Here is a 47,287-nt window from a genome sequence, read left to right as displayed (position 1 = left end):
GTCGCGCGATGTACATGGCCTGTTGGGTGGTGATCCGGCGACAGCCTGAGTTCAAGGCTCGGTATCAAGCATTACGCCAGAAAGGTAAATGCGCCAAAGTAGCGCTGATCGCCTGCATGCGAGTGTTGTTGATACGGCTGAATGCCATGATTCGAGAGAAAACTGAGTGGCGAGAACAGGCAGCCTAAACAGGCTGCGTGTTTTGTAAGGAATTTGCATGGCCTGGAGCCGTGGGAGTTCAGCTGTCTTCCGATAAGCCTTAAAAATAAAGTCATCAAGACAGTTGCTCCCACATTGGATTGCGGGGAGTCAGAGGTTTTCGTAGCGATTCATGTCCAGCACGCCCTCTTCCACCGGGTCGGTCTCGTGGACGTAGCGGCTGAGGTCGTGGAAATAGAACCAGAATTGCGGATGACTGCGGCGAATCCCCCAGCGTTCGACAATTTTCTCAAAGCTGTCGGTGTCCTTGGCATTTTCCATTGCATCAACGAACGCCGGCACCTGATCCGCCGGAATGTTGAACATGAAATTCGGGTAACTGCTGAGTACACCCGGGAAAATCGTCAGCGTGTCGAGGCCCGGCTGGTAGCGCAACGACTCACCCAGCAGGAACGCTACGTTGCTGTGTGCGCGGTTGCGCAGCAGGCTGTAGACCTCGCGTTTGCCGCTCGTCGTTTCGATGCGCAACATCGTCGCTTCCGGCAACTGGTCGATGACCTTCAACCCGGCTGCCGGGCGCGACGTCAGGCGACTCAGGGCCTGTTCGGCGCTCTGCAAATCCGGGTCGATGTTCGGCCGCGAGCAATACGCGCCGTCGCAGCGATTGATCGGGTCGGGCCTGGCATTCAGATCGCCGTAACGGGAAAGCAACTGCAGGGCGAAATCACGCTTGGGGTCTTTTTCGTCGAGTTTCAGCGCGGTCGGCGTGTCGTCGTCGATGGCCTCGTAATCCAGCCACATCTTGAACCTGCCGCTGTTCTGGTACCAATCGTCGAGGTAGCCGTCCCGGGAATCGGCCGGCATCAGGCGCAGGAAGTTCTGCTCGGCACCGTTGCGGATCAGGTCGAAATACAGGCGGGTCTGGGCCTGGTGGGAGACGTTACCAAACACATCGAAGTTGACCGCCAGTTGGTAATAGGTACGCTCCAGCAGCGGGAAGTCGAACAGCCACATCGTTTGCGGTACCTCGCCGATCAGGCCCTTGTTAACCGACGCACTGTCGAAGTGGCGGAAGATGCTCAGCAGCGCGTTGTCGTTCCCCGCCCACAAGGTCGACCAGCTGGGCGCCGGTGCTTCGGCGTAGCTGTCCCGGCGCAGTGCTTCGTATTCGTTACGTTTGTCGCGGTAGTCATGCCATAGGCTCAAGACGCTGCCGACGTCATCGTTCTGCCCTGGCATGGCCAGCAGTGGCGTGGCCTGGCCGCGGTAGTTCGGGTCGATGATATAGAGGTCGTGTTCCGGGGCCTGGAACAGCGCCCAGAAGTTATCGCGGATCACGTCCGTGGCAATCTGGCCACGGCAGACCGGGCCGCGAATGAAGGTGCGCACGAAGTATTCAGCGTTATCCAGCATGAACTGATAACGCGCCTGCGCCGGAATCGCCTCGAAGGTAGCGAACGGATTGGCCCGCCGCTCCGGCCCGTAGCCCGGCAAGGCGTTGACCTGCCAGTTGCCGCTATAGAACAGGCTTTTGATCCGCGCCATCTTCGCCGGACTCAGCGGATAGGTAATGTGGGTTTTCTGCACAATCACCCCCTGCACCGGCCACAAGCGGTAATACACCTGGGTGCCCGGGTCGTCATTCGGGCGGCGCGTGTTTATCAGGTCAATCGGCTGGCCGGTGGGCGTTCGGGAGCGCACCCACTGGAAAAAGTGCCCCGGCTCGCCGTCCTTGAAGTAGATGTGAGCCAGAAACCAGTGCTCGAACAACCAGCGCGCCACCAGGCTTTGCCGGGAGCCAGGCGCATTGAGCAGGTTTTCCCATTGCACCACCTCCAGCGCTTCTTTCGCGCTCGGCATCAGCGCCTGCTCATCAATCGGTGCACCCGACGCCAACCAGCGTTGCAGTGTCTGGTATTGCTGATCGGTAAGGCCCGTGACCGCCAGCGGCATGCCCTCTTTGGGATGCGAACTGGCGTAGCCGTTGAACTCCGCCGGCATGGCGCACATGTTTTCCCGATTCAGACCGAGAACGATGTCTTCCGGCAATTTGGCATTGGGTTGCAACGGGGTTTTATGGCCCAGCTCAAGCATCCGCGCCATCAACGCAGCCTGGCTGCCTTGAGCGTCGAGCACCGGATAGAAGCCCTTCTGTTGCCACGCGTGCTTGCCGAATGCGTCGAAAAACAGCCGGGTCGGGGCGGCGGCGGTGCTGCGATCGCCGTCGTAGACCGGGACTTTCGTCGCGCCACGCGCCGCGCCTTCGCCACTGCCCAGGTTGAGCTGACAGGCGGCATCGTTGCATGCATGGCAGGCAACGCACTTATCAGTAAAGATCGGTTGGATGTCGCGGCTGTAGGAAATCGCAGATGAAATGGCCGGACCTTGCGCAGCGGCGTCCCAGCTTAATAGCAGCATGAACATGCTGGTGATGACGCGATACGACATATCCCTGGTCCCAATCATAAAAAATCGCCGCGATTCTACCGGTCAGGCAACCCCACCAACATGAACGATATTCATGCAAAACCGGGTGATGCTCTAAAAGCACACAGGTTTGGTATGATCCCGCCCCTTCGTCATGGTCTTTCCGAGTAGTCCAAATGTCCGATCGCAGTGTTCGCCTTCAAGCTCTCAAGCACGCCCTCAAAGAGCGCATCCTGATTCTCGATGGCGGCATGGGTACGATGATCCAGAGCTACAAGCTCGAAGAGCAGGATTACCGTGGCAAACGCTTTGCTGACTGGCCAAGCGATGTCAAAGGCAACAACGACCTGTTGGTGCTGACTCGCCCGGATGTGATTGGTGGTATCGAGAAAGCCTACCTGGATGCCGGCGCCGATATTCTGGAAACCAACACGTTCAACGCCACCCAGATTTCCCTGGCCGACTACGGCATGCAGGGCCTGGCGTATGAGTTAAACGTAGAAGGCGCACGCCTGGCCCGCAAGGTCGCCGACGCCAAGACCCTGGAAACCCCGGACAAGCCACGCTTCGTCGCCGGCGTACTGGGCCCGACCAGCCGCACCTGCTCGTTGTCCCCGGACGTGAACAACCCCGGCTACCGCAACGTGACCTTTGATGAGCTGGTGGAGAACTACACCGAATCCACCAAGGGCCTGATCGAAGGCGGCGCCGACCTCATCCTGATCGAAACCATCTTCGACACCCTCAACGCCAAAGCGGCGATCTTCGCCGTACAAGGTGTGTTCGAAGAATTGGGCATCGAATTGCCGATCATGATCTCCGGCACCATCACCGACGCCTCCGGCCGTACCCTCTCCGGCCAGACCACCGAAGCGTTCTGGAACTCCGTGGCCCACGCCAAGCCGATCTCGGTCGGCCTGAACTGCGCCCTCGGTGCCAGCGAACTGCGCCCGTACCTGGAAGAGCTGTCGAACAAGGCCGGCACCCATGTGTCTGCGCACCCGAACGCCGGTCTGCCGAACGAATTCGGTGAGTACGACGAACTGCCGGTGGACACCGCCAAAGTCATCGAGGAGTTCGCTCAAAGCGGCTTCCTGAACATTGTCGGCGGCTGCTGCGGTACCACGCCGGGCCACATCGAAGCCATCGCCAAGGCCGTGGCCGGTTATGCGCCGCGTCAGATTCCAGAGATTCCAAAGGCCTGCCGCCTGTCGGGCCTGGAACCGTTCACCATCGATCGCAGCTCGTTGTTCGTCAACGTCGGCGAACGAACCAACATCACCGGTTCGGCCAAGTTCGCCCGCCTGATCCGTGAAGACAATTACACCGAAGCCCTGGAAGTCGCCCTGCAGCAGGTCGAAGCCGGCGCCCAGGTGATCGATATCAACATGGACGAAGGGATGCTCGATTCGAAGAAGGCCATGGTGACCTTCCTCAATCTGATTGCCGGCGAGCCGGACATCTCCCGCGTCCCGATCATGATCGACTCCTCAAAATGGGAAGTGATCGAAGCCGGCCTCAAGTGCATCCAGGGCAAAGGCATCGTCAACTCGATCAGCATGAAGGAAGGCGTCGAGCAGTTCATTCACCACGCCAAACTGTGCAAGCGCTACGGTGCTGCGGTGGTCGTGATGGCCTTCGACGAAGCCGGCCAGGCTGACACCGAAGCGCGCAAGAAAGAAATCTGCAAACGCTCCTACGACATTCTGGTCAACGAAGTCGGCTTCCCGCCGGAAGACATCATCTTCGACCCGAACATCTTCGCCGTGGCCACCGGCATTGAAGAACACAACAACTACGCAGTGGACTTCATCAACGCCTGTGCCTACATCCGCGACGAGCTGCCGTATGCGCTGACCTCGGGCGGCGTGTCCAACGTGTCCTTCTCGTTCCGCGGCAACAACCCGGTGCGTGAGGCGATCCACTCGGTGTTCCTGCTGTATGCGATCCGCAACGGCCTGACGATGGGTATTGTCAACGCTGGCCAGCTGGAGATCTACGACCAGATCCCGCAAGAGCTGCGCGATGCCGTCGAAGACGTAGTGCTCAACCGCACCCCGCACGGCACCGACGCCCTCCTCGCCATCGCCGATAAGTACAAGGGCGACGGCAGCGTCAAGGAAGCCGAGACCGAAGAGTGGCGCGGCTGGCCGGTCAACAAGCGCCTGGAACATGCGCTGGTCAAGGGCATCACTACGCACATCGTTGAAGACACTGAAGAGTCTCGTCAGTCGTTCGCGCGCCCGATCGAAGTGATCGAAGGCCCGCTGATGTCCGGCATGAACATCGTCGGCGACCTGTTCGGCGCTGGCAAAATGTTCCTGCCACAGGTGGTGAAATCCGCCCGTGTAATGAAGCAGGCCGTGGCTCACTTGATCCCGTTCATCGAACTGGAAAAAGGCGACAAACCGGAAGCCAAGGGCAAGATCCTGATGGCGACGGTAAAAGGCGATGTGCATGACATCGGCAAGAACATCGTTGGCGTGGTGTTGGGTTGTAACGGCTACGACATCGTCGACCTCGGCGTGATGGTCCCGGCAGAAAAAATCCTGCAAGTGGCCAAGGAGCAGAAGTGCGACATCATCGGTTTGTCCGGCCTGATCACGCCTTCGCTGGATGAAATGGTCCACGTCGCCCGTGAGATGCAGCGTCAGGACTTCCACCTGCCACTGATGATCGGTGGCGCAACCACCTCCAAAGCGCACACGGCGGTGAAGATCGAGCCGAAGTACAGCAACGACGCGGTGATCTACGTGACGGATGCCTCCCGCGCCGTGGGCGTGGCGACGCAGTTGCTGTCCAAGGAACTGAAACCGGCATTCGTCGAGAAGACCCGCCTGGAATACATCGACGTTCGCGAACGCACCGCCAACCGCAGCGCGCGCACTGAACGCCTGAGCTACCCGGCCGCCATCGCCAAAAAGCCGCAGTTCGACTGGAGCACTTACGCGCCGGTCAAACCGACGTTCACCGGTTCCAAGGTGCTGGACAACATCGACCTCAAGGTGCTGGCCGAATACATCGACTGGACGCCGTTCTTTATCTCCTGGGACCTGGCCGGCAAATTCCCGCGCATCCTCACGGACGAAGTGGTCGGTGAAGCCGCTACCTCGCTGTACGCCGATGCCCAGGAAATGCTCGCCAAGCTGATTGATGAAAAGCTGATCAGTGCCCGTGCGGTGTTCGGCTTCTGGCCGGCCAACCAGGTGCGCGACGATGACATTGAAGTCTATGGCGATGACGGCAAGGCGATTGCAAAGCTGCATCACCTGCGCCAGCAGATCATCAAGACCGATGGCAAGCCGAACTTCTCTCTGGCCGACTTCGTCGCGCCGAAGGACAGCGAAGTCACCGACTACGTGGGCGGGTTCATCACCACTGCTGGCATCGGTGCCGAAGAAGTGGCCAAGGCTTATCAGGAAGCCGGCGACGATTACAACTCGATCATGGTCAAGGCCCTGGCCGACCGTCTGGCCGAAGCCTGCGCCGAATGGCTGCACCAGCAAGTGCGTAAAGATTACTGGGGTTACGCCAAGGACGAGACGCTCGACAATGAGGCGCTGATCAAAGAGCAATACACCGGCATCCGCCCTGCTCCGGGCTACCCGGCGTGCCCGGATCACACCGAGAAGTCCACGCTGTTCAAGCTGCTGGACCCGGAAGCTGAAGAGCTCAAGGCCGGCCGCAGCGGCGTGTTCCTCACCGAGCACTACGCGATGTTCCCGGCGGCGGCAGTCAGCGGTTGGTACTTCGCTCACCCGCAGGCGCAGTACTTTGCCGTGGGCAAGATCGACAAGGATCAGGTGCAGAGCTACACCTCGCGTAAAGGTCAGGAACTGAGCGTGACCGAACGCTGGTTGGCCCCTAACCTCGGGTACGACAACTAACCAACCCGGCCGGCCACAAAATGTGTGGCTGGCAGTAATCCCTTGTGGGAGCGGGCTTTGTGGCGAGGGGGCTTGCCCCCGTTGGACTGCGCAGCAGTCCCCTTTTTTGGGGCCGCTTCGCGACCCAACGGGGGCAAGCCCCCTCGCCACACTCGCTCCCACAGTTGTTTGTGTCAGCCGTAGGGCTATGCTTACGGCTCACACATAAGTGACGAGGGATTTATGGACGATCCAGCCGACAACAAGCCGCCGACCTTCTGGCAGATGCTGCAGAGCGTCATGGCGGCAGCGTTTGGGGTGCAGAGCGGGAAGAACCGGGCCCGGGATTTCACGCACGGCAAACCGAGTCATTTCGTGATTCTGGGGATTTTGTTCACGACGGTGTTCGCACTGACGCTGTATGGCATCGTGCAACTGGTGCTGCATCTGGCCGGGGTTTAGCGCATCAGCGTTTGCAGGCTGAACGGGTATCGATAAGACGCCGGTCGCCCTTTGGCTGAGAGTTGACGAAAGTCCACGCCGTAGTCCGGCGTTGCCCCCATGGCCAGCATTCGCTTGGCCTGCGCCTTGTCGATCAGTTGCAACAACGGTATCTGTCGGTCACGGCCGCCGTACTGGTCGAGATCAACGCCCCGGTCATAATCATGCAACTGCACTAACGCCCAGCCACCCAATGTGAAGTGGCCGCCCAACAGCACGCTCAGACGACCGTCAATCATTGCCTGCAAGGCAACGGGAGCGGCAGAGATTGCGCTGAACAATGCGTCTTTACCGGGTTTTCCACCGCTTTCCACAAACGCCTGCATCGCACCAAACGCCATTTCATCATTGGCTGACCACACCAAAGAAATCCGCGGATAACGCCGGAACAATAATTTCGCCTGCTCATAAGCCCGGTCCCGGGTCCAGCCGCTGTAAACCAATTGGCGCAAGCGCACCTCAGGGTGTTCCGCCAGGGCGCGCATCATCCCTTGTTCGCGCAGTTGCGCCGAGGGAGTGATTTTCAGACCGGAGAACGCCAACAATTCTATGGGCTGACCGGGCACGGCCGGTGGGTGCTGGCGGATCAGTTCCTTGAGCATCAGGTAACCGCCCTCCTCGTCGTTAGGCACCAGACTGCCCACTTGATCCGCACGTGCTCCCAAGAGGCTCTGCTGATTGGCCGTCAGCGACGCGTTGACCATGAACAGCTTTACACCACTGCCTTGGGCCAGACGCAGGATTTGCGGTGCGACGTACTGTTCATTGGCGAAAACCAGGTAGTCCGGGCGATCAGGACCCTGGAGCGCCAGTCGGGCTTGCGCCACCGTGAGTTCGGGCATGCGCTGGGCATACAGGATTTTCAGGTCAATACCCAAATCTTTGGCGGCGGCCTGCATGAATTGCGCGTAGTTGACCCAGAAAGCTTCCTGAGTGGTACCGGGGCTCAGGAACAGCACCGATTCCGCACGCGCAGCCGGACCGTAGACCGTGCCAAGCATCAGCAAAAAGGTGTAGAAAAACTTCAGCATTAACGTCCGAGCCCCCGGAAAATCGCCGCGCATTATAGCCAGTGAAATTCCGTAATACGGCGTTTATTCCGGTTTTTGTCCGACAATCGTCGGAAGCGGGCCCGGACGGGATCGGTTATTGATGGCTGACCCAGAATACCGCGGTGCCCACGACCAGAATGATCAGGAATAGAATCGCCCAAGCATCGACCGTGCTATCAGGTTTTGTCGCTTTGGTAGGGTTGCTCATTGCATCGCCTCTTGTCGGTTTTATCGGTGATTGCATAAAGACTCGACCACAGTAAAGACGACGATTGCCCGCACCACAAATAAGGGTTTAGCAATAACGATTCTTGTTAGTCGTTTTGGTTCTTTACATATACTCAAACATCACTTTTGCGCATAACTGCAAACTGTTATCTTGCCCCGGCTCCGTAGGGAGTGCGCGGCCGTGCGCGCAGAATTGCAGAGGCTCTTGGACTGCGGCAAGCAAAAAACGCAGCTGTATCCGAGCGACCCAAGCCTGAGAACAGGACTTATATGTACGTATACGACGAATACGATCAGCGGATCATCGAGGACCGCGTCAAGCAGTTCCGTGATCAGACCCGACGCTATCTGGCAGGCGAGCTGAGCGAAGAAGAATTCCGCCCCCTGCGCCTGCAAAACGGGCTTTATATCCAGCGTTTCGCGCCGATGTTGCGTGTGGCGGTGCCTTACGGCCAACTGACTTCGCGTCAGATACGCATGATGGCCAAGATCGCCCGCGACTATGACAAGGGCTATGCCCACATCAGTACCCGGCAGAACGTGCAGTTCAACTGGCCGGCCGTGGAAGACATCCCGGACATTCTGGCTGAACTGGCGACCGTGCAGATGCACGCGATCCAGACCAGCGGCAACTGCCTGCGCAACGTCACCACCGACCAGTTCGCTGGTGTCGCCGCCGATGAATTGATCGATCCGCGCCCATGGTGCGAGATCGTCCGTCAGTGGACCACGTTCCACCCGGAATTCGCCTACTTGCCGCGCAAGTTCAAGATCGCGGTCAACGGTTCGACGTCTGACCGTGCCGCCATCGAAGTTCATGACATTGGCCTTGAGCCGGTGCACAACGCTGCCGGCGAACTGGGCTTCCGTGTGCTGGTCGGTGGTGGTCTGGGCCGTACGCCGGTGGTGGGGGCGTTCATCAATGAGTTCCTGCCGTGGCAAGACCTGTTGAGCTACCTCGACGCCATCCTGCGGGTCTACAACCGTTACGGCCGTCGCGACAACAAGTACAAGGCGCGGATCAAGATTCTGGTCAAGGCGCTGACGCCTGAAGTCTTCGCGCAAAAGGTCGACGCGGAAATGGAACACCTTCGCGGTGGCCAGACCACGCTGACCGAAGCCGAGCTGCAACGTGTTGCCAAGCACTTCGTTGACCCGGACTACAAGGCCCTGGACAACCAGGCCGCCGAACTGGCCGAGCTCGACCAGCAGCACCCAGGCTTTGCCCGCTGGCGCACGCGCAATACCCTGGCGCACAAGAAGCCGGGCTATGTGGCCGTGACCCTGTCCCTGAAGCCAACCGGTGTGGCGCCGGGTGACATCACCGATAAGCAGCTCGACGGCGTCGCCGACCTGGCCGACCGTTACAGCTTCGGTCAACTGCGCACGTCGCACGAACAGAACATCATCCTGGCCGACGTCGAACAGTCCCGATTGTTCGCGATGTGGGGCGAGTTGCGCGAGCAAGGTTTCGCCACGCCGAACATTGGCCTGCTGACCGACATCATCTGCTGCCCTGGCGGTGACTTCTGCTCGCTGGCCAACGCCAAGTCGATCCCGATTGCCGAATCGATCCAGCGTCGCTTCGACGACCTGGATTACCTGTTCGACATCGGCGAACTGGACCTGAACATCTCTGGCTGCATGAACGCCTGTGGTCACCACCACGTCGGCCATATCGGCATCCTCGGGGTGGACAAGAAAGGCGAAGAGTTCTACCAGGTGTCCCTCGGTGGCAGCGCCAGCCGTGACGCCAGCCTGGGTAAAATCCTTGGCCCGTCCTTTGCCCAAGAAGCCATGCCTGACGTGATCGAAAAGCTGATCGACGTGTACATCGAACAACGTACCGAAGACGAGCGTTTCATCGACACCTATCAGCGTATTGGCATCGACCTCTTCAAGGAGCGCGTCTATGCAGCGAATCATTAAGAACAACGAGGTCGTCGACGAAACCTGGCACTTGCTGCCCAAGGACTTCAACATCGACGAGATCAGCAACTGCGATGACCTGATCGTCCCGTTGCAGCTGTGGCGCGAACACAGCCGTATGCTCAAGGCCCGCGATGGCGGCCTGGGCGTTTGGCTGGATGCCGATGAAGAAGCCGAAGAAATTGGTGAAGACGTGGATCAGTTCAAGGTGATTGCCTTGAATTTCCCGGCCTTCACCGATGGCCGCAACTACTCCAACGCCCGTCTGCTGCGTGATCGCTATGCCTTCAAAGGCGAACTGCGGGCGATCGGCGATGTGCTGCGCGACCAGTTGTTCTACATGCATCGCTGCGGTTTCGATGCGTTTGCAGTGCGCCCCGATAAAGACCCGTACGAAGCCCTGGAAGGTCTCAAGGACTTCTCGGTGACCTATCAGGCCGCCACCGACGAACCGCTGCCGCTGTTCCGTCGCCGTTGATCGTCATACCTTGAACCCCATCCGGGGTTCAAGGTTCTCCCCTCTACTGCTGGTCTATCGGAAACGGCTGCCCCATGGCCACCCAGTCCCGATAAAGCCGTGCACGGTCTTCAAGTGCCGTGAACAGCGTAAACGGGTTTTCCGGATCGACCTCAGCCGCTTCAATATCCTGAACCAGTTGCGTCCAAAGCGCCTGCGACGCATCGGCGTCGCCGAGAAGTCGCCACACCCTCGCCTGCAATGCAAAATAGTCGACCCGGAAATCCGCCGTCAGGCTCAGTCCCTCCATCACTCTCAAGAACCGGTCGCCAAGGGGTCTGGCTGCCAGCCTCTGCCACGTCAGTCTTCGGGCCTCCCGTTGCCCTTCATCGCCTTCGCGCAACCACTCGATGACATCGCCGTCGGCGCGAGGCTCGCTCAACCACACGTTGATGCCCGTTCGCCGCCGGTGATCGACAAGACCCAACAAAGTGTCCTCGTCCGTCAGCGGATTGCCGTTCAGCCTCACACGATCCTTGGCGATGGCCTGGTTCAGCACCCCTTGCGGGACCCGGGTTATCCGGTTATCGCGTAAGTCCAGCATCGTCAGATAAGGCTGCTCCATAATTCCGACAGGGCATGTACTGATCCTTGTATTACTCAAGTTGAGCCGACGCAAGTCGTTCATTCCCAGCACCAAAGGCGGGACACCCAACGGGTTGTTGCTCAGGTCCAGCGTTTGCAAGTGCTTTAAATCAGTCAGTTGAGAAGCGGCGCGTTCGCTGAATGTCAGATGCGTCGACCTCAGGTTCAGTGAGGTGAGATGCCGTAGCTGGCTGATCGCAGGAGGCAATGCTCGTTCCGCGACGCCACCAGGGTTGAAGTGACTCAGGTCGACATTTTCCAGATTCAGCACTTCAAGATTTGGAAAGCTTTGAAGAAACCCGTTCAGGCTTTCCTCAACGGTCAGATGGAAGCTGCGCATCGATAACTCAAGAACGTCATCGAACCGAACATTCAAATCGGGTAGCCGGTGGTAATTCTCGAAGTCCAGATCCAGCTTGACGCCGCGTACCTGTTGACCTGCCAGGATAGGATCCTGCCGCGGTCTGCGCTGTTGCCAAATGTCGACAAGTTCCTCGGCCAACTCATTTCGAATCGCTCGTTCGTTTTGCATTTCAATCAGCAGCAGCTGAGCGTTATAGGCGTCGAGTTGTACAGCGCTCAGCCCCGCGGCTGCGGGATCATTCGGGGTCAACACATCGACATCCATGTCATGGATGTCGTCCGCCACCTGATCGACCCAGGCGGTCAGGTCGATATCGAGTTGCTGCAGCTGTTGCTTTAACCACTCAATGTGAGCCTGTGCGTTCAAACCTTCCCGTTGAAGAACCGCATCCGCCTGGGCATCGGTGAACTGCGGATAGACCTCTTTGACTTGCAGCCGCATCATCTGGTGCGTCAGCGCCTCGGACTGAGGCGTTGCCGGAAAGCCGCCGCCTCTGAGCCCCTGCGGTTCGAAGGGTAAACGGGCATCCATTCTCCCGAGGCCGAGTCTGAATTCTGACCGGGGTAATGCCTGATCACTGATTTTCAGCCGCAATACACTGGCCGGATCAAGCGACACCAAATGCAACGCTGAACGCTCGTCTTCTGACAGCACACCCAGCAGCGCTTGGTAGAAGTCGGTGTGAATGCCGTGATGCAGGTAGTGATCGGTGGTCTTGATCAGGTGTCGGACGTTCGTTGCATCAAGCGGACCGCTGCGGTCCAGTACTCTTCCGATAACGGTCCGATCGAGTACATCGATCCGAAGGCTTTTCGGCCAACCGGGCAGATTCTGGAGTGAGTGCAAGGCCAGTGTGTCCGACTCCGGGTTAACCGCGGAACGAAGATAAAGGCCTTCATAGGCTCGATTGAGCCGCACATGTTGTTGGTATTGCCGTGCTTTGCTGTCCAGGCGTGCTAACACTTGCCTGACCTCCGTCACGTTGGGCGCCGCTTGGATATTCACGCCGTAGCGGTCGAGCATTTGCTCGATGGCGTTTTTGGGCAAGCCTGGATATTCGCGTTGAAACAGCCGAACCCACTCATGCTCCGAGTGTTGAAGCGCTGCGTAACGGCTGTTGAACGGCTCACCTGCACCGCCCGGACCAAGATCCTGATCGATCTTGAAGCGACTGATGGTGTCAGCCAGCAGAGGCGTCGGTGGATGACCCGTCTGCATCAACCGCAACATATCGTCGTCGACCGCGCTGATTTTGCCGATCTGTGCCAGCACATCATCGCTGAAAGACGCCACGGACGGGCCCATACCGCGGATCAGTTCGACCCGTGTCGACAGTGCCAGGCTCGTTGGTTGTAGCGTTGGGGCAACGGACATTTCCGACGCAGGCTTCACACCTCCTTCTTCCGGGTGGGCGACCGCAGTTTCACCCTTCAGCGCCACCTCTGAGGCTATCGGCAGTGCATTAAGCAAACCAAAAACAGTACGCGTCACGCCTTCCGAGCGTTCGCGCGGTGTTTCACCGTTTACCGCCTGATCGAGACCGTAACCGGCGTCAATTAGCCCGGCCAGCGCCAATACGCCTTCGCCACCCGGAACGAACAACGCCAAGGGCCCAAACCGGTTGATCCATTGCACCACCGGTTCGACAACCGCACTTAAATTGTCACGATTGACCTGTGCATCGGTACGAATGCTTTTGATACTGGCGTGGGCGGCCTGCTTCATGGTCAGCACCAGTTGCGCAAACGGATCAGTCGCCGATGGTGAATTGTCGTAGCCAATGTAATCGGCGGGGTCCCAGTAGCCGTCGTTATTGAAAAAACCGGCGTTGTTGGTCAACCGGTGTATCGCGGGATACTGCGCCATGCCCTCCAACGCCGTCAGCACGCCCGCATGAAACGTACCGTCCTCGCGATCATCTTCGGCAAAATGGGCGGCCAATGCCTGTTTTGTCTCGCTGAGCTTGCCCTTCGCGACAACCCATTCGTGCAGTTCAGTAGCATCGATGAATTCGTGCAACGGGGAAGAATTGCCGGGGAGGTACAACAGCACTCGGGTATTGGCAATGTCACGGAACACCCAGATATCGGTTGCGGTGTAACGGTATAACTTCAAACGACCTGCCCTGACGGCCAAAGGGGTGCGCGTCGCTGCTCGCAGTTGTTCGATGGTCAGGGTTTCCCATGTCTGACCGGGCGACAAGCCAGCCGCTTGCATCGCGAGCTCAAGTCCTTTTTGAGACAGGGATTGTTCCTTGAACTGCAACCAGGCCGTCATCACAAACGCTGCTTTGACCGATGTCCTCAAAGCGAACGGTGTGGACGCAGTGAGCAATTCGTCAGAGGGCCAGCTCTGATCGAAACAGGCCTCGTATACGCGCTTGAAATCCAGCTCCCAGACCCATTTCTTGAAATCAGCCGGCCTCAGCTTCAGTTGTGAGGCAGGACCGTAGGTCTGCGGAGCCGTTTGCCGATAGATACCCTCATAGGTTTCGTGATTGCCGCTGCCGTGATCGGCGAACTCGTCGACATGCTCGACAATTTGCACTGCCGGTCCCACGTCTGGTGGTGTGTACAGACCAAAGGCGGTTTCCGCAAAGCGCCCGTCCCCAACCTTCTGATAATTTGAAAGCAGCGCTTGCAGCAGTGACTGCGAGCTCGCCACCTGGCCCTGTTGGAAGCCGTTCTCCTCAGGGTGGCCCTTATAGTGGTAATCAAGGGTGACCATCAGGGTCGTCTGCGGGTCGATGTCCTGCCCCCATTTTTCCTTGATCAGACGTTCGCCTAATTGGCCGGGCGTCTGTGGAATGGCAATGTCCAGCGCAGCTTTCAGTTCGTCGCGCATTCGCAGCGACGGGGCAGGATGAGGGTCGGCAACGTGGTGAAGGAGATCATTCATGGTGCAATCCATTGCAGTCAATTCAGGTCTGTCACCCTACCCGACCAGGCACCACACGAAAGCGCGACCGTTCGACAATGGCATTAGGAAAATTCGTTATTTACGCAAGAAACGTGAACACGTTCTGAAGGCGAAAAAAAACCGTGGTCATTCCACGGTTTTTTTACTGACGGTGATGCCTGGGAAGATTACCAGAAGCGTTGCTGGGTCAACCGGCTCCACCAGGTCAGCAAAACGCGATCAACCGAACCGCTGGCCGCCATACCAATACGCTCTTGCAGGCTTTTTCGCTCGGCGTAGTGCAAGTGAAAGAGCTCGGCATTCTTTGCCCTTTCCGCGAGGTATTCATCGCTGGTCTTGAGTTCGTCGACCAGTTGCTTGTCGAGGGCGGCGATACCGAGCCAGATTTCACCGGTGGCCACGTCATCGATGGCCAGTTGCGGGCGATAACGCGCGACGAAGTTCTTGAACAGCTGATGGGTAATGTCCAGGTCTTCCTGGAACTTCTCACGGCCTTTCTCGGTGTTTTCGCCAAACACGGTCAGGGTGCGTTTGTATTCGCCGGCGGTCAGCACTTCGAAATCGATGTCGTGCTTTTTCAACAAGCGATTGACGTTAGGCAACTGCGCCACCACACCGATCGAGCCGAGGATCGCGAACGGCGCGCTGATGATCTTCTCGCCGATGCACGCCATCATGTAGCCGCCGCTGGCCGCGACTTTATCGATGCAGATGGTCAACGGCACGCCCGCATTGCGAATCCGCGCCAGTTGCGAGGACGCCAGGCCGTAGCTGTGAACCATGCCGCCGCCGCTTTCCAGACGCAGCACCACTTCATCCTTGGGCGTGGCAAGCGTCAGCAGCGCGGTGATCTCGTGGCGCAGGTTCTCAGTGGCGGACGCCTTTATGTCGCCGTCGAAATCCAGCACGAAGACACGCTGTTTGGCCTCGGGGGTTTTCTTTTGTTTTTTCTCGGATTTAGCCTGGGATTTGCGCAAGGCCTTTAGCAGGTCCTTGTCGAGCAAGGTCTGTTCCAGGCGTTCGCGTAACCCTTTGTAGAAATCATTGAGCTTGCTGACTTGCAATTGGCCGGCCGCCTTGCGTCGACCTTTGCTGCGCAATGCCGCAAAACTGGCCAGGACCACCAGAATGGCGATCACCAGTGTCACGGTCTTGGCCAGAAAGCTGGCGTACTCGGTGAAAAACTCCACAGTGACTCCTTCATGACAATGCGCGGCTTTAAACACGCGCGGGATGTGTTCAGCATACCCATGCGCCAGCCGGACGACCAGCCGTGAAACCTCGGGCAACAGGTCTGTAACGGCCATTTCAAACAAGCGTATGTTTTTTCATTGACAGCTCAGCGCCATCCTCATAACCTCGCCAAACCTTCAACGTACCGGGATGACGCGGACGTGGGCAGTATCTATTTGATTCGACATGGCCAGGCCTCCTTTGGTGCAGACGACTATGACGTCCTGTCGCCGAACGGTATTCGCCAGGCAGAAATCCTCGGCCAGCACTTGGTCGAACTGGGTATCAGCTTCGATCGTTGCCTTTCGGGTGACCTGCGCCGCCAGCAGCATACCGCCACTAGTGCGATGGAACAGTACACGGCTGCGGGTCTGTCAGTGCCGACCCTGGAAATCGATCCCGCCTTCAATGAGTTCGATGCCGACGCGGCAATCCGCGCGCTGCTGCCGGCTATGCTGGACGATGAACCCGAAGCCCTGGACATCCTGCGCAATGCCGCGCAAAACCGCGCCGAATTCCAACGCATCTTTGCCTTGATCATCGAACGCTGGCTCACCGGGTCCTATGACACACCGGGCCTGGAAAGCTGGCTGGGCTTTGTGGAACGCGTGCACGGCGGACTGCAAAGAATCCTGGAAAGCGCCGACAACCATCAGAAAATCGCCGTGTTTACCTCCGGCGGCACCATCACGGCCCTGCTCCACCTCATTACACAAATGCCGGCCAAGCAGGCATTCGAGCTGAACTGGCAAATCGTCAACACCTCGCTCCACCACTTGAAGTTCCGTGGTCGCGAGGTGGCACTGGCTTCCTTCAACAATCATGCACACCTGCAACTGTTGAAGGCCCCGGAACTCATCACGTTTCGCTGAGTCCGGATTATTGTGACCCTGGCTGTAATCACCCAGCTCTTATTACCCAAGAAAGGATCGAACCATGACCTCCGTAGCTGATGCCGTACAAGCAATGAAAGCCAAGTTCAACCCAGCCGCTGCTGCCGGTCTGGACCTGGTCTTCGGTTTCCGCATCGACGACACCAAGAACTTCTCGCTGATCGTCAAGGACAGCACCTGCGAGCTGCAAGAAGGCGAAAACCCTGACGCCCAGGTCACCCTGGTGATGGACGGCGAAACCCTGCAAGGCATCGTTGACGGTTCGACCGACGGCATGCAGGCGTTCATGGGCGGCAAACTGCGCGCTGAAGGCGACATGATGCTGGCCATGAAACTGTCCGAGCTGTTCCCGAGCTAAGACGGCGGCTCCCGACCTTCGGGAGCCTGTCTGACTATCAACGAATCCCGTCCCTTGTGGCGGGATTCGTCGTTTTCCGTCCCCGGAAAACGGCCCCCTGCGAATTCACCGTCTATATTCCATCTGGCCGCCTGCGTCAGACATCGGCTGTTTGCTTCCCGACCCCATTACGCGGAGCACGGCCATGAGCCCACCTGACGACCCTGACGGTTTTAATCGCCGACGTGTACTGCAAGGCCTTTCGGCAGGTGCTGTCGGTGCCTGGATCAGCCCGCTATTCGCAGGGAGTAAAACCATGCCCGACGCCCCCGCCGACCTCATTCTGTACAACGGACGCCTGCACACCGTTGACCGTAAAAAACCCCAGGCCAGTGCTGTCGCGATCAAGGACGGCCGCTTCGTGGTGGTCGGCAGCGATGCCCAGGCCATGGCCTTGCAAGGCCCCGGCACGCAAATCGTCGACCTGCACGGTCGCACGGTGATTCCCGGCCTCAATGACTCGCACCTGCATTTGATTCGTGGCGGCCTCAACTACAACCTCGAGCTGCGCTGGGAAGGCGTGCCGTCACTGGTCGATGCCTTGCGCATGCTCAAGGATCAGGCCGATCGCACGCCCACGCCGCAATGGGTACGGGTGGTCGGTGGCTGGAACGAGTTCCAGTTTGCCGAAAAACGCCTGCCAACGATTGATGAACTGAACAAGGCCGCACCGGACACCCCGGTGTTTGTCTTGCACCTCTACGACCGCGCCCTGCTCAACCGCGCCGCCCTGAAAGTGGTCGGCTACACCCGGGACACACCGAACCCGCCCGGCGGCGAAATCCAGCGCGATGCCAATGGTGATCCCACCGGCATGCTGATCGCCCGACCGAACGCAATGATCTTGTACTCGACGCTGGCCAAGGGGCCGAAACTGCCACTGGAATACCAGGTCAACTCGACCCGCCAATTCATGCGCGAACTGAATCGCCTCGGTATTACCAGCGCCATCGATGCGGGCGGCGGTTATCAGAACTATCCCGACGACTATCAAGTCATCCAGCAGTTGGCCAAAGATCAACAACTCACGGTGCGCATCGCCTACAACCTGTTCACCCAGAAACCCAAGGAAGAACTGACCGACTTCAAAAACTGGACCAGCACTTCACAGTACGGCCAGGGCGACGATTTCCTGCGACACAACGGCGCCGGAGAAATGCTGGTGTTCTCGGCGGCGGATTTCGAAGACTTCCTCGAACCGCGCCCGGACCTGCCGCAAACCATGGAACAGGAACTGGAGCCGGTGGTTCGCCACTTGGTGGAGCAACGCTGGCCGTTTCGCTTGCACGCGACGTACAACGAATCCATCAGCCGCATGCTCGACGTGTTCGAGAAGGTTAATCGCGATATTCCCTTCAACGGTCTGCCGTGGTTTTTCGACCACGCCGAAACGATTACGCCGCAAAACATCGAACGGGTCAAAGCCTTGGGCGGTGGCATTGCGATTCAGGACCGGATGGCGTTTCAGGGCGAGTATTTCGTCGACCGTTACGGTGCCAAAGCTGCCGAACACACCCCGCCCATCGCACGCATGCTCGCCGAAGGCCTTCCAGTCGGCGCCGGCACCGACGCCACTCGTGTCTCCAGCTACAACCCCTGGACGTCGATGTATTGGCTGGTCAGCGGGCGCACGGTCGGTGGTCTGGAGCTCTACCCGCAAGGGCTGAGTCGCGACACGGCGCTGGAGCTGTTCACCCATGGCAGTGCGTGGTTCTCTTCCGAACAGGGCAAGAAAGGCATGATCAAAGTCGGGCAATTGGCTGACCTGATTGCACTGTCGGCGGATTACTTCCACATCGAGGATGAAGCGATCAAATGGATTGAGTCGGTGTTGACCATTGTCGACGGCAAAATTGTCCACGGCACCCATGAGTTCGAAAAACTCGGGCCGCCACCGATCCCTGTGGTACCTGAATGGTCGCCGGTCACCAAGGTGCCGGGGCACTGGCAACATCTGACGCCGATGACCGCGCAGGTGCATCAATGCGCAGGTGCCTGCGCGGTGCATGCGCACAGCCATGAACGGGCGCGGATGTCATCAGCGCCGGTCAGTGACTTTCAGGGATTCTGGGGCGCGTTTGGCTGTTCGTGTTTTGCGTTTTGAACAACGATCCAGCAAACACCGACATTCCAATGTGGGACCGGGCTTGCTCGCGAAAGCGTCGTGTCAGTCGACATCAATGTTGCATGATTCGCCGCCTTCGCGAGCAAGCCCGCTCCCACATTGGACCTGCGCTGGGCGGGTAATCAGGGTTGCAGCAACAACGCAATCAGCGCGCTCCATCCCGTCTGGTGGCTGGCCCCCATTCCACGTCCGGTTTCTCCATGAAAATACTCATGGAACAACACCAGGTCGCGACTGGCGGGGTCCGCCTGCAACTGCGGATACGCCGCCATTGACGGCCGGTTGCCCGCGTCATCGCGAAGAACCAGCCCGGTCAGTCGCTCGCTCAAGCGGTCGGCGACCTCTTCCAGTGACGCTAGGAACCCCGACCCCGTAGGGTATTCCACCGAAAAGTCCTGATCGTAATAGCGATGAAACTCGCGCAAGGATTCGATCAGCATGTAGTTGATCGGCATCCACACCGGCCCGCGCCAGTTGGAATTGCCGCCATACAACCGGGACTCTGATTCCGCCGGTTCGTAATGAGCACACAGTTGGTCACCGTTGATCAGCAACGCAAAGGGCTGTTCAGCAAAGGCTTTGGACAGCGAACGAATTCCGAACGGGGAGAGAAACTCGCTTTCATCGAGCATGCGCCTGAGCAGGTCCTTGGTGCGCTCGCCACGCAGCAACGCCAGAAGCATCCGGTTTCCTTCGCCTGGTTCGGTCCAGCGTGAAACCAGGCTGGCGAGGTCCGGTCGGTGACGCATGAAACCGAATAAACGTTCTCGTAACCCGGGTAAACCTTCATGTTCGTGTTGCTCCAGCACCTGCACGGCAAACAACGGCATCAGGCCAACAATCGAGCGCAAACGCAGCGGTTCGCTCACTCCGTCAGGTCGGTGCAATACGTCATAGAAAAACTTGTCCTGTTCGTCCCACAATCCTTCGGCGTCGGAGTCGACCCGATTGATTGCCCCGGCGATGTAGAGAAAATGCTCGAAGAACTTCACTGCAATGTCGACGTAAACACTGTTGCGCTTGGCCAACTCCAGTGCGATGCGCATCAGGTCCAGCGCATAAGCGGCCACCCACGCCGTGCCGTCGGCCTGGTCCAGTTGATAACCGGAGGGCAACAACGCCGAACGGTCGAACAGTGCAATATTGTCCAGCCCCAGAAATCCACCCTGGAACAGGTTGCGACCTTCAGCGTCCTTACGGTTGACCCACCAGGAAAAATTCAGCAGCAGTTTGTGGAAGATCCGTTCAAGGAAGTCCATGTCACCGACGCCCGTCAGCGCCTTGTCCTGCTGATACACCCGCCAACACGCCCAGGCATGCACCGGTGGGTTAGCGTCGTCAAATCGCCATTCGTAGGCCGGTAACTGGCCATTGGGGTGCATGAAGCGGTCTTTGACCAGCAGCAATAATTGATGCTTGGCGAATCCAGGGTCGATCAGCGCAAATGCTACCGCCTGAAAGCCCAGATCCCACGAGGCGTACCACGGGTACTCCCACGTGTCGGGCATGGAGACTATGTCGAAATTCGACAGGTGCCGCCAATGCGTATTGCGAATGTGCGAACGCCCGGCAGGTGGCGCAGGTTGCGCCGGATCGCCGTCGAGCCACTGGTTGACGTCGAAGTAATACAGCTGTTTCGACCAGAGCAACCCGGCCAGCGCCTGACGCTGAACATTTCGCGCATCCGCATCGTCGATGCCGGATTGCAGGGCCGCGTAAAACTCATCGGCTTCAGCGCGACGCCGCTCAAACAAAGTTTTGGCGTTGACCCGCACCGCGCCGCTCGGGGCGAAACGCAGATAGACGCATTGGCTCTGGCCGGCCTCAAACGTCAGGCGGAAATGCGCGGCCACCCGGGTTCCCGTGTCACGTCGAATTGCATCGTCGTGGCCATCGACGATGAAGTCGTTAATGCCATCCTTGAATGGACCATTCGCCGCCACACCGTCCAGTTTGGGGAAGTTGCTGTCGTTGTTGCAGAACAGCCATTGGCAGTCCTCCTCGCCCCAGGCGCTGGCCTGCCGATCGGCGAGTTGCGGGTGCCGGGCCAGGACCTCATCGCCGCTCAATGTGAGGCGCGGTTGTTGCACGTCCGTCGTCCAACTCCAGGTGTTGCGGGCCCAGAGCTGCGGCAGCACGTGAAGCCGTGCGGGTTGATCGGATCGGTTGTGCACGGTGACCCGCATGAAAATGTCATCTGTCGCGTGTTTGGCGTATTCCACCGTCACGTCGAAATAACGATTGTCTTCAAACACGCCTGTATCGAGGATTTCATACTCGGTATCGGCCAGGCCACGGCGGGCATTTTCGGCTACCAGGTCCGCATAGGGGAATTCGGCCTGCGGGTATTTGTAGAGCATGCGCATGTAGGCATGGCTGGGCACGCCATCGACGTAGAAATACAGCTCTTTGACGTCTTCGCCGTGGTTGCCTTCGGCGTTGTTCAAGCCAAACAGACGCTCTTTGAGAATCGGGTCACGCTCATTCCATAAGCCCAGCCCCAGGCACCAATGCTGAGCCTTGTCACTGAACCCGGCCAGCCCGTCCTCGCCCCACCGATAGGCTCGGCTGCGGGCGTGTTCATGCGGAAAATAGCGCCAGGCATCGCCATCGGCGCTGTAGTCTTCGCGCACCGTGCCCCACTGGCGTTCGCTCAGGTAAGGACCCCATTCGCGCCAGGCCTCGGCATCGCGGCCAGCCAGACGCTGACCTTCAGTCGTATCGAGGATGTTTGCTGCGTGCTTTGCTGTCATGGGTCGGGCCGTTGGGCTGGAGACGGTTGCAGTGTAGTGCTTCGGCTCACGTCCTATCTGAACACCCCCTGTAGCAGCTAGCGAAGCCCTGTGGGAGCCAGCTGCTACATGAGCCGGTTCTGGCAGGATCTGTTTACAATGCCTGCACTTCCCGCACCGGCCGCCCCATGGACATCGACCTCGCCCGCACCTTTCTGGAAATCGTCCGCCACGGCAGCCTCGCTGCCGCCGCCGAGAAGCTGCATGTCACCCAGACCGCGATCACCGCGCGCGTGCAAAAGCTTGAAAGCCAGCTCGGCAGCACGCTGTTCGTGCGCAACCGCGCCGGCGCGCGCCTGACGCCCAATGGCGAGGCCTTTGTGGTGTACGCCAATCAACTGGTCGAGACCTGGGAGGCCGCGCGCAGGGATTTGCCGTTGCCTGAGGGTTACCGGGATGTGCTGCACATCGGTGGCGAGGTCAGCCTGTGCAATCCGTTGATGCTCAGTTGGGCCGGCGAACTGCGCGAGAAGATTCCCAGCCATGCCTTGCGCATGGAAATCCGCGACGGCGAAAACCTCTTGCGACAACTGGAACTGGGCGTACTCGATGCCGCACTGGTCTATCAGCCGGAGTATTGGCCACGCCTGCAAGTCGAACAGGTACTGGAAGAAAAACTGGTGCAGGTGCGCCTGGCCGGGAAACCCGATCCTTACGTGTATATCGACTGGGGTCCGGACTTCCGGCGCCAGCACGATGCCGCCCTGCCGGAAAAAGCCAAAGCCGCGTTGAGCTTCAACCTCGGCCCGCTTGGCTTGCAGTACATCCTCGAAAACGGCGGTAGCGGCTACTTCCGCACGCGCGTGGTCCGCAGCTACCTGGACAGCGGTGTACTGGAAGCCGTGCCGAAGGCACCGGAATTCAGTTATCCGACCTACCTGGTGTATTCGCGTGATCGTGACTCGGCGACCTTGCAACGGGCGTTCGATTTGCTGCGTGAATTGATCCAGTCCGATGAAGACTGGTCGCAGCGCTGGAATCCGCTGACCTGAGCACACCGGATCATGGCGCTTGTGTCCTCTAAGTTGCGCCAGCCTTTGCAGGGAGATCAGCTAATCTGCTGGTGATAACAATAAGCAGAGGTGAACGCAGTGAGGCAGACCACCCAGGATTTCCGCAACCGCTATCGCGCCGCTGTACACCCCCTCTACAACCCCTGGCTGCACGGCGCATTTGTGCTGATTTTCGGGTTGCTGGCCATCGGCGCATTCTGGAGCACCGTGCATCAGGTCACACCGCTGGAATGGCTGGCGGTGCCGATCACACTGCTGTTCTTCAACTTTGGCGTGTACATGGTGCATCGAGAGCTGGGGCATCACAAAAAGAGCTTCGCGCGGATGTTCTACGCCCGCCATGCGGGCGACCATCACAGCTTTTTCGCCCCCGGCAGCATGACCTACGACAGCGCCCGGGATTGGCGGGTGATTCTGTTTCCAGCCTGGTTGATCGTGGTCCATACCGTGATCATCACCCTGCCCCTGTGGTGGCTGCTGGGGCGCTTCGATACCAACGTCGCGGGCTTGTTCGGCGGCTGCCTGGTGCTCGGTTACCTGACTTATGAAGTGTTCCATGCCTGTGAACACCTGCCGCCGGGCAACCCGGTCACGCGGCTGCCGTGGATTCGCCAGATGCGCCGCTTGCATGAGCTGCATCACCGCCGCGAGCTGATGCAGGAACGTAACTTCAACATCGTGTTTCCGCTGATGGATTACCTGTTCGGCACCCTGTACTGGGAACCGGATCATGACCCCTTGCCCTTGACGAGAACGCCCATGACCCGCATGCAGCACCAGATCGCTATCGCTGGAAATCCGATTGATGTGCTTGCCTACGCCAGCACCGTCACCCGTTGGCCGGAGTGGCATCCGTCGTCCCTCAAGGTCGACGGCCAGGCCGGCCCGCTGCACGCCGGCTCGCGGTTCGAGGAGGACATCCGTGCCGGAGGGCGTGAGGGGCACCTGAGCTGGGAGGTCAACGAATATCTGCCGGGGCGCCGTTGGAGTGCCCAGGCGCGGGGCGATCATGGGTTGTCACTGGTGGTGACTTACGAATGCGCGGCTGAGGGCGACGGCACGCAATTTATCCGCACGCTGGAGTACCAATTCGCGGGGGTGGCGATGCGCATCGCCAATCAGCTGTTGCTCAAACGGCGCATCGAGCGTGAATCCGCCGAGTCGATGCTGGCCTTGCGCGACATGGCGCAAAAACAACTGACACCTGCCGGAGTCCATGTGTGAGAAGACTGATCAAGTTCCGGCATGTGGTGTTACTGCTCTTGATTGCCCTGTGCGCCTTCCTGTTGCTGTTCCCGACCAAAGTCCGCCCGGTGGCCTGGAATCCGCCGCCGGCGCCCTCCCTCACCAGCGGAGTCTACACCGACAATGTGCGCCTCAAGGGCGTGGAGCGTGTCGGTCCGGCGGATATTGAGGGACCTGAAGCGCTGTTGCTGGAGAGCGACACATTGATCACCGGCCTGCATGACGGCCGGTTGATTCGCACCAGCCTTGACGGTAAACAAACCAAAGTGCTGGCCGATACCGGTGGCAGACCGTTAGGCCTGGCACGCCATCCCAACGGGTTGCTGGTCGTCGCGGACGGCGTCAAAGGGCTGCTTTCACTGGATGCCCAAGGCCAGTTGATACCCTTGGCCACCACGGCAGGCGGCGTACCTTTCGGGTTTACCGATGACGTGGCCATCGACAAGGCCGGGCATTTCGCTTATTTCAGCGACGCCTCCAGCCGTTGGGGCTACGGCAAGGATGGCGAGGCGATCATCGAACATGGCGGCGATGGTCGTTTATTGCGCTATGACTTCCAGACCGGCAAGACCGATGTGTTGCTGGACAAGCTCGAGTTTGCCAACGGTGTGACGCTGGGGCCGGACGATGCCTTTGTGCTGGTCAACGAGACCGGCGCTTACCGCATCAGCCGCTTTTGGCTGACCGGGCCGAAAGCCGGCACGCACGACCTGTTTATCGACAACTTGCCGGGGCTGCCGGACAACCTCTCCTTCAACGGCCGCGACCGGTTCTGGGTCGCGCTCTATTCCCCGCGCAGCGGGTTGCTCGACCGTACGGCACCGCACCCGTTCGTGCGCAAGATGATTGTCCGGGCGCTGAAGGTGTTGCCTAAACCGGTGGAGAACCGGGCATTCGCCCTCGGGCTGGATGTCGACGGCAAGGTGATTGCCAATCTGCAGGACGGCAGCAGCGGCAATTATTCGCCGATCACAACGGTTCGCGAGTATGGGGACTGGCTGTATTTCGGGTCGTTGAAGGCGAAAAACATGGCCCGCCTGCCGCTCGCCACCGCCCTCCGGCAGTAACGCAGATCAAATGTGGGAGCGGGCTTGCTCGCGAAGGCGGCGTGTCATTCAGCATTGATGTCGTCTGACACGCCGCCTTCGCGAGCAAGCCCGCTCCCACAAGGGAAATGCGTGGGTTAATCGGGATCTTCGTCGTCAGCGGTTTTATCGTGCTCGCGCAACGGGTCGTCATCCTCGCTATCCGGATGGGTCGTGATGTGGTTCGGGCTCAATGGCTCAGGATGAGTCGGGATCGGGTCGTACCCGCCCTGCTCTTCACTCGGAAATCTCGGATTGGACATAAGGCACCTCTCAGTGAGTCGTTAACAATGGCTCATGACATTCGAGGTGCCGGATTTGACGCCGTTCCACTTTTCAGTCACCGATTGTCGGTAACTCGGTACGACGCATCAGGACGATGCCTGCAATTGCTTGACGATCTTGTCCTTGACCAGCAAGCGATGCTCCTTGAGCTTCTTCAACTGGTCATCACTGGGCGCGTCGGATTTCGCGGTCTCGGCCTTCACCACTTCAGCGTCCGCCTGGGAATATTTGTTGATCAGCGAATCCAGTAACGGATCCTTGGTGCGTCTTTGCTGGATCTCTTCCTTTGAAACCTTCAAGTCCTGATACAGGTCATGGTTCACCGGCATGGAACACCTCCGTTTGATGATCGGTAGCAAACGCGATCGATTGCGTTCACCAACTATCAGAATGGCCTTGGTTTGCGCGTTCTGTCGACCACCTGTCAGACCAGCGGTGCCCGTTCGTCGTCCTGTCGCAAATGCGATAAAACCTTTGGTCGGGCGCTCACCTCCACTGAGTAACGATCCACCGGATCGCCTAACCAAACCTGTGTGGAGAATGACCAATGGACGGATTCACCTTACGCCACCTCGCCCTGGCCGTCGCCTTGAGCAGCAGCCTGGGCACGGCATTTGCTGCCACCTCCAATGATTTCGTCGACAAAGCGGCCGCTGGCGGCATTGCCGAAGTTGAAACCAGTCGCCTGGCGCTGGAAAAAAGTTCTTCAGCCGACGTCAAGGCGTTCGCCAATATGATGATCACCGATCATTCCAAGGCCAACGATGAACTGGCGGCCCTGGCGAAAAAGAACGACATCGAGGTGCCGGACTCGACGACGCTGGTGAAGCAGGCCAAGGAGAAAATTCTCGACATGCGCGATGAATCCTTCGATGCGGCGTACGCGAACAATCAAGTGAAAGCCCACGAAGACACCATCGAGCTGTTCAAGAAAGAAGCCAACACCGTGACGGACGACAAGGTTAAAGGCGCCACTGCATTGAAAGGCTTCGCACAACAAATGCTGCCAGCCTTGGAAAAACACTTGGCAATGGCGAAAAAACTCCAAGCCGCCCACCCCGATAAATAAATCAGCGTAAAAGACCGCACATGCGGTCTTTTTTTTCGATGGAAAATATCAGTCAAAAAATCGCCGCCTGAAGCGGTGCCGACTAGAGTTACCGGGCAACTTACCGCGGTATCGAAAAAAACCTGCGCAAAACGAACAACTATTTCATTCGGCAAAGGTCACTGACTTCACGCCGGTCGTTTTTCACATGAAATCGGCCAAGACTCATTCAGGAGCGCAAGGATATGGCAGCACTGCAAAACAGCACACTCGATGCGATGAAAAACAATCAGCCGCAACTGCTCACCGAATGGATCAAGGGACTGGAAGCCAATGGCGCTACCCGTAATCTGAAAGAACAGGACCTCAAGCAGCAAACCGCCGAGTTTCTGCATCTGGTGGTCAGCGGGCTGGAAAAGGGCAACGGGCAGAATGTCGCCGCACCGGGTTGGGACGAGGCGCGTCAGTACCTCGAAAAACTCTCCCACAGCCGCGCGCTGCTCGGCCAGGACTCGCACCAGACCGCCAGCTTCATCTTCTCGCTCAAAGGCCCAGTGTTCGGCCTGCTGCAAAGCCACTACAAAGACAACCCGGCCGTACTTGCCGAGCAACTCTGGGAAGTCTCCGAACTGCTCGATGCCTTGGGCATGCACACCATCCGCACGTTCCAGAAATCCCGCGAAGCAGTGATCAAGCGCCAGCAAGAGGAATTGCTGGAGCTGTCCACCCCGGTGGTCAAGCTGTGGGACGGTGTTCTCGCGCTGCCGATGATCGGTACCCTGGATTCGCAACGCACCCAGGTCGTGATGGAATCGCTGCTGCAACGGATCGTCGACACCGGTTCGGAAATCGCCATCATCGACATCACCGGCGTGCCAACCGTCGATACCCTGGTGGCTCAACACCTGCTCAAAACCGTGACCGCGATTCGCCTGATGGGTGCCGATTGCATCATCAGCGGCGTGCGTCCGCAGATCGCTCAGACCATCGTGCACCTGGGCCTGGACCTGCAAGGCGTGGTGACCAAGGCCAACCTGGCCGATGCCCTGAAACTGGCCCTGAACCGCCTGGGAATCACAGTCAGCAAGACGGTATAAGCCCATGGATCGAATTCCTATTCTGCAGATGGGTGACTTTCTGCTGGTGACCATCCAGGTCGACATGCATGACCAGCTCGCCCTGACCCTTCAGGACGATTTGTCCGAGCGCATCAGTCGAACATCGGCGCGTGGCGTGTTGATCGACATATCCGCACTGGACATGGTCGATTCGTTCATTGGCCGGATGATCGGGACCATCTCTGGCCTGTCGAAAATCATGGACGCCGAAACCGTACTGGTGGGCATGCAACCGGCCGTGGCGATCACCCTGGTTGAGCTGGGCCTGACCTTGCCCGGCGTCAGCACGGCGTTGAACGTCGAGCGCGGCATGAAACTGCTGCAGGAACGAGTACGCGAGCAATGAGCCCGCGCAGTAGCGGCACTCACCCGATTAACATCGAGCAGGACGTGGTCCTGGCCCGGCAGTTGGCGCGCAAGCTCGCGACCGAGTGCGGCATGCGCCTGATCGACCTGACCAAAATGGTGACCGCCGTCAGCGAGCTGGCGCGTAACACCATGGTCTACGGCGGTGGGGGCGACATGGACTGGCAAATCATCGACGAAAATTCACGGGTGGGCCTGCGCCTGACTTTCCGCGACGAAGGGCCTGGCATTCCCGACATCAAACTGGCGATGACCGACGGCTGGACCTCCGGCAGCGGCCTCGGGCTGGGTCTGACCGGGGCCAAACGGCTGGTGGATGAGTTCGAACTGGACACCGCTCCCGGCCAGGGCACTCGCATAACGATCACCCGATGGACATGAACATTGCAGGCACCCTGACCGACGTCCTGCTGATCGAAGACAGCAGCCAGATCGGGTATGCACGACGCACCGCGCAAAAACTCGCCGAATCAATCGGCTTTGATGCCACCGATGCCGGACGTGTGGCGCTGGTGGCCACGGAACTGGCGAGCAACGTGCTCAAGCATGCAACCCGTGGCGAATTGCATCTGCGGACCCTGCCGTTCAAAAACGGTCACGGCATCGAGATGCTGGCGGTGGATCGCGCCCAGGGCTTTGATTTGCACGCGTGCCTCACGGATGGTTTCTCCACGGGCGGTACGCAGGGCATTGGCCTGGGCGCGGTGTCGCGTCAGACCGACGTGTTCGATGTGTACGCCGACTCAAGGGGCGCCGTGTTGTTGGCCCGTTTGTATCCGCGCACCCAAAAAGTCGCAGACTTGCGGTTGGGCGTCAGCCAGCACTCGCTGGCCAACGACCCGGCTTGCGGCGATGTCTGGCACCTGGCGATTGACGGGCAGCATCTAAGCGTCTTGGTGATTGACGGCCTCGGTCATGGCGAAGAAGCCGAGCGCGCCGCCCGCGCCGGTGAAAAAGCCTTCGCCCACGCGCCGTTCGCCTCGCCAGTGCTCCTGCTCGAGGACATTCACCAGTCCATGATCGGCACCCGTGGCGGAGCGTTGGCCATAGCGCAGTTCGACGCGCAGCTCGACAAATTGACCTTCACCGGCATCGGCAACATCGGTGCCAACCTGATTGCGGCGGACAAATCCCGTGGCCTGGCGTCCCATCCCGGCATCGTTGGCGGCCAGTATCGAAAAGCTCAACCCTTTGACTATGCTCACGTGAGTGGACATCTACTGATCATGTACAGCGACGGCTTGCAGTCCCGATGGAATTTGCACGACTACCCCGGCCTGGTGCACCGGCATCCCGCCGTGATAGCCGCCGTCCTGCACCGTGATTTCTGTCGCGGCCGGGACGATGTGACGGTGTTGGTCGTTGCCCTGGAGGCCGCCCATGGCTGAGTCACCCACCCTCACGCCGGACGATCCTTCGGCGCTGATCGCACGTTTGCAAAGTGAAACGGCAGCGTTGCGTGAGGAGCTCGATGAAACCAATCAAGGCGTGCTCGCGCTGTACGCAGAGCTCGACACCCAGGCGGAAGAACTGCGGCAGGCCTCGGACCTTAAAAGCCGCTTCCTGTCGTACATGAGCCATGAATTTCGCACGCCACTGGGCTCGATCCTGAGCATCGCCAGCCTGCTGAGCGATGAACTCGACGGCCCGCTGAGCCCCGAGCAACACAAGCAGGTCACGTTCGTCAGCACCGCCGCGCGGGAATTGAGCGACATGGTCGACGACTTACTCGACCTGGCGAAAATCGAGGCCGGACGCATCAGCATTTCCCCGGCATGGTTCGACATGTTCGACTTGTTCGCCGCCCTGCGCGGTATGTTTCGCCCGATTGTCGACGCCAGCGCCGTGGACTTGATCTTCGAAGAACCGGTGGGTTTGCCGCGCCTCTACACTGATGACAAGAAGCTCGCGCAGATTTTGCGAAACTTCATTTCCAATTCGCTGAAGTTCACCACACGCGGTGAAGTACGGGTGTCGGCCCGGCTCGAAGGGGCCGACCACGTGCGCTTCGCCGTCAGCGACACCGGAATTGGTATCGCTGCCGAGCTACATGGCGCATTGTTCGAGGACTTCTCCCAAGTCGATTCCCCCCTGCAAAAGCGCTTGCGCGGCACCGGCCTGGGATTGTCGTTGTGCAAACGTTTCGCCGCATTACTGGGCGGCGAAGTCGGGGTCGAAAGTACACCGGGGGTCGGTTCGACCTTCTTCGTGATCATCCCGCTGGCCATCGCCATGGAACCTGCCGATGAAACGTGACATCCGCCTGCTGATCGTCGACGACAACGTTGCGACGCGCTACGCCTTGCGCAGACGCCTGGAACAACACGGCTACACCGTGCTGGAGGCCGGAACCGGTGGCGATGGCCTGGCCCTGATCGATAGCGAGGCCATCGACGCGCTGATTCTGGACGTCAACCTGCCGGACATGAGCGGTTTCGACATCGTGCGCAAGCTGCGCGCCGAGGCTGCCACCGCGCTGTTGCCGGTGATTCACGTGTCGGCCGCCTCGATCCAGACCGGCGACATCATCACTGGCCTGGACGCTGGGGCGGACGCCTACCTGATCCACCCCGTGGACCCGGACGTATTGCTGGCCACCCTGCGCACGTTGCTGCGGGTGCGCGACACCGAAAACGCCTTGCGAGAAAGCGAAGCCCGGTTCCGGGAGATTTTCGTCAACGTGTCGGCGCCCATTGCGGTGCTGGACGCGGATTTCAAAGTTCACGAATGCAACCACGCCTTTACCCAGCTGATTCAGGACAATATCGACCCGGACACCCTCGCTGAATGCTTCGCTGAAGAGCAGGACGCGGTGATCGAAGAACTGCGCCTGCGCCTGATCGCTGGCGAGCGATGGAAAGGCATTTTGAACATGCGCGTGGAGGGCGAATTACGGGAAACCGAGTGGCAGATTTCGCCGTATCGCACTCCGGGATTGAGCCTGGTGTTCGTCGAAGACGTCACCGAACACCGCCATCGCGAACGCTCGCACCTGGCCCGACTCGACGACGCCACTTCACAGCTGGAACGCGAAATCGCCGAGCGCGTGCGCACCGAAGCCCAGTTGCTGCAAGTGCAGAAAATGGATGCCTTGGGCAAATTGACCGGCGGCATCGCCCATGACTTCAACAACCTGCTGACCGGCATCATCACCAGCCTGGAACTGATTCAGAAACGCGTCGCCGACTCACGCACCGACAAGGTTGCGTTCTATGCCGATGCGGCGTTGAACTCGGCCATGAGCGCCGCCGCCCTGACCCATCGCCTGCTGGCTTTCGCCCGTCAACAACCGCTGGATACGCGGCCGGTGGACATCAACGAGCACATTCGCTCCCTCGAAGAATTGCTGGTCCGCACGATCGGCGAACACATCGCGCTGAAACTCGAGCTGACCTCCAAAGCCGCGATTGCGCTGGTCGACCCGATCCAGCTGGAAAGCGCCGTGCTCAACCTGGTGATCAACGCCCGCGATGCGTTGCCGCAAGGCGGGAACATTTGGGTCAGCACCTACGCGGCGTATTCCCACGGCGACCTGAAACTGGCGGATGGCGCCTATGTCGCGTTGTCGGTGCGCGATGACGGTACCGGTATCGAGCACAGCGTGATCGACAAGGTATTCGACCCGTTTTTCACCACCAAGCCGCTGGGTCAGGGCACCGGGTTGGGGTTGTCGAGCATTTACGGTTTCGCCCGGCAATCGGGGGGCGATGCGCACATCCGCAGCGTAGCCCGACGCGGGACTGAAGTGACCATCATGCTGCCGGCCAGTTCGGACCCGACCACGGCTGCCGTCGTCCCGGAAGCGGTGGATCAGCAAGGGTCGGGTGAGCATGTGCTGATTGTCGAGGACATGCCTTCGGTGCGCATGTTTGTCGCTGAGGTGCTCGCGGATGCGGGGTATCGCTGCACGCAAGTGGGCGATATCGAAGGCGCCCTTGAGCGCCTGCAGAACGACCCTTCGATTGATCTGATGCTGACTGACGTTGGGCTTCCGCGCATGAACGGCAGGGAACTGGCGGATGTCGCTCGAGGATGGCGTGAGGGATTGCCGATCCTGTTCATGACCGGTTACGCCGAGAATGCCATTAACCGCCAGGTGTTTCTCGGGGACGGCATGGAGATGCTGGTCAAGCCATTCCAGATCAATGAATTGCTGGACAAGGTCCGACGCACACTCGGTTACGCCTGATAGACCGCCTTCGCGAGCAAGCCCGCTCCCACATTTGATCTGTGTCGTTCACACCTCAAATGTGGGAGCGGGCTTGCTAGCGAAGAGGCCAGTTAGATCACCACATCAACCCCTGCCAAGCACCCGCGCCAAAAACGGCGCAGTCCGGCTCTTCTTGCTTTTGGCCACTGCCTGCGGCGTGCCCGCCACGACGATTTTCCCGCCCTGATCCCCCGCCCCCGGTCCGATGTCGATCACCCAGTCACTTTGCGCCACCACGCGCATTTCATGCTCGACCACGATCACCGTGTGGCCCGCCACCACCAGCGTATTCAACTGCTCCAGCAACCGATCCACATCTCGCGGATGCAAACCGGTCGTGGGCTCATCGAGCACATACAACGTCGCCCCACGCTGATTGCGTTGCAGCTCCGTCGCCAGTTTGATCCGCTGCGCTTCACCGCCCGACAACTCGGTCGCCGGCTGCCCCAAGCGCAAATACCCCAACCCAATATCCCGCAACACTTCCAGCGAGCGGCGAATGCCCGGCTGCTCGGCAAACACCTCGACCGCTTCATCCACCGTCAGCTGCAACACTTGGGCAATGTTCAACCCTTGCCAGGTAATCGCCAGCGTCTCGGGGTTATAGCGGGCGCCGTGACACGTCGGGCATGGTGCGTAGACGCTGGGCATGAACAACAATTCGACGCTGACAAAGCCTTCACCTTCGCAGGTCGCGCAGCGGCCCTTGGCAACGTTGAAGGAGAACTGCCCGGCGTCGTAGCCTTCGGCCTGTGCCTCGGGCGTGGCGGCGTACAACTTGCGCACGTTGTCGAACAGCCCAGTGTAGGTCGCCAGATTGGAGCGCGGCGTACGGCCGATGGGTTTCTGGTCGACCTGCACCAAACGCTTGATCGACTCCAGCCCCGCCGTAACCTGACCACCACTAACCTGCGGCGCATCGTCCTCAAGGCTTAACGCTTCGGCTTCGTTTTCGCTGGCGCTCCGGCCTAAATGCGCGCCGACCAGTTCCAGCAAGGCCTGACTGACCAGGCTCGATTTACCGGAACCGGACACACCCGTCACGGCGGTAAAACAGCCCAGTGGAAACTCGACGCTGAGGTTGTTCAGGTTGTTGCGGGTGATGCCCTCCAGTCTTAGCCAATCCGTAGCCTTGCGGCTGGCACGGGGTTCGGCGACCTGTTCGGCAAACAGGTAGGCACGGGTCTGTGAGTTCGTCACCGCGGCCAACCCTGACGGCGGGCCGCTGTAGAGGATCTGGCCGCCGTTCTCGCCCGCCGCCGGTCCGACGTCGATCAACCAGTCGGCGCGGCGCATGGTTTCCAGATCATGCTCAACCACAAACAGCGTATTGCCGGCGGCCTTCAGGCGTTGCAGTGCTTCAAACAACGCCTCGCCATCCGCCGGATGCAGGCCGGCTGAAGGCTCATCCAGCACGTAGATCACACCGAACAGTTGCGAGCCCAGTTGCGTCGCCAGCCGCAGGCGCTGCAACTCGCCGGAGGACAGCGTCGGCGTGCTGCGCTCCAGTGCCAGGTAACCGAGGCCCAGGTCCGTCAGGGTGCTGACCCGCTCCAGCAAATCCTGGGCGATGCGTTGCGCGGCCAGGCGTTTTTCCACCGACAGATTCGGTGTGTGGCGCACGTCCGGCGCGTTGGCATGCCCGCTCGCACCGTGGGCGACTCGTGCTTCGCGGGCCTCGCGGGTTTGCCGGTGGGTCAACACTTCACCCGCCTCATCGGCCTGTTCCAGATAACTGTGTGCCGCCACCGGTTTCAGCACCGCGGCCACTTGCAGCAGCGGCATCTGCGATAACTCGCCGATGTCGTAGCCCGCGAACGTCACCGACAACGCCTCGCGCTTGAGCCGTTTGCCGTCACACAACGGGCAAGGACTGCCGAGCATGAATTGCGAAACGCGCTTCTTCATCAGTGCACTTTGCGAGTGGGTGAAGGTGTGCAGGATGTAGCGGCGGGCGCCGGTGAACGTGCCCTGATAACTCGGTTCCATTTTGCGTTTGAGCGCGACGCGGGTTTCTTCAGGGGTGAGCCCGGCGTACACCGGCACCGTCGGTGTTTCTTCGGTGAAGAGAATCCACTCACGCTGTTTTTTCGGCAGCTCTCGCCAGGGGATATCGACGTCGTAACCCATGGTCACGAGAATGTCGCGCAGGTTCTGCCCTTGCCAGGCCGTGGGCCAGGAAGCAACGGCGCGCTGGCGGATGGTTAGACTCGGGTCGGGGACCATCAGCGCTTCAGTGACGTCGTACACCCGCCCCAACCCATGACACTCCGGGCAAGCACCTTGCGGGGTGTTGGGCGAAAAGTCTTCGGCATAGAGCATCGCTTGCCCGGGCGGATAACTGCCGGCCCGCGAGTAGAGCATGCGGATCAGGCTCGACAGCGTCGTCACGCTGCCCACTGAAGAACGGGTACTTGGCGTGCCCCGTTGTTGCTGCAGGGCCACGGCCGGCGGCAAGCCTTCGATGGAATCGACATCCGGCACGCCGACCTGATCGATCAGCCGTCGCGCATACGGCGCCACGGATTCGAAATAGCGGCGCTGCGCTTCAGCGTAAAGGGTTGAAAACGCCAGCGAAGACTTGCCCGAACCGGAGACACCGGTGAACACCACCAGCGCATCGCGCGGGATGTCGACATCGATGTTCTTGAGGTTGTGTTCCCGGGCGCCACGCACCCTGACTATGCCGGAGGGAGGGTTGGAGGTGCGCTTGGATGTCATCGAAAACCCTTAATGAAATAACTGAATAAACACCGACCCAATGTGGGAGCGGGCTTGCTCGCGAAGGCGGTGTATCAGGCAACATCAATGTTGAATGTTCGGCCGCTTTCGCGAGCAAGCCCGCTCCCACATTGGGACTGCATTAACCATTGAGGACCGTGCGCACCATGCGGGTCAGTGATTCAGGCCCGTAAGGCTTGCTCAGCAAATAGGTGTCGGGGCTGAGTTGGTGGTTGCGCGAGATAATGTCACGGGTATGCCCCGAGGTGAACAACACCGCCACCGGCGGATTCTGCACTTTGGCCCATGCGGCGAGGTCCGCGCTTTTGATCAGGCCGGGCATGACCACATCCGTGAAAATCAACTCCACCGCCGTGCCTTCCAGCAACATCTGCATCGCCTGGTCGCCGTTGGCCGCCGTCATCACCTGATAGCCTTCCTCACGCAGCAACTCCACCGCCGAGGCGCGGACTGCTTCGTTGTCTTCGACCACCAGAATGGTTTCATGACCACCGCGCTGATGCGGATCATGCTGCGTGATTTCACTGGGTGCGGGTCGCAGGCTACGCGGAAAGTACAACTTCACCCGAGTGCCAAGACCCTCGATGCTGGAAATCTCGATGTGCCCGCCGCTCTGCTTGACGAAACCGAACACCATACTCAACCCCAGACCCGTGCCCTGGCCGTCGGCCTTGGTGGTGAAAAACGGTTCGAAGGCTTGCGCGAGTACCTGCGGCGGCATGCCAATACCGGTGTCTGCCACCGCGACACAGACGTAGTCGCCAGCCAAGATGCCCTTGCCCGCACAAAACTTCGGGTCGAGGGTGATGTGCTCGGCACTCAGGTTGATGGTGCCCTCGCCTTTCATCGCATCACGGGCATTGATCGCCAGGTTGAGAATGGCGTTCTCCAACTGATTGCGATCCGCGAAGATGTGCCAGGGTTCATCCGGCGCATTCACCTTGATCTGCAAGGTTTCGCCCAGCGCCCGTTGCAACAGCTCCGCCAGACCATCGAAGACCTGCCGTGGATTGCACACCGCTGGCGACAGTGGCTGGCGGCGGGCAAACGCCAGCAATTGCGAAGACAATTTGGCGCCACGTTCAACCGCGGCAATCGACGCTTTGACCCGGCGCTGGACGTTGGGGTTGTCCGGCTCATGCCGCGCCAGCAAGTGCAAGTTGCCAGCGATCACCTGCAGCAGGTTATTGAAGTCGTGGGCCGCCACCGGTGAGGCCGCCGATGGCTTCGAGTTTCTGCGATTGGCGCAGTTGTTCTTCGGCAGCCAGTCGCGCTTCCACTTCATCGGCGACGCGCTGTTCCAGGTTGCGGGTGAACCTGAGCAAGGATTCTTCGGCGGACTTGCGTTCATGGATGTCGATCAATACACCGGGAAAGCGGAACGCTTCGCCCTGCTCATTGAACTCACAACAGCCGCTGGCCTGCACCCACAGGTAAGTGCCATCTGGACGCAAGACCCGATACTCGGCATTGAACGCATCTCCAGTTTCGACCGACTGTTTGACCTGTTCCTGCACCCAACTCATGTCATCGGGATGAATCCTGGCTTCGGCGACATCTGTCGGCAGGTCGGCCAGGTCCTGATCGGCAGGATAGGAAAAGGTGCGGGCGAAACGCTCGTCGCCAGAGAGCCTGTTGCCCTTGATGTCCCAGACGAACGAGCCGAGCAACGCCCCGGCATTGAGTGCCAGACGAACCCGTTCGTTGTCGGCGCGGTAGGCGTCTTCGGCGGCTTGGCGGCGGCGTTCGGAAATTACGTGTTCGGTGGTATCGACCACCATCGCCATGACCCCGGCGGGTGTGCCGGCATCATTGGCGACCGGGCTGTAATAGAGGTCCAGCCACACGTCTTCGGGGATCCCGTCGCGCAGCAATACCAATTCTTTATTGCGATAGGACAGGGTTCCGCCCGCCAGGCAGGTATCGACCACATTGCGATTGAATTCGGCGACTTCCGGCCAGCCCAATTCCACCGGGGAGCCCAACAGGTAAGGATGGCGGCCACCGGCGAATTGGGAGTAGGCATCGTTGTAGATCATGTACCCGGCGTGGCCCCACAGCATCACCATTGGCAGTGGCGAGGCCAGCATCAACTGCACCGTGCTGCACAGACTCGCGGGCCAGCTGTCGAGGCTGCCCAGTTCGGTCTGGCCCCAGTCGAATGCACGAATGCGTCCGGCCATTTCGCCGTTCCAGCCGGCACACCCGTGGCTTTGCTCTAGAAACTGCATTGACTGGCTCTTAGTCTCTGTAGATGAACTGGCTCAAGGGATCGCGGCGCGGCCCGTTTGTTTCGAGCATCGCCGACGGCAAATGGTTTCATAGAGGTTAGCTGATTCAAACCATCCGGGCTTCTGTGGCGAGGGAGCTTGCTCCCGCTGGAGTGCGAAGCGCTCCCAAAAATGGGACTGCTACGCAGTCCAGCGGGAGCAAGCTCCCTCGCCACAGAGGTTGTCGAACGCTAGCCATCACCCATAATCTGTCGGAGCCACACATTTCGCATTCAACGGAAATCCCGGCTGCGCACGCTGATGCCGTCGAGCAATGAACTCAGGTCACTCAAGCGTCCGGCAATCAGGTGGCGAACCTCGCCTACCTTTTCCCAGCGGCCATCGACCTTGAGCAATTGCGAGCCAACCAGCACCTGGCGTTGCCGCTCGGCCAGGTCGCGCCAGACCACCACGTTGACGTTGCCAAACTCGTCTTCCAGGGTCACGAAGGTCACGCCACTGGCAGTGCTCGGCCGTTGCCGCCCCGTCACCAGCCCGGCGACACTGACCGGCCGCCCGTGTTCGACCGTCATCAGTTCTTGCGAACTGCGACAACGCCGGGCCCTCAGTTCACCGCGCAACAACGCCAGCGGATGCGGGCCGAGGGTAGTGCCGACACTCGCGTAATCGGCTTGCAGGTCTTCGCCGACGGTGGGTTTGGGCAACACCACGGCGACCTCTTCCTGACTTCGCAGGCCGGCAAACAAACCGAGTTGCTTTTGCACCCCCGCCACCTCCCAGCGCGCCCGATGCCGATCACCGGCCAACCCCCGCAGCGCACCGGCATCGGCCAGTTGTTCCTGGGCGCGGGCATCCAGTCGCGCACGCTCGCCGAGGTCGGCGATGTCGACAAACACCCCCCGCGCCCGCGCCGCTTCGATACGCCGGGCATCGTCTTCGCGAAAGCCCTTGATCATCCGCAACCCCATGCGAATCGCCGGTTGCGCGCCGGTTATCGGCTCCAGGCTGCAATCCCAGTCACTGGCGCGCACGTCCACCGGGCGAATCTGCAAGTGATGCCGGCGCGCGTCCTGGAGAATCTGGTCCGGGCTGTAGAACCCCATCGGCCAGCTGTTGATCAGCGCACAGGCAAAAGCCGCCGGTTCGTGGCATTTCAGCCAGCAACTGGCGTAGGTCAGCAAGGCGAAACTGGCGGCGTGGGACTCGGGGAAACCGTAGCTGCCGAAACCTTTGATCTGTTCGAAGATCTGCGCGGCGAATTCGGCCGTGTAGCCGTTTTTCTTCATCCCGGCGGCCAGTCGATCCTTGTGCGGCTCCAGCCCGCCGTGGCGCTTCCAGGCCGCCATGGAGCGCCGTAACTGATCGGCCTCGCCGGGGCTGTAGTCGGCGGCGACGATGGCGATCTGCATCACCTGTTCCTGGAACAGCGGCACGCCCAAGGTGCGCTTGAGCACCGCTTCAAGTTCCGGGGAAGGATAGGTTTCCGGCTCTTCCTTGTTGCGACGGCGCAGGTACGGATGGACCATCCCTCCCTGAATCGGGCCCGGACGGACGATGGCCACCTCGATAACCAAGTCATAGAACTTGCGCGGCTTGAGCCGGGGCAGCATCGACATCTGTGCCCGGGACTCGATCTGGAACACGCCGATGGTGTCGGCATGGCCAATCATGTCGTAGGTGGCCGAATCTTCGGACGGAATCGTCGCCAGGCTCAGGTCAAGGTTGCGGTGGCGACGCAGCAGATCGAAACAGCGGCGGATGGCGCTGAGCATGCCCAAGGCCAGAATATCGACTTTGAGCAACCCGACCGCGTCGAGGTCATCCTTGTCCCACTGAATGATCGTGCGCTCGGCCATGGCGGCGTTTTCCACCGGCACCAGGCTGTCCAGCGGCTGCTCGGAAATCACGAAACCACCGGGGTGCTGGGACAAGTGCCGGGGGAAACCGATCAACTGCTGCGTCAGGCTCAAGACCCGGCGCAATACCGCGCTTTCGGGGTCGAAGCCACCTTCCAGCAGGCGTTCCACGGGCGGCGCGGTATCACTCCAGTGGCCGCAGCAATCGGCCAGCGCATTGATCTGGTCCGGCGGCAGACCCAATGCCTTGGCCACGTCACGCACCGCGCCCGCCGCGTGATAGGTGCTGACCACCGCCGTCAATGCCGCACGGGTGCGGCCATAACGCTGGAACACGTACTGCAGGACTTCTTCGCGACGCTCGTGTTCGAAGTCCACGTCAATGTCCGGCGGCTCGTTGCGCTCTTTGGAGAGAAAACGTTCAAACAGCAACGTGGTGCGGTCCGGGTCGATTTCCGTGATGCCCAAGGCAAAACACACCGCCGAGTTGGCCGCCGACCCCCGCCCCTGACACAGAATGTGCTGGTCACGGGCGAACCGCACAATGTCGTGCACCGTCAGGAAATAGCTCTCGTAGCCCAGTTCGGCGATCAGCTTCAGTTCTTTGTCGATCTGCGTCAGCACCGCCGTTTTCGGGCCTTTGGGCCAGCGCCATGCAATGCCCTCATCCGTCAAATGACGCAGCCAGGACGTGGCTGTCTGGCCTTGCGGCACCAACTCCCGTGGATACTGATAACGCAACTGCCCAAGGTCGAAGGTGCAGCGCCGGGCAATGGCCAGCGTTTCATCGAGCAAGGCTGGCGGGTAGATCGTTTGCAAAATCTCCAGGCTGCGCACATGCCGCTCGCCATTGGGGTGAAGGCGCAGCCCGGCCTCGGCCACCGGCACGTGATGACGGATCGCGGTCATGGTGTCCTGCAAGGCGCGCCGGCCACGGGTGTGCATGTGCACATCGCCGCTGGCCACGGCGGGAATCCGCAATTCTCGCGCCAGGGTCAGCAGCGCCTCCAGGCGCCGGGTATCGTCCTGGTCGCAATGCAACTGGACGCTCAACCACAGGCGTTCGGCGAAAGTCTGCTGCAGCCAGTGGCCCTGTTCGAAGTCATCGACAGCGTCCGGCACCCACAACACCAACAGCCCCGGCATCGGCTCGCTGAAGTCTTCGCGCAGCACCTGGTACTGGCCTTTTTGCGTGCGGCGCCGCGCCTGGGTAATCAACCGGCACAGGGTCTGGTAACCCTCAAGGTTCTCCACCAGCAGCACCAGTTTCGGGCCGTTCTCGATGCGGATTTCGCTGCCAATGATCAGTGGCAGCTCCACCGATTTGGCCGCTTGCCAGGCGCGGACGATGCCGGACAGGGTGCATTCATCGGTGATCGCCAGCGCCTGATAACCGTGCTTTTTCGCCCGTTGAAAGAGTTCAAGAGCACTGGAGGCCCCGCGCTGGAAGCTGAAGTTCGACAGGCAGTGCAACTCGGCATAGTCAATGCTCATGCGAACCAGCCTTGCAGCCACAGCGGACCGCCCTCACCCACCGCCCGATACGCCCAGCCCTGCTGGCCGGAACGGGTTTCGACCAGGTAGTAATCGCGGCGCACGTCGGCGCCGTCCCACCAGCCGGATTCGATGCGTTCCGGGCCCATGAGGATGCGCGTCGAGCTTTCGTGGATCGCCTGCGGTTCCGTCAGCAACCAGCCCGGACGCTGCACACCCGGCAACCCCGCGCACAGTTGACTGTCGACCCGCGCCTGCCACGCGCATTCCGGGCGGTGATCGGCCTGGAAGCGCAAGCCGTGCACCGCCTCATCGCCGAGCCGCGCGCGCAAGCGTTCACGCAGTTGCTCCCACGGCAAGGATTGCTGCGGGCGATCGTCGAACAGTTCCTGATACTGCGGGACGAAGCTCGGCAAGTCTTCGGCGCGCAGCCGAAAACCGCGCACCGGGGCTTCGACCTGAACCTGTTCCAGTCGCCCTCGCGCCAGTTCGAAGAGCATCGCCGGATCGCGCTCGGCGCTGAGCAGGCCGACCTTGATCACCGAGTCCGGCAGGCCGGCGTGTTCCAGGTGCAGGTCGAAACGCTGCACGCCACTGTCCCGACCGCAGAGAAAGGCCGACAGATCGCCGGTCAGCCGGCGCAGCGGAAACAGCAACGCCTGATGCGACTGCACGTCGAAATTGAGTTCGATGCGTACGTCGAAACGGTCCGGTGGCAGGTAGAACGCCAGGGCCAGTTGGCGCGCCCCCGTCAACGCGTCCAGATGCTTGAGCACCTGAGCTTCGAAGCGCCGGGCCAGGCTCTGTCGTGGCAGCGCCTGCACCTGACTCAAGGTGCGCAAGCCCATGCGCGACAACGCCGTGGCCACCATGGGCTCCAACGCGATGCGGTCGACGGGCAACTGACCGAGATGGTAGTGCAAGGCTTCGTTGTCCGGCACCACCAGCCCGTCATACACATTGGCCAGCACCCGCGCGGCCACCGGGTTGGGCGCAGCGACGATCCGATGGCGGAAACCCAACTCGCCGAGTTCAGCACGCAACCGCGTCTCGAACGCTGGCCACGGACCGAACAAGCCCAGACTGGACTCGATTTCAAACACCACGGCACGCGGGTAATGCACGCTGACCTGAGAGCTGAAGCGATAGGCCCATGCGGCCAGAAACTGTTGCCAGTGCTCGATCTCCGCGGCGTCGTATTCGGCCGTGGCAAAGCCTTTGCTCAAGGCCTGCGCAGCCGTCATCGACTGCCCCGGACGCAAGCCCAGCGCCCGCGCCGACGCGTTGACCGCTTGCAACACCCGGCGCTGCGCCGGGCCGGTCAGCAGCGCCAGCGGCTCATCGGGATCGGGGCGCTGTCGCAGCACCGCGTCCAGCGCCAATTGCGGGAAAAGAATACAGACCCAGCGCATGGCAACCTCAATGCCCCACGGGGAAGGCAATCGGCGCCGAACGCGCCAGCCCGCCCCGGCACTTGAGCACGCGCAATTGCGCGGGTCTGGCATCGATGGCGATGCGCAGTGCGGCGGGCGAAGGGTTGACGGCTTCATGGATCGAGCGGTAGGCAAACGCCAGGGTCGAGCCGGTTTCCGCCGCCACCTGCAAGCGGCGCAATGCCCGGTCATCGGCCTTGTGCGGCCAGCACAGCACGGCGCCACAACTGCCCGAGCGCAGGCATTGTTCCGCGGCCCACAAGGCATCGCGCTCGCTGGCCTGGATGATCGACAATTGGCGTAGATCGACCCCGGCGTTCTGCCAGGCCTGGGGATACGGCACGTAAGGCGGCGCCACCAGCACGATGCGTTCACCCGCCGCCGACAACCGCGCCAGTGCCGGCCACACCAGTTGCAACTCGCCGACGCCCTGCCCGGCCAGGAGGATTTCGGTCAGCGCCGCTTCCGGCCAGCCCCCGGTGGGCAACGCAGCATCCAGCGCGGCATGCCCGGTGGGTTGCGGGCTGACGGCGGGTGGCGCAGGCCGGCCCTTCCAGACCTGGCCGCCATTGAACAGCGTATCCAGCGCTACGACGGCGCCCATCACCCTTGCCTCACTAGACCGCAGAACACTCCTTCGATGGCAAGGTCCTGACCGGGCTGCACGATGATCGGCTGATACGCCGGGTTGCGCGGCAACAGGCGAACCGTGTCACCGGCCCGCTCGAAACGCTTGATGGTGACCTCACCGTCCAGTCGCGCCACCACGATCTGGCCATTGAGCGCGTCCGGGTTGCGCCGCACGCCCACCAGATCGCCGTCGAGGATGCCGTCCCCGATCATCGAGTCGCCCTGAACCCGCAGCATGTAATCCGGCACCCGCGAGAAGATCGACGGGTCCAGCAGCAACCGGCTGTGCACTTCGGCGTCGGCACCGATTGGCGCACCCGCCGCGACCCGGCCGAGCACCGGAATGTCCAGCAACTCGGGCCGCGCCGGTTGCCCGAGCAAACGAATGCCACGGGCCTGATGCGGGTTGACCTCGATGAAACCGGCTTCGGTCAGCGCCAACACGTGCTTGCGTGCCACGCTGCGGGAGGCAAAACCAAAGGCCTCGCTGATTTCAGCGAGGCTCGGGGACTGACCGTGCTCCGCGATTCGGTCGCGGATAAAGGTCAGGATGGCGGTACGGCGGGGAGTTAAAGTCGTCATGGAGTACATTTGTACTCTTTTGGCTTTTTCCTGGCAAGGACCGCTAATCAGCTCAAACCACGGGACGCCAGAAACCCTGCGATGTAATCGATAAACGCCAGCACCTTCGCGGTCGCCCGTCGATGGCTCGGGTACACCGCCAGAATGTGCGGGCCAAAGCTGTCCGGGTCGATGTCATATTCCGCCATCAACTGCACCAACCGGCCATCGGCAATGTACGGCGCGGCGCTCCACAACGGGGTGTGCAACAAGCCGCGTCCGGCCAGGGCGTTGGCCAACAGCAGGTCGTAATTGTCGCTGCGCAACCGCGGATTGGGCGGCTGCGGCAGGCTCAGGCGTTGCTCATCGCACTCGACCCACCAGAATTCGCGACTGAGCAATGGATGGCGATACAGCAACCACTCGTGGTCATCGAGGGTTTGCGGGGTGACCGGCAATGGATTGCGCGCCAGATAGGCCGGGCTGGCGCACAACGCCAGACGATTGCTGCCAACCACGCGGGCGATCAGTCCCGGCAAGTCGTCATGGCCTTCGCGCAGGGCCAGGTCGTAGCCGCTTTCCAGCAGATTGACGAACTCATCGCACAGGTCCACCTGCAGATTGATCTGCGGGTATTGCTCGAGAAAACCGCCACACACCTGGTCGAGAAACGCCTGCCCATAGGCCAGCGGCGCGGTGATTTTCAGGTTGCCGCGCAAGCCATGCTGCAACTGCTCGATTTCCTCGCCGGCCTCCTCCAGCCGCTGCAACACCTGGCGCGCGGTGTCCAGATAGAGCCGTCCGGACTCGGTCAGCAGAATCCGTCGGGTGCTGCGCTCGAACAAGCGCGCGCCAAGCTCCGCTTCCAGGTGATTGACCGCTTTGGTCAGGGCCGAAGGGGTTTTGCCCAATTGCTCGGCGGCGCGGCTGAAGCTGCCCAGTTGCGCCGTGACCACGAACATTTTCAACGCACCCAACTTGTCCATACTTTTTCCATTCCGGCAAAAACGTTTTTCGTGAGGAAGGCGTTCTGCTGCGCGCCAGCAGCCACTAATCTGGCCATCAGACGCAATAACAAGGAAACATTCAATGAAAAGATTCATCCCGAATCTGTTGATGGCCGCTGTTAGTTTTGCCTCGATGGAAGCCATGGCAGCCACCGATATGGTGCTGATCAATGGCAAGATTTTCACCGCCGACCGTGCCCAACCGAAGGCACAGGCGCTGGCAGTACAGGACGGCAAGGTACTGCAAGTCGGCAGCGATGCGCAGATCAAGGCCTTGATCACGCCGCAAACCAAAGTGGTTGATCTGGGCGGTAAAACCCTGATGCCCGGCCTGATCGACACCCATTCCCACGCGATCTTCGGCGGTCTGGAAATGGTCTCGGCCAACATGGAAGACGAAGTGGTCGACCTCGACGAACTGGAAAAACGCCTGCGCGCCTGGCGTGATGACGGCAAAGCCAAACACGGCGATGTGTTGACCATCGCCGGCATGAGTTCGGTGTATTGGGCCAAGGCCGAAGAACTGGGCAAAAAATTCAGCAACGGTGAATGGGCCAACGTGCCCGTCGTCTTCACCGGCAGCGACCACCACACGGCCTGGGCCAACGACTTCATGCTCAAGCGCGCCGGGATTGACGCCGCGTTGCTCAAGACCTTGCCCGCCGCCGAAGCGGATACCCTCGGCAAACGCGCCGATGGCAGCCCCAATGGTTTCCTGGTGGACGCCGGTTGGGACCGGGTGTCCTCGAAAATACCCGTGCCAAGCAGCGCCGACATGCTCAAGGCCGCCCAATCGGCTGTGCGCTACAACAACAGCTTTGGCATCACGGCGTGGATGGACCCCGCCGCCAACGCAGCCCCCGGCGAACCGCTGTTCGCGCTCAAGCCCACAGAGAAAACCGTCGGCGTGCTGCCGGCCTATAAAGCCTTGGCCGAAACCGGCGGCATGACGGTGCACGTGGCCGCGCTGTTGGTGGCGAATTCAAAAAGCGTTCCGGCCGATCTCGACACGCTGGACAAGGTTCGCCAGCAATTTCAGGGCATCCCCAACCTGACCCTGCCCGGCGTCAAGATCTTCGCCGACGGCGTGATCGAATTCCCGGCCCAGAGCGCGGCGATGATCGACCCTTACAACAACTCGCACAAACAGGGCGAGTTGCTGATCGATCCGAAGCATTTCGGTGAACTGGTCAGTGCCATCGACCAGCGCGGCTGGCTGGTGCACATCCACGCCATCGGCGACCGCGCGGTGCGTGAGTCGCTGAACGGCATCGAACAGGCGCGCAAGGATCGCCAGAGCGGCGTGACGCACTCGATCACCCACCTGCAAATCGTCAACCCGAAGGAGTTTGCGCGGTTCAAACCGCTGAACGTCATCGCCTCGATGCAACTGCTGTGGGCCTCGGCTGACGACTACACCACGGACATGATCAAGCCATACGTCAGCGCCCTCGCCTTCCGCTACCAGTACCCGGCGCACTCGCTGCTCAAACAGGGCGCGACCATCGCTGGCGCGAGTGACTGGCCGGTGTCTTCGCCCAACCCTTGGAACGCGATGGCCCAAGCCATCACCCGCGTCGGCCCGATGGGCGTGCTGAACATCAAGGAAGCCGTGGATCGCGAAACGATGTTCTACGCCTACACCGCGAATGCCGCGCGCACCATCGGCCTGGAAAAGCAGATCGGTTCGCTGACCCCTGGCAAGCAAGCGGACTTCATCGTGCTGGACCGTGACGTCTTCACCGTCGACAACAAGGCCCTGAGCGACACCCAAGTGCTGCAAACCTTTTTCGCCGGGCGCGAAGTCTACGCACCGACCCTCTAATAAAACCCCGCTGTAACCCGCTGCCCGTCCCCGCGTTCAACGCCGGGGTCGGCGCAGCTTTGCCACAAAAAAACTGCCCATAACAATCACAATATCGGGACTGCACTCATGAAAGCTTTCACCCTGTTCGCCCTTGGTTCCTTGAGTCTGCTGCCGTTGAGCAGCCAGGCCATCGTCTTGAATGACGACTTCTCCGTACTGGTGGACCTGACCCTGGCGAGCGATTACCGCACCCGTGGCATTTCGCAAACACTCAATGACCCTGCCGTGCAGGCCGGTGTGACCCTGGCTCACAGCACCGGGTTGTATGTGGGCGCCTGGAGTTCGAACGTCGACTTCGGTGGCGGCCTGAAAACCCGTCAGGAAGTGGATTACTACGGCGGCTGGCTCTGGGAAGCGACCGATGACGTCAACCTGGACATCGGTTACCTCAAATACACCTACCCGAAAGAAAGCCAGTTCAACCAGAGCGAGGTCTACGGCATTCTCAGCGTCTACGGGGTGAAGCTCGGCGCCTATTACTCCGACGATGCACCGGGTGTCGACAGCAAGCAGAACTCGCTCTACACCTATGTCGGTTACGAAACCCAATTGCCTTATGACACCGGCCTGAAACTGCGCTACGGCAACATGGACTTCAAGGACCCTCACCTGTACTCGAGCTCCGGCCGTGCGGAGGACTCGTACCGCGAATGGGAAGTCAAACTGACCCACGAACTGGCCGGCGTGATGCTGGGCCTGAGCTACATCGACACCGACCTGTCGAAAAGCCAATGCACCAGCAACTGGGGCTACGACGACCTGTGCAGCGCCACCGTGGTGGCGAGCGTCAGCAAGTCCTTCTGACAGACATCGATCAAATGTGGGAGCAACTGTCTTGATGACTTTATTTTTAAGGCTTATCGGAAGACAGCTGAACTCCCACGGCTCCAGGCCATGCAAATTCCTTACAAAACACGCAGCCTGTTTAGGCTGCCTGTTCTCGCCACTCAGTTTTCTCTCGAATCATGGCATTCAGCCGTATCAACAACACTCGCATGCAGGCGATCAGCGCTACTTTGGCGCATTTACCTTTCTGGCGTAATGCTTGATACCGAGCCTTGAACTCAGGCTGTCGCCGGATCACCACCCAACAGGCCATGTACATCGCG

32 protein-coding genes and 3 pseudogenes are annotated in these 47,287 nt (G+C 60.2%); 20 read left to right on the top strand and 15 right to left on the bottom strand.

What is annotated here, in order from left to right:
- A pseudogene (locus EAH78_RS32515) lies at positions 1 to 188 on the top strand (IS110 family transposase); the annotation flags it as partial.
- Between the two features lie 121 nt (positions 189 to 309).
- On the opposite strand, the gene EAH78_RS31040 reads toward EAH78_RS32515, so the two are convergent.
- Positions 310 to 2,607 (bottom strand): fatty acid cis/trans isomerase, encoded by a 2,298-nt coding sequence (locus EAH78_RS31040; RefSeq protein ID WP_140672024.1) that lies wholly within the window; start codon positions 2,605 to 2,607, stop codon positions 310 to 312.
- Positions 2,608 to 2,762: 155 nt separating this feature from the next.
- Between EAH78_RS31040 and metH the strand changes: the two genes are divergently transcribed.
- Positions 2,763 to 6,473, top strand: coding sequence for a methionine synthase (metH, locus tag EAH78_RS31035; protein ID WP_140672022.1), 3,711 nt, complete (start codon positions 2,763 to 2,765; stop codon positions 6,471 to 6,473).
- Positions 6,474 to 6,695: 222 nt separating this feature from the next.
- On the top strand, positions 6,696 to 6,914 hold the full coding sequence (locus EAH78_RS31030; RefSeq protein ID WP_027923764.1) for a DUF2970 domain-containing protein: 219 nt from the start codon (positions 6,696 to 6,698) through the stop codon (positions 6,912 to 6,914).
- On the opposite strand, the gene EAH78_RS31025 is transcribed toward EAH78_RS31030, so the two are convergent.
- The gene (locus tag EAH78_RS31025; RefSeq protein WP_140672020.1) at positions 6,911 to 7,984 is read right to left on the bottom strand and encodes an ABC transporter substrate-binding protein; all 1,074 of its coding nucleotides are present in this window, start codon (positions 7,982 to 7,984) and stop codon (positions 6,911 to 6,913) included. The genes EAH78_RS31030 and EAH78_RS31025 overlap by 4 nt on opposite strands.
- A gap of 519 nt (positions 7,985 to 8,503) precedes the next feature.
- Here EAH78_RS31025 and EAH78_RS31020 point away from each other — a divergent pair.
- Together EAH78_RS31020 and EAH78_RS31015 are read left to right on the top strand one after the other, a co-directional pair.
- The gene (locus EAH78_RS31020; RefSeq protein WP_140672018.1) at positions 8,504 to 10,162 is read left to right on the top strand and encodes a nitrite/sulfite reductase; all 1,659 of its coding nucleotides are present in this window, start codon (positions 8,504 to 8,506) and stop codon (positions 10,160 to 10,162) included.
- Positions 10,146 to 10,640 (top strand): DUF934 domain-containing protein, encoded by a 495-nt coding sequence (locus EAH78_RS31015; protein ID WP_140672016.1) that lies wholly within the window; start codon positions 10,146 to 10,148, stop codon positions 10,638 to 10,640. Before EAH78_RS31020 ends, EAH78_RS31015 begins: the two co-directional genes overlap by 17 nt.
- A 43-nt stretch (positions 10,641 to 10,683) precedes the next feature.
- Here the strand turns inward: EAH78_RS31015 and EAH78_RS31010 are convergent, their stop codons facing one another.
- Together EAH78_RS31010 and sohB are read right to left on the bottom strand one after the other, a co-directional pair.
- The gene (locus EAH78_RS31010) at positions 10,684 to 14,526 is read right to left on the bottom strand and encodes a dermonecrotic toxin domain-containing protein (protein ID WP_140672014.1); all 3,843 of its coding nucleotides are present in this window, start codon (positions 14,524 to 14,526) and stop codon (positions 10,684 to 10,686) included.
- A 188-nt stretch (positions 14,527 to 14,714) separates the two neighbouring features.
- The gene (sohB, locus tag EAH78_RS31005; protein ID WP_140672012.1) at positions 14,715 to 15,737 is read right to left on the bottom strand and encodes a protease SohB; all 1,023 of its coding nucleotides are present in this window, start codon (positions 15,735 to 15,737) and stop codon (positions 14,715 to 14,717) included.
- A 204-nt stretch (positions 15,738 to 15,941) separates the two neighbouring features.
- On the opposite strand from sohB, the gene EAH78_RS31000 reads away from it, so the two are divergent.
- The 3 genes from EAH78_RS31000 to EAH78_RS30990 all read left to right on the top strand — a co-directional run bounded on the left by EAH78_RS31000 (position 15,942) and on the right by EAH78_RS30990 (position 19,174).
- Positions 15,942 to 16,652, top strand: coding sequence for a histidine phosphatase family protein (locus EAH78_RS31000; RefSeq protein ID WP_140672010.1), 711 nt, complete (start codon positions 15,942 to 15,944; stop codon positions 16,650 to 16,652).
- Between the two features lie 64 nt (positions 16,653 to 16,716).
- Positions 16,717 to 17,031 carry an SCP2 sterol-binding domain-containing protein gene (locus EAH78_RS30995; RefSeq protein WP_007946492.1) on the top strand — a complete coding sequence of 105 codons (315 nt, stop codon included), beginning with the start codon at positions 16,717 to 16,719 and terminating at the stop codon, positions 17,029 to 17,031.
- A gap of 295 nt (positions 17,032 to 17,326) precedes the next feature.
- On the top strand, positions 17,327 to 19,174 hold the full coding sequence (locus EAH78_RS30990; RefSeq protein ID WP_170219193.1) for an amidohydrolase: 1,848 nt from the start codon (positions 17,327 to 17,329) through the stop codon (positions 19,172 to 19,174).
- Between the two features lie 143 nt (positions 19,175 to 19,317).
- Here the strand turns inward: EAH78_RS30990 and EAH78_RS30985 are convergent, their stop codons facing one another.
- Complete coding sequence (locus tag EAH78_RS30985) at positions 19,318 to 21,948, bottom strand: MGH1-like glycoside hydrolase domain-containing protein (RefSeq protein ID WP_140672006.1); 2,631 nt, start codon at positions 21,946 to 21,948, stop codon at positions 19,318 to 19,320.
- Between the two features lie 167 nt (positions 21,949 to 22,115).
- Here EAH78_RS30985 and EAH78_RS30980 point away from each other — a divergent pair, with 167 nt between their 5' ends.
- The 3 genes from EAH78_RS30980 to EAH78_RS30970 all read left to right on the top strand — a co-directional run bounded on the left by EAH78_RS30980 (position 22,116) and on the right by EAH78_RS30970 (position 25,312).
- The gene (locus EAH78_RS30980) at positions 22,116 to 22,979 is read left to right on the top strand and encodes a LysR family transcriptional regulator (protein WP_140672004.1); all 864 of its coding nucleotides are present in this window, start codon (positions 22,116 to 22,118) and stop codon (positions 22,977 to 22,979) included.
- A 99-nt stretch (positions 22,980 to 23,078) separates the two neighbouring features.
- Positions 23,079 to 24,224: a sterol desaturase/SRPBCC family protein gene (locus EAH78_RS30975; protein ID WP_140672002.1), complete on the top strand. Its 1,146-nt coding sequence runs from the start codon at positions 23,079 to 23,081 to the stop codon at positions 24,222 to 24,224.
- Positions 24,221 to 25,312, top strand: a complete 1,092-nt coding sequence (locus EAH78_RS30970; protein ID WP_193560113.1) for an SMP-30/gluconolactonase/LRE family protein — start codon at positions 24,221 to 24,223, stop codon at positions 25,310 to 25,312. The genes EAH78_RS30975 and EAH78_RS30970 overlap by 4 nt, the downstream gene beginning before the upstream one ends.
- Positions 25,313 to 25,428: 116 nt before the next feature.
- On the opposite strand, the gene EAH78_RS32410 is transcribed toward EAH78_RS30970, so the two are convergent.
- The gene (locus EAH78_RS32410; RefSeq protein WP_170219192.1) at positions 25,429 to 25,593 is read right to left on the bottom strand and encodes a hypothetical protein; all 165 of its coding nucleotides are present in this window, start codon (positions 25,591 to 25,593) and stop codon (positions 25,429 to 25,431) included.
- 108 nt (positions 25,594 to 25,701) lie between these two features.
- Positions 25,702 to 25,944: a DUF465 domain-containing protein gene (locus EAH78_RS30960; protein ID WP_140672000.1), complete on the bottom strand. Its 243-nt coding sequence runs from the start codon at positions 25,942 to 25,944 to the stop codon at positions 25,702 to 25,704.
- A gap of 218 nt (positions 25,945 to 26,162) precedes the next feature.
- Here EAH78_RS30960 and EAH78_RS30955 point away from each other — a divergent pair, with 218 nt between their 5' ends.
- From EAH78_RS30955 to EAH78_RS30925, 7 genes are all read left to right on the top strand, one after another.
- A complete protein-coding gene (locus EAH78_RS30955) occupies positions 26,163 to 26,684 on the top strand; it encodes a DUF4142 domain-containing protein (protein WP_140671998.1) in 522 nt (173 codons plus the stop codon).
- Positions 26,685 to 26,908: 224 nt separating this feature from the next.
- The gene (locus EAH78_RS30950) at positions 26,909 to 27,760 is read left to right on the top strand and encodes an STAS domain-containing protein (RefSeq protein ID WP_140671995.1); all 852 of its coding nucleotides are present in this window, start codon (positions 26,909 to 26,911) and stop codon (positions 27,758 to 27,760) included.
- A gap of 4 nt (positions 27,761 to 27,764) precedes the next feature.
- The gene (locus EAH78_RS30945) at positions 27,765 to 28,127 is read left to right on the top strand and encodes an STAS domain-containing protein (RefSeq protein WP_140671993.1); all 363 of its coding nucleotides are present in this window, start codon (positions 27,765 to 27,767) and stop codon (positions 28,125 to 28,127) included.
- Entirely contained in the window at positions 28,124 to 28,528 is a 405-nt protein-coding gene (locus EAH78_RS30940; RefSeq protein WP_140671991.1) for an anti-sigma regulatory factor, read from the top strand. Before EAH78_RS30945 ends, EAH78_RS30940 begins: the two co-directional genes overlap by 4 nt.
- A complete protein-coding gene (locus EAH78_RS30935) occupies positions 28,525 to 29,535 on the top strand; it encodes an ATP-binding protein (RefSeq protein WP_140672026.1) in 1,011 nt (336 codons plus the stop codon). The genes EAH78_RS30940 and EAH78_RS30935 overlap by 4 nt, the downstream gene beginning before the upstream one ends.
- Positions 29,528 to 30,403, top strand: a complete 876-nt coding sequence (locus tag EAH78_RS30930; RefSeq protein WP_140671989.1) for a sensor histidine kinase — start codon at positions 29,528 to 29,530, stop codon at positions 30,401 to 30,403. The genes EAH78_RS30935 and EAH78_RS30930 overlap by 8 nt, the downstream gene beginning before the upstream one ends.
- Positions 30,393 to 32,336, top strand: coding sequence for a response regulator (locus tag EAH78_RS30925; protein ID WP_140671987.1), 1,944 nt, complete (start codon positions 30,393 to 30,395; stop codon positions 32,334 to 32,336). Before EAH78_RS30930 ends, EAH78_RS30925 begins: the two co-directional genes overlap by 11 nt.
- Before the next feature lie 105 nt (positions 32,337 to 32,441).
- On the opposite strand, the gene uvrA is transcribed toward EAH78_RS30925, so the two are convergent.
- The 7 genes and pseudogenes from uvrA to EAH78_RS30885 form a co-directional block, all read right to left on the bottom strand.
- On the bottom strand, positions 32,442 to 35,078 hold the full coding sequence (gene uvrA, locus EAH78_RS30920; RefSeq protein WP_140671985.1) for an excinuclease ABC subunit UvrA: 2,637 nt from the start codon (positions 35,076 to 35,078) through the stop codon (positions 32,442 to 32,444).
- A 142-nt stretch (positions 35,079 to 35,220) separates the two neighbouring features.
- Positions 35,221 to 37,282, bottom strand: a pseudogene (locus EAH78_RS30915) (ATP-binding protein).
- 320 nt (positions 37,283 to 37,602) lie between these two features.
- The gene (locus EAH78_RS30905; RefSeq protein WP_140671980.1) at positions 37,603 to 40,680 is read right to left on the bottom strand and encodes an error-prone DNA polymerase; all 3,078 of its coding nucleotides are present in this window, start codon (positions 40,678 to 40,680) and stop codon (positions 37,603 to 37,605) included.
- Positions 40,677 to 42,092, bottom strand: a complete 1,416-nt coding sequence (locus EAH78_RS30900; protein WP_140671977.1) for a Y-family DNA polymerase — start codon at positions 42,090 to 42,092, stop codon at positions 40,677 to 40,679. Before EAH78_RS30900 ends, EAH78_RS30905 begins: the two co-directional genes overlap by 4 nt.
- A gap of 7 nt (positions 42,093 to 42,099) precedes the next feature.
- Entirely contained in the window at positions 42,100 to 42,717 is a 618-nt protein-coding gene (gene imuA, locus EAH78_RS30895; protein ID WP_007946470.1) for a translesion DNA synthesis-associated protein ImuA, read from the bottom strand.
- On the bottom strand, positions 42,717 to 43,334 hold the full coding sequence (lexA, locus tag EAH78_RS30890) for a transcriptional repressor LexA (protein WP_140671975.1): 618 nt from the start codon (positions 43,332 to 43,334) through the stop codon (positions 42,717 to 42,719). The genes imuA and lexA overlap by 1 nt, the downstream gene beginning before the upstream one ends.
- A gap of 38 nt (positions 43,335 to 43,372) precedes the next feature.
- Positions 43,373 to 44,290 (bottom strand): LysR family transcriptional regulator, encoded by a 918-nt coding sequence (locus EAH78_RS30885; RefSeq protein WP_140671973.1) that lies wholly within the window; start codon positions 44,288 to 44,290, stop codon positions 43,373 to 43,375.
- Between the two features lie 103 nt (positions 44,291 to 44,393).
- On the opposite strand from EAH78_RS30885, the gene EAH78_RS30880 reads away from it, so the two are divergent.
- Together EAH78_RS30880 and EAH78_RS30875 are read left to right on the top strand one after the other, a co-directional pair.
- Entirely contained in the window at positions 44,394 to 46,136 is a 1,743-nt protein-coding gene (locus EAH78_RS30880) for an amidohydrolase (protein ID WP_140671971.1), read from the top strand.
- A 108-nt stretch (positions 46,137 to 46,244) separates the two neighbouring features.
- Positions 46,245 to 46,982, top strand: coding sequence for a TorF family putative porin (locus EAH78_RS30875; protein ID WP_140671969.1), 738 nt, complete (start codon positions 46,245 to 46,247; stop codon positions 46,980 to 46,982).
- Positions 46,983 to 47,103: 121 nt separating this feature from the next.
- Here the strand turns inward: EAH78_RS30875 and EAH78_RS32510 are convergent.
- Positions 47,104 to 47,287 (bottom strand): annotated as a pseudogene (locus EAH78_RS32510) (IS110 family transposase); the annotation flags it as partial.

The organism is Pseudomonas arsenicoxydans (genome assembly GCF_006438915.1).
GTDB lineage: Bacteria > Pseudomonadota > Gammaproteobacteria > Pseudomonadales > Pseudomonadaceae > Aquipseudomonas > Aquipseudomonas arsenicoxydans_A.
This window is presented reverse-complemented; position numbering and strand designations above follow the sequence as displayed.

Coding starts and splice junctions, on each gene's coding strand:
- EAH78_RS31040 (WP_140672024.1), bottom strand. CDS start 2,607: ATGTCGTATCGCGTCATCACCAGCATGTTCATGCTGCTATTAAGCTGG.
- metH (WP_140672022.1), top strand. CDS start 2,763: ATGTCCGATCGCAGTGTTCGCCTTCAAGCTCTCAAGCACGCCCTCAAA.
- EAH78_RS31030 (WP_027923764.1), top strand. CDS start 6,696: ATGGACGATCCAGCCGACAACAAGCCGCCGACCTTCTGGCAGATGCTG.
- EAH78_RS31025 (WP_140672020.1), bottom strand. CDS start 7,984: ATGCTGAAGTTTTTCTACACCTTTTTGCTGATGCTTGGCACGGTCTAC.
- EAH78_RS31020 (WP_140672018.1), top strand. CDS start 8,504: ATGTACGTATACGACGAATACGATCAGCGGATCATCGAGGACCGCGTC.
- EAH78_RS31015 (WP_140672016.1), top strand. CDS start 10,146: ATGCAGCGAATCATTAAGAACAACGAGGTCGTCGACGAAACCTGGCAC.
- EAH78_RS31010 (WP_140672014.1), bottom strand. CDS start 14,526: ATGAATGATCTCCTTCACCACGTTGCCGACCCTCATCCTGCCCCGTCG.
- EAH78_RS30995 (WP_007946492.1), top strand. CDS start 16,717: ATGACCTCCGTAGCTGATGCCGTACAAGCAATGAAAGCCAAGTTCAAC.
- EAH78_RS30990 (WP_170219193.1), top strand. CDS start 17,327: ATGCCCGACGCCCCCGCCGACCTCATTCTGTACAACGGACGCCTGCAC.
- EAH78_RS30985 (WP_140672006.1), bottom strand. CDS start 21,948: ATGACAGCAAAGCACGCAGCAAACATCCTCGATACGACTGAAGGTCAG.
- EAH78_RS30980 (WP_140672004.1), top strand. CDS start 22,116: ATGGACATCGACCTCGCCCGCACCTTTCTGGAAATCGTCCGCCACGGC.
- EAH78_RS32410 (WP_170219192.1), bottom strand. CDS start 25,593: ATGTCCAATCCGAGATTTCCGAGTGAAGAGCAGGGCGGGTACGACCCG.
- EAH78_RS30960 (WP_140672000.1), bottom strand. CDS start 25,944: ATGCCGGTGAACCATGACCTGTATCAGGACTTGAAGGTTTCAAAGGAA.
- EAH78_RS30955 (WP_140671998.1), top strand. CDS start 26,163: ATGGACGGATTCACCTTACGCCACCTCGCCCTGGCCGTCGCCTTGAGC.
- EAH78_RS30950 (WP_140671995.1), top strand. CDS start 26,909: ATGGCAGCACTGCAAAACAGCACACTCGATGCGATGAAAAACAATCAG.
- EAH78_RS30945 (WP_140671993.1), top strand. CDS start 27,765: ATGGATCGAATTCCTATTCTGCAGATGGGTGACTTTCTGCTGGTGACC.
- EAH78_RS30940 (WP_140671991.1), top strand. CDS start 28,124: ATGAGCCCGCGCAGTAGCGGCACTCACCCGATTAACATCGAGCAGGAC.
- EAH78_RS30935 (WP_140672026.1), top strand. CDS start 28,525: ATGAACATTGCAGGCACCCTGACCGACGTCCTGCTGATCGAAGACAGC.
- EAH78_RS30930 (WP_140671989.1), top strand. CDS start 29,528: ATGGCTGAGTCACCCACCCTCACGCCGGACGATCCTTCGGCGCTGATC.
- EAH78_RS30925 (WP_140671987.1), top strand. CDS start 30,393: ATGAAACGTGACATCCGCCTGCTGATCGTCGACGACAACGTTGCGACG.
- uvrA (WP_140671985.1), bottom strand. CDS start 35,078: ATGACATCCAAGCGCACCTCCAACCCTCCCTCCGGCATAGTCAGGGTG.
- EAH78_RS30905 (WP_140671980.1), bottom strand. CDS start 40,680: ATGAGCATTGACTATGCCGAGTTGCACTGCCTGTCGAACTTCAGCTTC.
- EAH78_RS30900 (WP_140671977.1), bottom strand. CDS start 42,092: ATGCGCTGGGTCTGTATTCTTTTCCCGCAATTGGCGCTGGACGCGGTG.
- imuA (WP_007946470.1), bottom strand. CDS start 42,717: ATGGGCGCCGTCGTAGCGCTGGATACGCTGTTCAATGGCGGCCAGGTC.
- lexA (WP_140671975.1), bottom strand. CDS start 43,334: ATGTACTCCATGACGACTTTAACTCCCCGCCGTACCGCCATCCTGACC.
- EAH78_RS30885 (WP_140671973.1), bottom strand. CDS start 44,290: ATGGACAAGTTGGGTGCGTTGAAAATGTTCGTGGTCACGGCGCAACTG.
- EAH78_RS30880 (WP_140671971.1), top strand. CDS start 44,394: ATGAAAAGATTCATCCCGAATCTGTTGATGGCCGCTGTTAGTTTTGCC.
- EAH78_RS30875 (WP_140671969.1), top strand. CDS start 46,245: ATGAAAGCTTTCACCCTGTTCGCCCTTGGTTCCTTGAGTCTGCTGCCG.